This is a genomic window from Acidobacteriota bacterium (assembly GCA_016712445.1).
Taxonomy (GTDB): domain Bacteria; phylum Pseudomonadota; class Alphaproteobacteria; order Caulobacterales; family Hyphomonadaceae; genus Hyphomonas.
On the sequence record JADJRB010000002.1, the window covers coordinates 624322 to 680682 of the forward strand.

Sequence of the window (56361 nt, forward strand, 5' to 3'; positions counted from 1 at the left end):
AAGATCGCGGCGATGAACGCGCCCGGCGAGATTCCGGCGTGGACGGATGATGAGTTCATCCATATCGCCGAAGTTCAGCAAGCGCGTGAGAACGAGGCGGCGACGCGGGCCAACCGGGTGCTGATCTGCGACACCAACGCCTTCGCTACGGCGACCTGGTTCGAGCGGTACGCCAACACCCGCCACCCTGCCGTCGATGCCATCGGTGCACGCGACATTGTGGACCTCTACCTTGTTCCGGCCCCGGACATTCCCTTCGTGCAGGACGGCGTGCGCGACGGCGAGAAGATCCGCGACTGGATGCATGCGCGGTTTGTGGAGCTGATCAAGGCGAATGGCACGCCCTATGTGCTGATCACCGGACCTTACGAGGCGCGCCTGCCGAAGGCGATTGCCGCGATCGACACGCTGCTGGCGCTGAAACGGCCGCCGGTGGCCGCGCCGCGTATCCGCGTGCGGCGGGCGGTTGCGGGCGATGCCGAGCGGCTGGCGCATATCGGCACGGCGACGTTCGTCGAGACCTATAGCGAGATCATCGACGGCGCAAACATGGCGGCGCATTGCACGGCGCAGCATTCAAAGGCTGTGTATGAAGCCTACCTCGCCCATCCGGGCTGCGCGGTATGGCTGGCCGAGTACGAGGAGACGGGCGCGCCTGTCGGCTATGCCGTGAACTGCCCGCCGGACCTGCCGATTGCACTGCAACCGGGCGACGTCGAACTGAAGCGCATCTACGCGCTGTCGCGTTTCCATGGCTCAGACGCTGGCCGGATGCTGATGGATGCCGCGATTGAGCAGGCCCGCGCGTGCGGAGCGCTGCGCCTGCTGCTGGGCACGTACGAAGAAAACCGCCGGGCAATCGCTTTCTACCGCAAGCACGGGTTTGAGATGGCCGGCACGCGCCAGTTCCGCGTTGGCGAACGGCTCTATGACGACGTGGTGCTCGCAAAGCCGCTCTGACGGACCTGCGGTGAATACCTATCGGGCCCGCGTGAGCTGCAGAATAGCTTGTGCGAACGAGACGCAATACGAGACGGCTAGAATGACAGACTTCAGGGTGCGCAGCGCAGATGAGCGGCGCGAGGACATTCGCCGGCACGCGGCAGCGCTTGGGATTGACGAGGCGTATATCTCGCGGCTGGTCGACACCTTCTACACCCGCGTTCGGGCGCATCCCCTGCTGGGGCCGGTGTTTGAAAGCGCGATCACCGACTGGACGCCTCACCTGGCGACGATGAAGGATTTCTGGACCTCGGTCGCGCTGAATGCCGGGCGTTATTCCGGCAAGCCGGTACCCGCTCATGCCCGGCACAAGCATATACAGGAATGGCACTTCAACCTGTGGCTCGCGCTGTTCCGCCAAACGCTGGCCGACACCGCGCCGACCTCGGGCGCTGCAGATTACTTCATGGAGCGCGCCGAACGCATCGCCCAGAGCCTGCGGCTGGCGATGTTCGGGTATCCGGGGATACCGAAGGCGGATCGCCCCGGTTGACCCCTTTCCCGCCGGCTAGACCTTGCGGGCCGAACGCACGTAGCGGACCATTCCGTCCGTGGACGTCATGACCAGCGTATGCGTGTGGACGCGGCCATCCCGGTGCAGCACGCCGTTCAGCATGGTGCCGTTGGTGACGCCGGTTGCGCAGAACACGGTGTCGCCCGAGGCGAGTTCGTTCAGCGAATAGGTCTTGCCGAAATCGGTGATGCCGGTCTTGGCGGCGCGCTTCTTCTCGTCGTCGTTGCGGAAAACGAGACGGCCGAACATCTGCCCGCCCACGCATTTCAGGGCAGCCGCGGCGAGCACGCCTTCAGGGGCGCCGCCGGAGCCGACATACATGTCGATGCCGGTGAGCGCGTTGGTGGTGGCGATGACGCCGGCGACGTCGCCGTCAGTGATCAGCGCGATGCGGGCGCCGGCCGAGCGGAGCGACTCAATGATGTCTTCATGGCGCGGACGATCCAGCACGCAGACGGTCATGTCCTCGACCTTGCGCTTGGCGGCCTTGGCGAGCGCCTTGATGTTATCCGCGGGTTTTTCGTCCAGGCTGATGATGCCGTCGGCATAGCCCGGGCCGATGGCGATCTTGTCCATGTAGGTGTCGGGCGCATACAGCAGGCCGCCGCGCGGCGCGATGGCGAGCACCGCGAGCGCGTTGGCCATCGCCTTGGCGGTCAGCGTGGTGCCTTCCAGCGGGTCAAGCGCGATGTCGATTTCCGGGCCATTGCCGGTGCCGACTTCCTCGCCAATGTAGAGCATCGGGGCTTCGTCGCGCTCGCCTTCGCCGATGACCACTCGGCCCTTGAAATCCACCTCGTTGAAGGCCGAACGCATCGCGTCTACCGCGGCGGCATCGGCTTTCTTCTCGTCGCCCCGGCCGGCCAGTTTGGCGGCTGCGATGGCGGCAAGCTCGGTCACGCGCACCATGGAGTCAGCAAGACCGGGCGTCAAAACCTTGTTTTTCATCTATATTTCTCCAGGGGCGGAAATTCGGGACAGTTAACGTCTGAGAGAAGCAATTAGCTTGCCGCTTCAATGCGGATGAGGCGGGGATCTTCGACCGAAACGGAGAGTTTCGCGATCCGGTTAACAGCGGCCTGCATTTGGGCGCGGGCGCAGCGATGGGTGACCACGGCGACGGGGCTGGCACCGCTCTCGTCGGCGGAATCCTGCAGCAGCTTGTCGACCGAGACGCCTTCCTCGGCCAGCGCTTCGGTGAGCGCGGCGAGCGTGCCCGGCTTGTCGGCGAGGCGGACGCGCAGGAAGAAGGGCGCGACTTCGGTATTGTCGCCCTTGATGAAGGGCTGGGCGACGTGATGCTCGGCGCGGCCGAAAGCGTTGCGGATGGCGGGGCGGAAAAGCTTCGCGACATCGCCCATGACGGCGCTGGCGGTGGGGCCGGAGCCTGCGCCGGGGCCGGACAGCACGACGGCGCCAAGCGGGTCGGCTTCGATGCGCACGGAGTTCAGCGAGCCATCGATGCGGGCAAGCGCGTGGGCAACCGGCAGGGCCATCGGCTCGACGCGGCAGACGACGCCGTCTTTCTTCAGCACGCCCTCTGCGATGAGCTTGATGCGGAAACCGAGCCGGTCTGCGAGGCGCAGGTCCATCAGGCCGATTTCCTCGATGCCGCGCACTTCAACCTTCGAAAAATCGAGATCGGCGGAGAAGGCGATGGCGGAGAGGATGGCGGCCTTGTGGGCGGCGTCCATGCCAGACACGTCGAGCGTGGGGTCAGCTTCGGCATAGCCGCGCTTTTGCGCTTCGGCGAGCACGTCCTCATAGGAGCGGCCCGTTTCCAGCATGGTGCTGGTGATGAAATTGCAGGTGCCGTTGAGGATGCCGGAGACGCGCTTGACCTCGGTGCCGGCAAGGCTGTCACGCAGCACACGGACGACCGGGATGCCGCCGGCGACGGCGGCTTCGAAAAGGAGGTCGACGTGCTGCTCGGCCGCAAGAGCGGCAAGCGCGGTGCCGTGCTTGGCGATCAGGGCCTTGTTGGCGGTGACGACGTGCTTGCCGGCCTTGAGGGCGGATTCGACGGCGAACTTGGCGGGGCCGTCCGAGCCGCCGATCAGCTCGACGAAGACGTCGACATTCGGGTCGACGGCGAGCGTGGCGGCGTCGTCGAACCAGGGATAGGCGTCGGTGTTGACGGGGCGGTTGCGGCTCTGCGAGCGGGCACTGACGCCGGCGATCTCGACCTTGCCGGGCAGCCGGAGGCGGTCCTGGCGCTGCACCAGCTCGATCAGCCCGGCGCCCACATGGCCAAGGCCGGCGATTCCAATCCTTAACGGGCCCATCGGGCGCCCCTTGTACGCTGTTCAATGCTCCGGCGGGTGCCTAGCGGTTTTGGGGCGCGGGGGGAAGGCCCGGGATAGCCTGAAACGGCTCAACCTGAGCGCAAACGAGCGCACAGATGGTTCCAAAGCATGCGGCCGGCCAAACCCACCGTTCCACCGATCAGAGAAAAGATCATGTAGCTCATCGGTCGGACCAGAAAGCCGACGGTATATTGATGGCTTGCCCAAGCAACAAACGCGCCCAGACCCGCGAGCGCAAGCAAACTGCCTGCCAACATCCACCGGACGTTGCTGACCCAAGGACGTATCGGACGGAACAACCGGGTGCCCACGCCCCCTACTCCGCCGCGACCGGCTTGATTTCCTTGACGCCGTGCGTGGCGAGGAATTTGCGGATGTTGCGGCCCGCTTGCCGGATGCGCTGCTCATTTTCCACGAGTGCAATGCGGACATAATCGTCGCCATGCTCGCCGAAGCCGGCGCCAGGGGCGACGGCGACGTGGGCCTCGTTGATCATCTGCAGGCTGAATTCAAGGCTGCCCATATGGCGCAGCTTTTCCGGGATCTGCGCCCAGGCGAACATTGACGCCTTGGGGCTCGGGATCGGCCAGCCTGCGCGGGTGAAACTGTCGACGAGGACGTCGCGGCGCGCGCGGTAAATGCGGCGCACATCGTCCACGCAGTCCTGCGGGCCGTCGAGCGCGGCTGCAGCGGCGACCTGAATCGGCGTGTAGGCGCCATAGTCGAGATAGGACTTCACGCGGGCAAGCGCGGCGACAAGCTTGTCGTTGCCGGCAACGAAGCCGATGCGCCAGCCGGCCATCGAATAGGTCTTCGACATCGTGGTGAACTCCACCGCGATATCCTTCGCGCCGTCGACTTGCAGGATCGAGGGCGTCGGCTCCTCGAAATAGATTTCGTTATAGGCGAGGTCCGACAGGATCCAGAGATCGTGCTTCTTCGCGAACTTTACCGCTTCCTTGTAGAAGTCGAGATCGCACACAGCAGCGGTCGGGTTCGACGGGAAGCAGAGCACCATCGCGGTCGGTGGTGGCACGGAGTATTTCACCGCGCGACCGAGGTTCGACAGGTATTGCTCCGGCGTATGCGCCGGCACGCCGCGGATCGAGGCGCCGGCAATGATGAAGCCGAAATGGTGCAGCGGATAGGACGGGTCCGGCGCGAGGATGACATCGCCCGGCGCGCTGATCGCCTGGGCGAGGTTGGCAAAACCTTCCTTCGAGCCGAGCGTGACGATGACTTCGCGGTCCTTGTCGAGGCTCACGCCGAAGCGGCGCTTGTAATAATCCGTCAGTGCACGGCGCAGTCCGGGAATGCCGCGCGAGGCGGAATAGCCGTTGACGTCCGGCTTGCGGGCGGTCTCGACGAGCTTGTCGACGATATGCTTGGGCGTCGGCAGGTCCGGATTGCCCATGCCGAGATCGATGATGTCGGCGCCTTTGGCGCGGAGGGCGGCTTTCGTGCGGTTGACCTGTTCGAACACATAGGGCGGCAGCCGCCGGATCTTGTGAAAGTCTGTATTGATCATCTGGAGATCACGCCTTCGGTCACACGCGGCACGTTGAAGCTTTCCCGGATCGCCGCAATCTCGGTTTCTGTGAAGAATTCGCCTTCCGGCAGGCCGGGCTCGAACTCGGCCCGGATTTCCGCCGCGATATTGGCGATGCGCGCGGCGCCTTCGGGGGCGACCTGGGCGCGCTCTTGGGTGTCGAACTGTTGTTGGAGCGCACGCATCTCGTCGCCGGACACGGCGAGACCATCTGCGGGCTTCCAATTTGCGTCAATCGTGGGAATATCAGCGATCTTCGGATAGCCCTCGCCCCGGATCTCGGTGCGCCGGGCGCCGTACCATTCCGGCGCATCGTTAATGGCGCCGCGCACCTTCGAAAACGAAGATGTACACGCAGTTGCCAGCAACAGTGGCACGCCACACAGGAGAATCGCCGTGTTTTTCATGGTTAATCTCATTAAATCACAAACATTGTGATGGATAGATGAGCGCGAAAAACGGGGCAAAACTAGGACCAATGAGCAGCGCTACTCCCCCAGCCACCGGAAACGAGCCGCTGGCCGCCCTGATGGCGGCGCAGGACCCCATGCGCTGGCAAGTGTTAATGACCACGCTGGCGCTGGCGAATACCGAGTCGCAGGCGCTGATGACCGAGGTCATGACCGGTTCGGGCCCGCTCGCCACGATGACGCAAGGCGACCCGATGGGCGCTGCCGACGCCTTCCGCGAGGTCGGCATGAGCCTGGCCACCAACCCGCAGGCGCTGATGCAGGCGAATTTCGACCTGATGCAGGGCTGGATGAAGCTGTGGCAGGAAATGGCCACCGAAGCACTGGCCCCGGAAACGCCGAAAGAAAAGGACAAGCGCTTCGCCGACCCGGAATGGCAGGTGAACCCGGCCTTCAAGTTCATCCGCAAGGCGTATGATCTCAATTCGCGCTGGATGAACTCGCTGGCCGACCGCGCAACAAACATGGATCCCGCCGTGCAGCTGCGCGCGCGGTTCTTTATGCAGCTGCTGACTGAGAGCCTGTCGCCCACCAACTTCCTCGGCACCAACCCACAGGCGCTGCGCACCTTCATCGAAAGCGGCGGCGAGAGCGTGCTGGCCGGCCTGCGTCTGGCGCGCGAGGACGTGCGCAAGGGGAATGGCAAGCTCTACATCTCGCAGACCGACGAGACCCCGTTTGAAGTCGGCGTGAACATCGCGACGGCGCCCGGCGAAGTCGTGTTCCGCAACGACCTGATCGAGCTGATCCAATACAAGCCGACGCAGGAGATGGTGTATTCGAAGCCGCTGCTGATCTTCCCGCCCTGGATCAACAAGTTCTACATTCTCGACCTGCGCGAAGAAAATTCGATGATCCGGTGGCTCGTCGACCAGGGCCTGACGGTGTTCGTCGTCTCCTGGCGCTCGGCTGACAAGGTGACGAAGGATTACGACTGGGACGACTACGTCAAGAAAGGCATCTACGCCGCCGTGGAGGCTGCGCTGCAGGCCTCCGGCGCGAAGAACCTGAATGCGGTCGGCTATTGTATCGGCGGCACGTTGCTCACCTCTGCGCTCGCCCACATGGCGGCCACGGGATATGACAAGATTTCGGCCGCGACCTTCTTCGCCTCGCAATCCGACTTCGAACTCGCGGGTGATCTGAAGGTGTTCACCGATGGTCCGGGCCGGGATTATGTCTACGGCATCATCGACGACCACGGCGGCATCATGCCGGGCAAGGAGATGTACGAGACCTTCAACTGGCTGCGCCCGATCGACCTTGTGTGGCGCTACGTCGTCGACATGTACATGCTGGGCAAACCACCGCGCCCATTCGACCTGCTCTACTGGAACGCCGACCAGACCAACATTCCGGGGCCGGTGCATCGCCGCTACCTGAAGGAATGCTACGCCGAGAACCAGCTGGCCGAAGGCAACTATTCCGTGCTCGGACAGAAGGTCGACATGGGCAACATCAAGATCCCGGTGCTGCTGCAGGCCTCGAAGGACGACCACATCGTGCCCTACGAGAGTGTGTTCCGCACGGCCAAACGCTATGGCGGCGACACGACGTTCGTCCTCTCCGGCTCCGGCCACATTGCCGGCGTGGTGAACCACCCGAACGCGAAGAAATACCAGCACTGGGTCAATCCCGGCGAACTCGGCACTTCGGCGAATGAGTGGCTGAAGGGCTCGACCGAGATCGGCGGCAGCTGGTGGCCCACCTGGTGGGACTGGCTGAAGCCGAAATCGGGCCGAAAGGTGAAGGCGGTCGAGCCCAAGGATATGGGCCTTGGCGCGGCGCCCGGCACCTACGCCAAGGTGCGGATGGCGGACATCAAGCTTCCGCCGGAATGATCAGGCCGTAAGGCCTGCCGCTTCGTCGAGCCCCAGCGCGATGTTGAGGTTCTGCACCGCCGCGCCGGACGCGCCCTTCCCCAGATTGTCCAGCCGCGCGACGAGGCGGGCCTGGTCGTCGCTGCCGAACACGTAGAGCTCGAGCCGGTTGGTGTCGTTGCAGCCTTCTGCGCCGAGCGTCTTGATGGCGTCGGCCTCGGCGAGAGTCGCGACCTTGATGAAGGCTTCGCCGGCATAGGCGGACGCGAGCACTTTCTGCAGCTCGGCGCGTTTCGGCTTCTTCGGCAGCGCCCAGACCGGCAGCGGCACTTCGATGATCATGCCCTGCGCGAAGCGGCCGACAGCCGGCATGAACATCGGCGTGTGCGACAGGCCGGCGTGTTTCTTCATCTCGGGCGGGTGCTTGTGCGTCTGGCCGAGCGCGTAGATGCGGTAATTGTCTTCAGTCTGACGGTCCTCGAAATCAGCGATCATCGACTTTCCGCCGCCGGAATATCCGGACACGGCATTCACGGTGACGGGCCAGTCATGCGGCAGGAGGCCGGCGACGACCAGCGGGCGAACCAGCGCGATGAAGCCGGTGGGATAGCAGCCCGGGTTGGAGATGCGGCTTGAGGCCTTGATGGTGGCGCGCTGGCCCTTGTCCATTTCCGGAAAGCCATAGGCCCAGCCCGGCGAGACGCGGTGCGCGGTGGACGCGTCGATGATCACCGTGTTGGGGTTTTCCACGAGACTGACAGCGAGGCGCGCCGCGTCGTCCGGCAGGCAGAGGATGACCGCGTCGGCGCGTTTCATGATGGCGGCGCGCGCGTTGGCATCCTTGCGCTTCGCGTCGTCGATCGAGATCACCTCGAGATCGCTGCGCCCGGCAAGCCGGCCGGCGATCTGCAGGCCGGTTGTGCCCGCCTCGCCATCGATGAACACCTTCGGTTTCATGGGCCGGTTCCTTCCCGGTCAGACAGCAAAACAAAACGGGCGCCTCGTTTCCGAAGCGCCCGCCAGAAGAGTGGATAAACCTCTTGGGGGTTTAGCGCTTCGAGAACTGGAAGCTGCGGCGAGCTTTGGCTCGGCCGTACTTCTTGCGCTCGACCACGCGCGGGTCGCGCGTCATGAAGCCGAACGGCTTGAGCACAGGGCGAAGGCCCGGCTCGAACGCCACGAGGGCGCGCGAAATGCCGTGACGCACTGCGCCGGCCTGGCCCATGAGGCCCGAACCCTTGACGGTGCAGATGACATCGAATTCCGACTGGCGGCCGGCTTCGATCAGCGGCTGGGCGATCACCATGCGCAGCACGGGGCGCGCGAAGTAGGTTTCCTGGTCGCGGCCGTTGATCGTGATCTTGCCGGTGCCGCGCTTGATCCAGACGCGGGCAACCGCTTCCTTGCGGCGGCCGGTGCCGTAGGCGCGGCCTTGAGCATCGATCTTGGGCTCGGCTTTGGCAACCGGCTGGGCCGACGGTGCGCCGGTCATTGCGCCAAGGTCTTTCAGGGAAGCGGAGGTATCGGTCATGGTAATCAGGCCGTTTTCGAGTTCTTGCGGTTCATCGATTTGAAATCGACGAGCTCGGGTTGTTGGGCGGTGTGCGGATGCTCGGCGCCGGCATAGATGCGCAGCTTGCCGAATTGCTGGCGCGACATCGCGCTCTCACGCGGCATCATGCGCTTCACTGCGAGTTCCAGCGCGCGCTCCGGGAAGCGGCCCGACAGGATCTTGCCAGCCGTGGTGGTCTTGATACCGCCGGCGTAACCGGTGTGGCGGTGGTAGACCTTGTCGGTCAGCTTGTTGCCGGTGAACACGGCCTTCTCGGCGTTGATGATCACGATGTGATCGCCGGTGTCGACGTGCGGAGTAAAGTCAGGGCGATGCTTGCCGCGAAGACGTTTCGCGACGTAAGAAGCAAGCCGTCCGACGACGATGCCTGTCGCGTCGATCACGACCCACTTGTTCTCTCCGCCGACGGGCGCGTTATAGGTTTTCATTGCTCTGCTCAGAGCCTCTCAATTTCGGAGTTCCAGGAATGCAAATTAAGGGCTGGCGTTTAGTCGCCGCTTCTCCCTTTGTCAACGCGGCTGCCGGGGCGATCCTGCTTTTTGGCGCAGCGGCCTGTTCACGGCAGGAAAAGGGTCCTGAAGCCCCCCCACAAGCTGCCCCAGTTGCTGCAGGATTGGAGCTTCCGGCCGTCTGGTCAACCCGTCCCCTGTCGGGCCCCGTAAAGGACGTGGCGATGTCCACGGGCGGGGGCGCCGTGCTGGCGGTGGCGTATCAACGCGGCGGCCTCGAGTTTTTCGACATGGAAGGCGAGCGGATCGGCGAGCCGGCCCTGTTCCGCCTGAGAGCCGTGGCGGACGGGCGCTCGACCACCATTGGTGACGCCCCGATCACCCTGTTTCCCGGGGTGACCGACAGCGGCGAGCTGAAGGGCTACATCTACAGCCCCGGCCTGCTGGCCCCGACCCAGATCGACCTGCCGATTCCCGAAGACCGCTCGGTCGCGGGCCTCTGCACAGGGGACGCCGGCACCCAGGGCCTGATGCGGATTGCCTACTGGACCGTGGTCAACTCGATGGAACTGACCACCGGCCTGCTGACCGAGAAAGACGGCAACCTCGCCTGGACGCCGGAAGCGGCAACGCCGTCCACCATCCCAGTCGCGTCCTGCGTGTTTGCGGGCGGGCAACTGGTCTCGTCTGCAGCGGCAGATTCGGCGCCGCTGACGCGCGGCGACCTGTCGGCGCTGCTGTCACTCGAATCCGGCAAGCCACTGCGCATCTCCACCGACTTCGGGATGACCAACACCGATGTGGCCATCCGCGATGGCATCACCATCGAGGCGCCCCGTAACCCGACCGCGATCACGGCGCTGGGCACCCTTCCCGCCGGCGGCTTTCCGGGCGGCGTCGTTGTGGTTGCGGGCGAGAATGCGGCCGGCGAAAGCCAGGTCGTGTTCATCGACCCGAGCGAGATCACGCTGGAGCCGGTTGGGGATGAATAGGCGTTGAGGCCCGCCAGACGAGATGGACGGCGGCCAGCGTGACAATCACCCCGAGCGCCTGGTGCAGCAGCGCCTGGTACAGGGGCGCGGCGTTCAGGAGCGTGTGGATACCCCATAGCGCCTGCGCCGTGACGAGGATTGCCAGCGCGTTGAATTCACGCGACAGCGCGGTCGCCCGGTAGCGCCAGGCGGCCGCGAGGCTGGTTGCCAGCAACGTGTAGGCCAGGATGCGGTGATTGAACTGGGTTGTCGCGCGGCCTTCGAAGAAGCTGCGGATACCAAGGTCAGCCTGTATATAATGTGACGGGATCAGCTCCCCCGCCATCAGCGGCCAGTCATTATATGTGCGCCCGGCGTCGAGCCCCGCCACAAGTGCCCCGGCCGCCATCTGGACGAACACGAGCGCCAGCAGCGCCACGGCCACGCACCGGGCGCGGCCCGGCGCAGCCTCCCGCGGGCGGTCTCCGAGCGAAAGCCAGAGCCAGGTGGTGAAACAGAGGATCAGCAGCGCCAGGCTGAAGTGGGTCATCAACCGGTAAGGCGCGACCGAAACCCGGGTCGTGTCGCCCATGCCGCTGGACACCATCCACCAGCCGATGGCGCCCTGCAGGCCTCCGAGCGCGATCAGCCCGAGCAGCTTCCAGGCAAGGCCGTTGCCGAGCCAGCCCCGGATGGCAAAAACGGCGAAGCCGAAGGCGGCTACGAAACCTATGAAGCGGCCGAGCTGGCGGTGGCCCCATTCCCACCAGTAGATGAACTGGAACTCCGACAACGACATGCCCTGGTTCTGCAGCGCGTACTGGGTGGTCGAGCGGTATTTCTCGAACTCTTCGGCCCAGCTGGCAGCGTCCATCGGCGGCAGCGCACCGGTGACGGGGCGCCATTCGGTGATCGACAAGCCGGAATCGGTAAGCCGGGTTGCGCCGCCGACCAGGATCGTCGCGTAGACGAGCAGTCCGATGAGGACGAGCCAGGCGCGGATCCAGCGTGCGGCAACAGGCGAAATTGCGTTTGCGGTCATGCGCGGTAGATCACCCGGCTACCGGCGCAATCAAGAGGCGCCATCGTCGCATCAGCCCGTGAAGGACCGCCGCATGCGCAAGATCGTCGCCTCGCTCGGCATGCTCGCATTCGCGGCGTTCTGGATCTGGGGCATCTCGATGGTAGCCCCGGCGGCGGGCAGCTGGCCGGCCGCGCTTGAAATCGCGTTCTATGTGCTGGCGGGCACGCTCTGGATCCTGCCGCTGCGCCCGCTCCTGAAATGGATGAACGCTAACGCGGAACCCGAGGAAGACTAGGGTCCGTACTCAATTAGAATTCCCGTGATCGGGTAGATGTGATTCACTGCGCCCTGGAGGATGCTGTGATGAGTGATCTTTACTGGCTGGATGACGAGGCCTGGTGCCGTATCGAACCGTTGCTGCCTCGGGGCGGCGCGGCGCCCACCGGGTTGATGACCGGCGGGTCATTTCGGGGATCATGCACATGTTGCGGACCGGCGCACGGTGGCGCGATTGCCCCGAGGTCTATGGTCCGTACACGACGATCTACAATCGCTTCAACCGGTGGAGCCGTCAGGGCATCTGGCGGGACATCTTCTATACCCTGACCGGCTCGACCGGCATTGTCGGGACCCGAACGGTCTGCATCGACTCGACCCATGTGAAGGCCCATCGCTCTGCAGGCGGCGCTAAAGGGGGGCCTTCCATCACGCCATCGGCCGCTCGCGCGGTGGGCGCACCACCAAGATCCACGCCCTGACAGACGCCTCAGGCAGGCCTCTGACCTTCCTGCTGACGCCCGGCAATATACATGACATGACGCCGGCCCTGGATCTGCTCGGCATGATCGCGCCGCCCCGGAAACTACTCGCAGACAAGGCCTATGACGCCGGACGCCTCAGAAACTGGCTTGCGGAAAGGGACGCTGAGGCGGTCATCCCCTCTACCGCCACGCGCAAGACGCCGATCAACTACAACCGCAAGACCTACAAAAGCCGCAACAGCATCGAGCGCATGTTCTGCAGGCTAAAGGACTTCCGGAGAATCGCCACACGCTACGACAAGCGCGCAGACATCTTCCTCTCAGCAATCTGCCTCGCAGCAGCCATAGAATGGTGGACCTAATTGAGTCCCGACCCTAGTCGCTCTCGCCATGCTTTCGCGCCGCTTCGCGCAAGCGTGCAAAGATGGCGGCGGGATCTTCCGGCGCTTCGACTTCGCCTGGCTCGGGATAATCGTCGAAGACTTCCTCTTCCTCGACCGCCGCTTCCGTCGCGGCAGCCGCAGCAGCAGTTGGCGCCATCGCTTCGCGCCGCACCTCGGGCATCACGGCGTCAACCGCATCGATGATCACCGCGCTGTCGTCTTCTGCGCGCAGGCGACCGATGACCGTTTCGCCGCCGACCAGTGTCTGGCCGGGCCAGACAAGCACATTCAGGCTGGCGGGCAGGTAAAGGTCGCACCAGCCGCCCAGGCGGCGCGTGCCAAAGGCGCGTCCAAGACGCACGACGTCGCCGGTCTCGACCGACAACTCAATGCGTGGTCCGAAACCGCCGGTCGCGAGCGCAAGGCCCGCCTGCTCGCCCGCGCTTTCGAAAGCGACATAGGCGCGCGTCAGCCCGTCATCGTCGGGCCGGAAAGCGACCGGCACGGAGGGTTCGCCCTGCGCCACGCTGATCAGGTCCACACCGCCGGCGATGGGCGTATAGAGCTTGTTGGTCGAGACCGGTGAGGACGCGATGCGTACCCGCACGCACCGGCTGGCCGACAGGCGCAGGGCCGTCGGCGGCTCCTCATGGTCAATCGAGAGCACAATGCCGTCGCAGGGCGCGACCACCCCGTCGGCGATTTCCGGCGGCGCGCGGCGCGACCAGCGGCCGGCTGCGAGGGCAAGCAGCATCGCGGCGAAGCCGATCCAGAACAGCGGTCCCCAGATCCAGCCGAGCAACAAGGCGGCCAGGAATGCGCCGGCGGCAGCCGCCACGCTTTCCCAATCCAGCACGATATTCAGCCACGGCATGGAGCGGCGTTCGATCTCGTCGGACATTTCATCGCTCCTTTCGCGGCGTTGTTGTGTCAGGTCACGGCCAATGCAGCATCCGTGCTACGGGCCTGACGCTGCCACATATCAGCATATTTGCCGCCTTTTGCCAGCAGCGCGGCATGGTTACCACGCTCAATCACACGTCCCGCTTCGAGAACGAGGATCTCGTCGGCGGAAATCACGGTGGACAGGCGGTGTGCCACCATCAGTGTCGTGCGCCCCGCCGAAGCATGGTCGAGCGCGTCCTGCACGGCGGCTTCGGTGGCGCTGTCGAGCGCGCTGGTGGCCTCGTCGAGCACGAGGATCGCCGGATCGGCAAGCACCACGCGCGCGATGCCGACGCGCTGTTTTTCGCCGCCCGAAAGCTTCAGGCCGCGCTCGCCGACGCGGGTGTTCCAGCCATCCGGCTGGCTCTCGATAAAGTCGAGCAACTGGGCGCGCCGGGCCGCATCGCGGATTTCTTCCTGGGTAGCATCCGGGCGGGCATAGGCGATGTTGGCGCGGATCGTATCATTGAAGAGGACAACGTCCTGCGGCACGAGGCCGAGCGCGCCGCGCAGCGAATCCTGCTTGAGGTCCCGCACGTCCTGACCGTCGATCAGCACGCGGCCACCATCGGTGTCGTAGAAGCGGAACAGCAGCTTCAGCAGCGTCGACTTGCCGGCACCCGACGTGCCCACGAAAGCGATCTTGCGGCCCGCGGGCACATCGAAGCTGATGTTCTGTACACCGACAGACCGGCCTTCATGGTTGAAGGAGACCTGATCGAACGTGACGCGGCCCTTCGGCTTGTCGAGGGTGCGGGCACCCGGCGCGTCCTGCACCTCCGGCACCATGGCGAGCAAGCCGTGCAGCTTTTCGAGGTCGACAGCGCCCTGCTTGATCTCGCGCCAGGCCCAGCCAAGGATGTTGAGCGGCGCATAGAGCGACAGAAGCATCAGCATTACGGCGGTCAGGTCGCCGATCTGCATGGTGCCCTGGATGACATTCCACGCCGACAGCACCATCACGGCGAGGAGGCCAAGGTTCATCACCAGCGCCTGCACCGTGTTCAGCACATACATGCTGCGCACGGTGTCGACGTAATGGACGTTGTATTCGCCCATCGCCTTGTCGAACCGGCCAGTCTCGCGCGCTTCGGCGGCAAAGGATTTGACGGTTTCGAAGTTGGTCAGGATGTCGACGGCGGTCGCGCGGAAATGCGTGTCGGCCTCGTTCATCTTCCGCCGCTGGCGAACCCGCCATTCGGTGATGATCACGGTGGCCACCACATAGACCGCAATGGTGACGACCGCGATCATCGACAGGCGGATGTCGTAGGCGACGCCGAGCGCGATCGAGGCCAGAACCAGGCGGATCAGGGTCGGCCCGATATTGAAGGCGAGAAAGCGGATGAGGTAGTCGATTGCCCCTGCCCCGCGTTCGATGATGCGGTTCAGGGCGCCGGTGCGGCGGGTCTGGTGGAAGTTCAGCGACAGGCCGAGCGAATGGCCGAAGGCATCGACACTGGCCACACGCTGCGCATCCTGGCTGACCGGCGCGAACAGCCAGTCGCGCGCCTGCGGCAAGCCGGCGGCGAGGAAGCGCAGGATGAGACCGTAGGACAGCCAGAGCAGCGCCGTGCCGAAATCGGCCGCGGCGCCGCCGCTGGGCGCGACCTGGTTGATGGCGTGACCCATCACCAGCGGCGAGATCACTTCCAGCACCGAGGCGAGCAGCGTGATGATTACGGCAATCGCCATGACCGGGCGCCACTTGGCGAGTTCCCGTCGCCAGAGCAGCTGCAGGATGCGGGTGATCGATCCCCAGAGCCCGCCATCGGCGCTGTCGATACGGTCGGGGTTTTCGGGGGCCGGATCGGCGGAGGTCGGTGGGCTCATCCAAGCCATATGGCGCGGAATGTCCGAAAACGGAACCCGCTCGCCGCCCGCGCTGGCCGGATACGTGCGAAACGGTCTGGCCGAACCCGCCGGCGCCCCCTATCACGTGGCGTCATGACAACGATAAAATCTCCGAAACCCAATTCCGGCCGTGTCTCGATCTGCGTGTATTGCGGCGCATCCAACACGGTGAACGAAAAGTACATCCGGCTCGCCGAAACCCTCGGCAAGGAGCTGGCCGCCCGCGAGCTGCGCCTCGTCTATGGCGGCGGCGGCGTGGGCCTCATGGGCGCATGCGCCCGCGCCGCGCATGACGCGGGCGGCGAAGTCCTCGGCATCATGCCGAAATTCCTGCTCCAGAAAGAACGTATCTACACCGAGGTCGAGCACCGCATCGTCGACGACATGCACACCCGCAAGATGATGATGTTTGACGAGGCGGATGCGTTCATCGTGCTGCCGGGCGGCATCGGCACGCTGGAAGAAGCCGTGGAAATCCTGTCCTGGGCGCGGCTCGGCCTGCATGCGAAGCCGATGGCCTTCCTTGACGAAGATGGTTTCTGGGCTCCCTTCTTCGAGCTGATGGAGCATGTCATTGCCGGCGGCTTCATCCCGGAGGAGTTCCGCGGCAGCCTTGTTCACGCCACCTCGCCGGGCGAGGCGCTGTCGGCGCTGGACGCGCGCCGAGTGGTGCTGGACAGCTAGGGCTGGACGCTCGCAGGCTCGGCCGTCTCCTCCGCCAGCGCCGGCGGCGCAAAGGCGGCCTCCAGCGGCGCATAGCGGTCGATGATTTCCTGCATCGCAACTTTGCGCGCGGCCGCGTCACCATCGGTGAGGAAGGTTTCAAGCTCGCCGACGTCCTTGCCGAGCGCTTCCTTCACCAGCTTGCCGCAATCATAGGTCCTGCGCGCCTTGTTGTAGGCACAGGCCTTCACCCATGTGATCGGTCGATCCTCCCAGGGATCCGCCTCCAAACCGTCACGGCGCAGCAGCACATGCTTGTCACCGTTCTTCTTGCAGATCTTCTTCACTTCCTTCTCGACCGGCTTGAACTCGTCCGGCAAGCCGAAGCCGCAATAGGTGTCGATGTTCCAGGCGCTGACGCTCATCGTCCGCTCCCGGCCATCCGCATCGAATGTATGGCGTTCGAGATAGTCGGTCCCGTACCAGGTCGCCACGAGATCGCCGAGTTCCAGCTCGTGCGCGGGCTCCTTTTCGACGCGGATGACATAGCGCTTGGTGGCCAGGTCGCTGAAGGCGGTGCCCGAGAAGAAGTTCAGGTTGCCGTTCGATGACGTCCACGACAGGGCGCCGTCCTGGCCGACGACGGAGTTCGTGATTTCGGCCGGATTGATTTCGATCCCGTAAAGCATCGACGTCTCGACACTCCAGTCGCCGTCCACGCCTGCGATCGTCCCGTCTCCATGCGCCAGTCCGAACCGGCAGGGACCGATCCACCGCGCCTTTTGCCAATAGTTGGCGAATCGCTGGTAGCGGCCGTCATGCGGGGCGAAGACGATGACCGAACAGTCGCCGTCGGCGGTAGCCAGAAGGCGTTCACCCGGCCGAAGCGGCAGATTGGTCGCGTCGAACACGGGCGCCGGCCCGGTGCCGGAATCGAGCGGCGGCGCATCCGCCGAGGCGGCAAAGCCCGGCGCCAGCACGGCGAGCGTGGCACACAGGGCGGAAAGAGCGGGGCGCAACCGGGAAAACATCATGCAGAACGGCCTCATGCCCCAGCCACATGGCGAAAGTAAGGGCGGCCGGTGCACCGTGTCCAGACGTCGAATTCAGGCGGGGCGGCCTACTCCGCAGCGACGAGATTGAACTCTTCGCGCCATTCGGCCATCAGCGCCCGGTTGTCGTGGTCCCAAGGATGGAAACCCGGCTTGAACCAGGTGATCCAGATCTTCCAGCCCCGTCCGAAGAAGGCTGGCTTTTTCCAGAGGAAGGCCTTGACCGCCTTGCGGGCATCCTTCGGCGAATAGCCATCGGCTTCCAGCATCCAGGAAGCGTAGGTGGTGATGTTGCGGCTGAAGAAATAGGAAATCAGCAACATCGCGACGGACCGGCGCATGTACCGCTTGAAGCCCGACCACTCCTTCGTGGCGACGAGGAACACGTCATAGGCAACCGCCTTGTGCTCGGTCTCTTCCATGGCGTGCCAGCGCCACAGGTCCTTCAGTGACGGGTGCGTCTTGGTGAACATGTCGTCATGCGCGGCGAACATGTCGGCCAGCATGGCCGTGAAATGCTCGAGGCAGATTGTGGCGACGAGCATCCGCATCGGCCCTGCCGCGCGGGAATATTCGATCCGCTCACGGATCTGCTCCTCGACGCGCGCGACCGGATACTTTGCCCGGTCGATCACGCCGTTAAGCAGGTGGTGTTCGCGCGAATGGATCGCTTCCTGCGCAATGAAGTCGCGGGCATCCTTGGCCAGCCGCCCGGACAGCTGGTCCCGGTAGGCACGCACGGCGTCCATGAACAGGCGCTCGCCGTCCGGGAAGGTCAGGGACAGCGTGTTCATGATGGCGGTGCCCACAGGGTCCCCGTCGAGCCAATGACCGGTGCGCGCGCTGCTGACGTCGAAATGCAGGTCGCGCGGGCTGATGGTGAGATCTTCAGGCGTGGGATTGCCGGTCATCGCGGATTTCCTGCTGGATGGACAAGTTTCGGGATACGTTTTCAATTGATCTGAAGGCAATTTAGCACTTACTGACAAAAATGTCGATAGATAAACACACCCCTGCCCGGATCCGCCGCTCGCCTGAGGCGTCGCGGGAGAACATCCTTGATGCGGCTGAACGGCTGCTCGTCGGCCAGGGCCCGCAATCCCTGCGGCTGGCGGATGTGGCGCGCGAGGCCGGCGTCGCGAATGCCACGGTCCTGCATCATTTCGGCAGCATCCACGCCGTGCAGGCCGCCCTGATGGAGAAGATGATCGTCGCGCTGGTCGCCGGCCTGCTCGCGATGGACGTGCCGGCTGACCCGCGCGCAGCCCGGGCCGCTGCCTTGCAGAACCTGTTCGACGCGTTCGAGACCAAGGGCGCGGCCCGCCTCGCCGCCTGGCTGGAACTCACCGACGAGTCGCGCCGCCTGCGCACCGTTCGCGAAGCCGTGCAGACCGTCGTCCGCCAGAAGATCGGCGCGCCGGAAGCCGACGAAGCCCGGCTCGAGGATGCGATCCTCGTCAGCGTCATTCTCGCCATCGGCGTCGGCCTGTTCGGCCCCACCCTCAGCGAACTCCTCGGCAAACCGGCAGGCCGGGCACGCGCCGTGGCGCTGAAGCTGCTGGAAGACGGCATGGACCCCACCTGACGCGGGGTCTGCGCGGGCCTTCAGTCGTCCGCGCGAGTCCAGTCCGCGCCACGGAGCGGATCAAGCCGCCGCACAACGCGAAATCCTGTGCTCTCACGCTTTTCGCCAGTTGGTGCTTGAAGGCGCCCGGCAGGTGTGCCCAGCACCAGGCGCTCCGGGCACGGACCGCTGGCACCGGTTCCGGAAGCGCCGGCACAATCGAACACCCACTCCCCAATGTCATTGCTCAGCCCAAGGATGTCTGGGGGAGTATCAGCAGATGCCAAGCTTTGCCATTCAGCGGCGGTCAGAAGAGTATAGCGGTCCCACCGCTCCGGCCGGATCGCCAATTTCTCGTTGAGCCATTCCAGATAGCTGAAAGCCTGATCCCAGCTGACGTCTGTGACCGGTGCCCTGGCATCGGTTCCCGCAGGCTGGCTTGCTGCTTCACACACGCCGTCATCGACGCAGGCCTGCCAATCGGCAACCGAGATTTCAGACCGGCTGACAGCAATGCGGTGCTTTTTCAGATCGCCTTTCTCCGGTTGCAATGTGGCAATGACCATTTCAGGGCCATCGCCGCGGCCGCCATGGAACGGATCGCGAAACCGGATGCCCACTTCGGTTTCGGACGGTGTGGCAACCTCGAACGTCTGTGCCCGGATCGCTTTTCCGGCGCGTACCCGCAACGTGTAAATTCCAGGCTTCACCGCAACCGCATCGGGATGCTCAGGATCAGCAGAGCCATACCACGTCCACCCCTCCCATGGCGGCGCGGCAAGGCTGCTGCGCTCCAGCACGCTGGCGCCATTGAGATACCAGGTGCGTGTGAATTTCTGGTCATCGGGCCAGTTGCGCAAGCGAAAGCTGACGTAAATGCGCTTTGTGCCGTAGTCGAAATGTTCGAAATTGCGGGTGCAGACGCGGTCCCGAACAGAAAAATGCTGGACGTCGCAAAACCTGAGATCGGAGACGCGCGGCGCAACGAGTTCAGCCACAGCCACGCCGCCGGCTCCGAGCAAAGCGGCTGTGGCAGCGGCGACGGTGGCAATCCGGACCAGGCGATCAGCGCCGAGACCCGCCAGCGCGGACCGGCGGGTTGGGGCCGGCGCCGCATGATGAGAAACCGGCGACGTCGTCGACGTGTGCTCGGTCTTCGTGCCTCCGCTCTCTCGCCGGCTCTGACGCGCGCGACGGGCCGATGTCAGTAAGGCATCGCGCCACGCAGGCCGCGTGGCCGCGTCCGACACAATGGCGATCAACGCGCGAAGATTGTCAGGACCCGGCACATGCGCGCCGCTATGCCAGCCCTCAATTGTCCGCTCCGAGACAGTCTGCCCGTGATCTTCGAACGCAGCCGAGAGGGATTCGGCAGTCCACTTCTCGCCGCACACACTATCCCGGCGAAGCCGGTTGCCGACACCTTGATCCCACAACGTGTGGAACAAGCCGAAGAAATCTTCTCGCTCATCCGGCGGCGGCCGAAAAAATTTCTTCATCATTTTCCGGGCTTTGCGCGCAGGAACTTCGGACGGGTTTCGGGTCCGTCGTTTGAATGAACCAAAGCGGCCTGATCTGGTCAACCGAATTCAGGGGAATGGCCAGCGGGTTTGCAAGGAGGAAACGCCATGTCGAAGGAAACGGTCGAACGCTTCTACGGACGCGACGCCGTATATGAGGTGAGGCGCATCGACGGGGGCGTCATGACGTCGGACACCTACCAGGTTTACCGGGTCTCCAAGAGCGGAGAGCGCTGGGTCAGCACGCATCGCTCGCTCGCTGACGCGGTCGCGCGCGCCAAATCCGAAACCTGAGCACTGACTAAAAGACACTTCAGAGGGAACAGGCCTGATGGATATACAGGAAGCCAGACGGATTCCAGACGAGGAAGTTGAACGCCTGCTGGCTTCCGACGACGAGGACGAGAGGGATCTGGGGCACAAGATCCGGATCCGCAAACTCGCCATTGCACGAGCGGAACGTGAAATGTCAGCCGATAGCGATGCGACACTCGGTATCGTCGGTGCGATCATCTTCAACTTCGGCGGCATCTGGGGCGTCGGACTGATCGCTACCGTGTTGGGTCTGCTCATGTTCTCGGCGCTGGCTTTCGGCGTGATGAAGCGCTCGTCAGTTAAAACCTATCTCATCGGCATCCCCGCCCTTATCATCTTCGGAATCGGAGCCTTGCGCCTGGTCAGCCAGGTCGCGGCCCTGTTTTGATCGCCGCAGGAGAGAGGGGCGACGGGCGGCCAAAACACTCCGAATGTGGAAAACCCTTTGACTTTCCGGCGAATAGGGGCCATGTCGCCGCGGTCTGGGCCACTTCGGCGGCCTTGCAGGGACAGCGTGAGCTGGCACGGCGGTTGATCCGCCCAGCCGTGGCCCTCCTTACAGACACGAATTCAGCCCAAGGCGCCCTTCTTCACGCGGGTCGTTAGAACCCCGCTTCCCAGCGCGTCATCCGCGCCGGGGCGCACTGCATTTTTGAAAGTACACATGACCAATTTCCAATCCTTCGGCCTCGCGCCGCGCGTTGAAACCGCGCTGACCGCGGCCGGCTACACTGCCCCGACCCCGATCCAGACCCGCGCCATCCCGCTGATCCTGTCGGGCCGCGATGTCATGGGGCTTGCCCAGACCGGCACCGGCAAGACGCTGGCCTTCGCCGCGCCGATCCTCGACAAGCTGGTGCGCAACCAGTCGCCCGCCCCGCACAAGGGCGCGCGCGTCCTCGTGCTTGCCCCCACCCGCGAACTCGCGAGCCAGATTGCGACGTCGTTTGAAACCTACGGCGCCGGCCTCGGTCTGCGCATCGCGATGGTTTGCGGCGGCGCCAAGATCGGCCCGCAAATTCGCAAGCTCGAGCGCGGCGTACATGTCCTGATCGCCACACCTGGCCGCCTGATCGACCTGATCGACCAGCGCGCCGTGGGCCTGAAAGATGTCGAGGTCCTCGTCCTCGACGAGGCCGACCAGATGCTCGATCTCGGCTTCATCCACGCCCTGCGCGCAATCGCAAAGCATGTGCCGACGAAGCGCCAGACACTGTTCTTCTCGGCCACGATGCCGAAGCTTGTCGCCACGCTCGCCCAGCAATTCCTGAAGGATCCCGCCGAGGTCGCGGTCGCGCCCCCGGCGACGACGGCCGAGAAAGTCGAACAGCGCATCTGCTTCGTCGAACAGGGCGCCAAGCAGGCCCTGCTGGCTCAGACCATCCGCCAACCTGAAGTTCGCACCGTGCTCGTCTTTACACGGACGAAGCATGGCGCTGATGCCGTGGTGCGCCGGCTCGCGGCCGAGCACATCGACTCGGTTGCCATCCATGGCAACAAGAGCCAGTCTCAGCGCGAGCGTGCGCTTGAATCGTTCAAGAACGGCCGCGTGCCGGTGCTGGTGGCGACCGACATCGCCGCGCGCGGCATTCACATCGACGGCCTGACCCACGTCATCAACTTCGACCTGCCGGAAGTGGCCGAGCAATATGTCCACCGCATTGGCCGCACTGCGCGCGCCGGGGCGACCGGCATTGCCATCTCCTTCGTCTCGAAAGACGAGCGCGACTACCTGCGCGCCATCGAAAAGCTCGTCGGCCATCGGCTTGCCGAGCGCCCGGCTGGCGAGACGGAAGCGGATGATCGGGGTTCACGCAAACCGCAACAGCAGAGCCGCAAACCGCAAGGTCAGCATCGCGGCCAGGGCGGCGGTCATCGCCGCGCCGAGGGCAATGGCGAACGCCGGCCCCAGCAGGCCACCGGTGAACGCCGTCCGCAACAGGGCGGCGAACGCCGCGCCCAGGCCAGCGGCGAGCGTACCGCCGGCAACGGCGGCCACTTCCAAAGGATCGCAGGCGGCCAGGGTGGCGGCAAGCAGGGCGGCCAAGGCGGCCCCCGCCGCGGCGGCCCCAGCCAGGGGAACGGCCAGCGCGCCCGCCGCCCGGAACGCGCCGGCGCCTGATTCCCGTTCCGCAAATCCAATACCAGCGCCCCGGCCCCAAAGCCGGGGCGCTTTGCTTCGGCCCCAAGAAAAAAGCCGCCCGGTTTCCCGGAGCGGCCGTTTTGAGTGAATGGTGCGCTGAAGAGGACTCGAACCTCCACGCCTTGCAGCGCTAGCACCTGAAGCTAGTGCGTCTACCAATTCCGCCATCAGCGCACGGGGTAGAGGGCGGGGTAATAGGGTTGGCTTGGGCCGAGGTCAACGGGGAAAAGACGCAGGGTGTGTATTCCGTCGGGCCCCTTGCGGCCCTGCCCGACCCCGTCTGCTGCAACAAAAAACGGCCCGGCGCAGGGCCGGACCGTTTTTCATTCTGGCGCCGGTGCCCGACCTACATCTTCGAAACGCGGCCGCGGACTTCCTCGAACTGTTTCATGATGTTCTTCACCAGTTGGTCGCAGGTCGGAATGTCGTGGATCAGTGCCTGGCTCTGCCCGGTGGTCCAGATGCCGTCATCCATGTGGCCGTCGCGCAGCACGTTCTCGCGCCCGCGCACGCCCGCCATCAGCTCTTTCACGTCTGCGAAGGTCTTGGTCGGGTCCTTCTGGATCTCGGCCACCTGGGTCGAGACACTGTTCTTCGCAACCCGCGCCGTGTTGCGCAGCGAACGGCCGACGAGGACGGTATCGAGTTCGTTGTTCTCGACGATCTTCTTCTTCACGTTTTCGTGGATCTTGGCTTCAACCGTCGCGCAGAAGCGCGTGCCCATGTTCACGCCTTCGGCGCCCAGCGCGAGGGCGGCGAGCAGGCTGCGGCCGTCGGCCATGCCGCCCGAGGCGATCACGGGCACGTTCACCGCATCCACCGTCGCAGGCAGCAGAACGATCAGGCCGACATCGTCCTCACCCGGATGGCCAGCGCATTCGAAGCCGTCGATCGAGATCACGTCGACGCCCTTCTGCACGGCCGAAACCGAATGGCGAACCGACGTGCACTTGTGGATCACCTTCACGCCATGTTCCTTGAACCGCGGCAGGTGATCGGTCGGCGCGCGGCCGGCCGTCTCGACGATCTTGATGCCCGACGCGATGATCGCCTCGCGGTATTCATCATACGGGATCGGGTTGATCGACGGCAGCAGCGTGAGGTTCACACCGAAGGGTTTCTTGGTGAGTTTCCGGGTCTTTTCGATCTCGTCGAACAGCTCCTGCCCGGTCTTGAACATGTGCGCCGTGATGAAGCCGAGCGCGCCGGCATTCGCCACCGCAGCGACCAGTTCGCCATACCCGACGCCCGTCATGCCGCCCATCACGATCGGCGTCTCGACGCCAAACATTTCCGTAATCCGTGTCTTCACCATCTGGTTTGCTCCCATGACCCGTCAGGCGCGGAAGGCGCCGCTTACTCGGGCAGAGATTACCGGCAGGCTCCGGACTTGGAAGGGGTCACGCGGCGGCAGGCCGCCCCGGTTCAGTTCTCCGCGTCGCGCAGGATGAGTCCGTAACAGGTGCGTTCCGCCGCCCTCAGGCGAACAGGCCCTTCCGGCGGCACCAGAGGTGCATCGGTTTCGGCCGCCCTCAGGATCGCCGGATAGATATAGGACTGGCGCGCCACGGCAGGCGTGTTGCCGAGCCATTCCGCCGCCGCTTCGACGACCGCCTTGGCCCGCTTTTCCGGCGCGCGGCGCAGGGCGTCGCCGGCGGCCACGCTACCGCCCCAGGTGCGGAAGTCCTTGGCGGTGAAAGGCGCCTTCATGGCGGCGCGGATGAAAGCGTTGACGTCGGCCGCTGTGATGCGACCGTCTTCAAGGTCGAACAGGTCTTCGCCGGGCCGGCCGCAGAAATCATGCAGCTGCGCGCACAGGTCCGGGTCGTCGATCTGCTTGGTCTGGAACTTGCCGCTCTTGGACGGAAAGGCCAGTTCGAGAACGCCGTCCTTGAACTTCAGGTGCCGCGCCTGCAGCGTGGTCGCGCCGATCGCGCCGCTGCTCTCGCGGTAGCGGCGGTGCCCGATGCGCAGGCCGCTCACATCGAGCAGGCGAACGACCACAGCCACCGCACGTTCGAACTCGTCATCCGAGTTTGCGATCGTGGATTTAAGACGCGTTCGAAGCGCCGGCAGCTTGTCGGCAAAGCGAAGCATGTCGGCAAACTTCGCGGCACCGGCCGCTTCGCCCCACTCGGGATGATAGATGTACTGGCGCCGGCCAGCGGCGTCCGTTCCGTAGGCCTGGATATGCCCCTTGGAGTCGGGATTGATCCACACACTCTGCCAGGCCGGCGGGATGACGAGGCTTTCACACCGCTGCCGCTGGGCATTGCCAAGAGAGGCACCATCCTTCCCGACAAAACGCCATCCCTTGCCACAGCGTATTCGCCGCCAACCGGGTTTCAGCGTATCCGCTTCCCTCAGGCCGATTGCGGCTACATCCATCTTTTCCCGCTGCAGCGAAAGTGCGCCTGCGGGGTCCACCAGGGTGTCTGCGGCCATGCGTATTGCCGCCTAGGATTTTTTCTTGGGGGGAAGATTCTTGCGCTTCGTTTGCGCAAGGTCCGTCAGTTCACTTTCGGACATCGACGCGTACATTTCCCTGGATGCACCTTTGAGGTCGGACTTCTTCTGCTCGCCGCGCTTGGCTGCAAGGGCAGCACCGGCCGCTTTCTGCTGGGCTTTGGATTTGGCGGGCATCGACTTGTCTCCTCGGCAGCGTTCGCCTTCTCCAGCAATGCACGGAGCCCAAGGCCGGTTCCCGGCCAGCATGCGGCTATACCTTCTGTGTGCGGCCTATTCTCCAGTTCCCGGTGCTTGCGCGCCGCGCGCCTTCATGATCAGCCAGCGATAGATGCCCAGCAGGTTGATGACGAACAGCACGCCGTTCTGAACGATCAACGGCAGTTCGCCTTTCATCACTCCGAAAGCCACCCAGATCAGCGAAGACGCAGCAAAAACCGCAAAGCCGTAACCGGTGACCTTGCGGCCAAAATTGGCCGAAACCATCACAGCGGCGATGATGCCGGACACCATCGCAAGATACCCGGCAAAATCCTTCATTGTCGCTGCGCTCCATTCATCCGCAAACCAATGCCCGGCGCGGCGCAGCGTTCCGGCGAAGTATCCGTTCAGGAGGTAAGGCCTGCGATCACATCGAGGATATCGTCGATCACCGCCTGCGTGGCGGGTGACAGGGACGCATTGCGCAGCGTGACGATCGCGAGGTCCACCCGTTCGGGAAATTGCAGGCCGGAGGTCGGAAGCAAGGTCAGCGCTCCTGCGCGCAACCCACCTTTTGCGGCGAGCCGCGACGACATCCAGATCGCATCAGTGTCCTCTGTCACCTGCGCCAGGACATGGTAGTTGTCGCTGGTGAGGTTCAGCGCGCCCAGTCCGAAGAAGCTGGTGCCCGGGTCGAAATCCGCCTGCCGGCCCACTGCGCTCGTGTGAGCCCCGATGACCGGAAACGCATTGATCTCCTCCATCGTCAGCTTGCGGCGCTTTGCCAGCGGGTGCCCCGACCGCACGATCATGTCGAACGGGATCGCCCCTGCGGGGATCACGTCGAAATCGTGGAGAGAATTCAGCGCCAGGGGCGGGCAAAGCAAAAAGTCGTAGGTCGCCGCAATCAGGTGTCCGGCGAGCGCCGCATTCGGTTGCACGTCGGTGTAGAAGCGCACGCCGGGCCGCGTCGTCAGCACGCGTGTGCAAATCGCCGCGAGCGCAACACCGGCCGGCAGCGGCGCAATGCCGGTATACACCGTACCCGCATCACCGCCGGCTTCGGCTTTGAGCGTTTCGTCGAAATGGGCAGCGCTTTGCAGGAGATTGCGCGCGAGGCGCACCGCCTCCTCGCCTGTTCGGGTCAGGGCGGCCCCGGCGGCTCGCCTGTCGATCAGGTCCACGCCATACGCGTCTTCGGCCGCCTTGATGCTGCGGCTGAGAGCTGGCTGCGACAGGCCGAGGCGGTCGGCCGCGCGCCCGAAATGGCCCTCCTCGCTCAGCACAACGAGATGTTTCAACTGTCTGAGCGTCAGGTTCATGCGTTTTTCTTATCGCTTTATCACTTGATATGCATTGGACGCATGAACGAGCCAGCCTGTAAACCCGTTTCCAAAGCGGATGAACCGGAGACTCAGATGCCCCACCACACCTTCACCATGGCAGATGTCGGCTATGTCGTGGCGGCCACGCTCGTCATCCTCGTCGCCGAAGCGCTGGCCGGCAGCCTCAAGGGCGCGCGCTGGCGCGACTTCGGGCTTACGGCCCTGTGCTTCTTCACCAACTCTGCCGTTACCCGTCCGCTGGCGGGCCTCCTGATCGCGGGCCTGATCACGGCCGCGCTTCCTGCCTTCGCGGGCGCCCTGTCGGGCCTCTCCCTCTGGCAGTCATTCCTGCTGAATTTCCTGTTGATGGAGTTCGGCTTCTACTGGATGCACCGCTGGGCGCATGAAGGACAGCGCATCTCCTCGCGCCTCGGTTGGCTGTGGAAGATCCATCGCACTCACCATTCGGCAGACCACCTGAATGTGTCGGTCACGATGCGCCAGAACATCTTCTGGGCCTTCGTGGTGCCCAACACCTGGGTCGTCGCGCTGGCCGTGTATCTCGGCATGGGGTCGGGCGCGGCGCTGGCGCTGCTCGTCATCTATGCCTGGAACCTGCTGACCCATACGCACTACCGGTGGGACGACGCCTTGCTGAAGTCCCGCGCCTTTCGCGTGTTCCAGCATGTGATCGTCACACCGAGCATGCACCATTCGCATCATGGCTACGGCAAGGACGGCAAGATGTACCGGAACTATGCCGTCATGCTGTCGGCGTATGACTGGCTGTTCGGCACACTGTACCTGCCAGACGGCCGCCCGTCCCGCTACGGAGTGCCGGGTGAGCAGCCGGGTTGGGCCGAGGAAGCGTTCTTCCCGCTCACCCTGCTCGTCCCGCGCGCCCGCTCGCTCGAGCAGCCAAGCGACCCTGCCTGAAGTTTGCCGCGGGCCCGGAAATGCAAAACGCCCGGACTGTCACGGTCCGGGCGTTTTGATTGCAATCGTCTCAGTCTCGCCAGTGGCGCGAGTGACGTGACGCGATCCATAAAATTTATCCTATTTTATCAACGTATTACGCGTTAAATGGTCAACTCTTGGTCCTCGTTCCGGTGCGGATTTGGTCCACATTTTTGAGGACCCCGCCGAGATCAACTCAACCCGTCCTGCCAGATCGATACACTATGATATTTTTGCAGCTTCGGGAATCCCAGATTCATTGGCCCAGAGTGCCGGCTCGCGATCCTCTTTCTAGGCGGACCAAGTTACAAAGTTCGCAAGCCATTAGCGGGGACTGACAAAGTTCGAATTCACGCCACCAGCAAGAGTATGCCGTAGACGTATTTTTTGCTCGGCCTGCAGACAGCGCAATACTGCCCCCGTGCTTGATCCCCAATTGTTGCGGCGAACCTCCCGAAGCGACGCAGCTAAAGAATTAGTCGCCCCTTACCCGGGCCAGCCGGACTTTGGAGTTTCTTGCCGACTTGGTTCTTTAGCAGTTTCCGACCGTTAATCGGGAAAAGCTCCGACGCACCATTTCCTGTCCTCGTTCTCTGAGATCTAGCAAATCATCATCCCGGCCTGAGATAGCGCACTCCGTTGCAACGCCGAGCATCAGCCGCAGGTACAGCACGGCGTCTTCCTCGCAATTGATAGCCGGGTTGATCGTGGCGTCTGCCAGCCCCTTTCTGATCAACAGTCCGACCTCGTCCAACAAATCCGACTTAGCTATGGCGACTGCATTACGCATGGCCGGAAGGTCCGGAATATGGGCCGACAGTATTTCAAAAAACGCCGCCTGTTCAAAATCCGCCGAAGCGGCTCTCACATGGGCCGAAAAATGATGCATCAAGGCATCAATCCCATTGTGATTCACCAAACAGAGCTCAGATGTCAGGTGCTTGCGCCGGGCATTCAGATAGCGGACCGCCGCAACCAGCAGCCCCTCTCTGGAACCGAATCGCTGATAGGTCTGCCCCCGGCTATAGCCCGCGAGTCGGCCGACTTCTTCACATGTCAGCCCCTGAATTCCGACTCGGACCGCGACGCGGCAGGCTGCAGACAGGAGCTGGCTCTCGGACCTCAGTCGGCGCTGAGGTTGTGACATCCGAACTTCGTACACGGAATTCCTCCGTCGTTTACGACCTTGCCAGACAATACCGCCAAGGGCTTCTTGTCCATCTGGAGACGATCCGTCCGAACAAGGCAGGCTCAACTACTTTTCCTGCTGCCCGGAATTTCGAGATCCCGAAGACGTGGAAAGTATGTCACGCCCCCAAAGATGACGCATCCGTCATTTTCCGTATATCCTTTATTTTTTGTACCGATAGCGTCCCTCCACTGGCGCGAAATCGAGACGCCAAGTCACGATAAAGGGAGAAACGACGATGAAAGTTAAGCTCGTATCCGGGCCGCCAACCCAGCCCCGCACATTTGAAGATCCAGGCGAACTCGCCGACAAGCTGTCGCCGGAAGATGTCGAGATCGTACGCGAGATCTTCAACACGCCGCTGACCGGTTCTTATAACTGGGACTATGAAAGCGCGAACGCCAAGATCCGGCGGCTCTACGAACTCGGCAAACGCTTTAACTGGAACGCTGAGCTGGATGTCGACTGGGAGGTGCCTTTCGACAAGTCGCAGGGTCCGTCGCAGGCCGGTCTCAATCCCCTGCACGATCACCCGGTTTTCCTGGCGATGAGCGACGAGCAACGCAGCGAATATGCGTGGCGATCCCTTTCCCAGGTGCTCTCGCAATTCCTGCACGGCGAACAGGGTGCGATGATGGTTGCCTCGCAGCTTGTCTCCTGCGCGCCGACCTATGATGCGAAGCTTTATGCTGCCTCCCAGACTTTTGATGAGGCACGCCATGTCGAGGTGTTCAACAAATACCTGCGCACGCGCTGCCGGATCGAATATCCCGTCAACCCGAGCCTGAAGCTTCTGCTGGACAAGATCCTCACCGATCCACGCTGGGACCTGAAATTCATCGGGATGCAGATCCTGATCGAAGGTCTCGCCCTGGCCGCGTTCCAGACCATGACACAGACGACGCGCGATCCACTTCTTCGCCAGATCCTTCATCTCGTCATGCGGGATGAAGGCCGGCACGTCGCCTTTGGGGTCAACTACCTCGAAGACTGGATCAAGTCGCTGCCTGAGCAGGAAATTGAGGAGCGCGCACAGTTCGCCTATGAGGCCTGCGCGATCATGCGGGAAAGACTTTTCTCAACCATCGTCGAAGAAGAGTTCGGCTTTGACCGTGAAGAAGCCCGGCGTGCGTCGATCGACTCGACTGGTGGGCAGGCCTTCCGCAACTTCCTCTTTGAGCGGATGATACCAAATCTCAAGCGCGTCGGACTGCTGACCGAAAGTGTCAAGCCCAAGTTCGAAGCCCTTGGTGTTCTTCACTACGAGAACGCTGCGACGGACGCCGAGATCGACTGGAATGCACTGGAGCGCCCGCTCGATACGGGCCCCATTTCCATTGCTGCAGAGTGAACAGACCGATCATGACCGATACACGGCAAGCCTAGCCGGGAAAGGGGGCACGACGGATCAAATGCAGGGGCGGAAATGCTGGCAGGCAAGACCTGGTGACCTGCCGGCATCTATCCGTGCAATCGTGTCAGGCGCTGAGTTCCTTCTCATCCCGTCAACGTAACGGGCCGCAACAGAAAATTCCTCCGGCCCCGAACGAAGGGAATCCTTGTCGGGGCCGCCTTCGCTCAAACTCTCTTCATCTGGATCTGGAAATTTTGAAGATCCGTCTCGGTATTGATGTTGAAGAAGGGGTCATTGCCTTCGTCGCGCCATTCCACTGCGTGCGCGCCGCACCGCTCCAACGCCCCTTTGAGACTTCGTCCACCTGCCGTGGCAAATGCCTCGACTTCGGTCGTCGCCGACAGAGGCCAAACGGCGCAAGCTGGGTGGTCGCCGCCTCGCGACCTTGCAAAGCATGGCGCACGCGTGGCGTCTGACACAACTTTCAACCGGGCCAGCAGGTCTGGCGGCAGCGCAGGCGTGTCACAGGGCACAACCAGAAGCGAGACCGCACGTGCCGAGCCTGCCCAATGAAGGGCCGCGACGAGGCCCGCGATGGGGCCCTCAAATGGGGCATCAAGAATTTCGGGCACATCGACTTCAGGAACCTGGCCCGTGTATCGCACGGAAACTGCCACCTCGAACCCCCAGGTTCGCACACGCGCAAGAGCAATATCTATGAGGCGCAGGCCGTTCACTCGCTGCATGGGTTTGTGCCCGCCGATCCGACGCCCCTCCCCACCTGCCAGGATGACAGCGACAATATCAGGCATTCGAAGACCAGCGACGCCGCACCAGTGCATCGACGTCCCTGGTATTCTCTATCGTCAATTCGAGATCGTGAAGCAGTCCGTCACGGATCGAGTAGATCCAGCCATGCACCGCCAGCTTCTGCCCCCGGCGCCACGCGTCGGCCACGAAGGGATTGCGTCCAACATATTCGACCTGCGCGCGAACATTCAGCTCGCAGGTCACATTTACCCGTCCTTCAAAGTCCGTGATTGTATCCAGATGATCAGCATGGGCGCGCGCCAGTTCAGTAACCGGTTGTAGCCAGTGATCGATCAGTCCCCTGCGCTCCGTATCCAGGGCGGCACGCACACCGCCGCATCCATAGTGGCCGCACACGATGATATGGCGCACTTTCAGGACCTCTACCGAATATTGAAGCACGGAAAGAAAGTTGATGTCACGCGGCGGTGCGAGATTGGCGATGTTTCGATGGACGAACAGCTCGCCTGGATCGAGCCCGACAATTTCGTTCGCCGGTACCCGGCTGTCGCTGCATCCGATCCACAGGTATTCCGGAGACTGCTGTTCGGAAAGCCGCCGGAAGAACTGCGAATCTGCACGCACCCGTGCGCTGGCCCACGCCATGTTGTTGTTCAGAAGACTTTCGATCATGGAGTCTCCACAAAAGGATCAGGAAGCCCCCGGCGAGCAGCCAGGCGCTGGCCGAGACTTTGCAGGTCTAACTCCGTGATCCGGATCCGGGCGATGGGCAGGACCACCGCATTTTCCATAGCGATATGACGTTTCTGAGCGCTGCAGAAATGTTCGATCACGGATCGCGATTCCGAATAGCATCGCAAACCGCGTTCCTCGGATATTGCTTTCGCGATGACAGTTTTTACCGCCTGCGCATCATGCATGTCATTGGCGTGCTCGCCGGAGAGCATTCCAAGGACATTTTCAATGTGGTCATCCGGCTCACATCTCCTGCGCAGGAGCGGAAAGAGGTCGTCTTCCTCATCGATAATATGAATTGGAAGGTCACTTTCCAGAAAGTCATGAATTGCCTGGAGCGCGTCTGCGTCATGATCGACCGTGTCGAGCAGAACAAGCAGCCGCTTGCAGACATCGCGGTGGCGGTAATGCTCGGCAAAGAACCAGACCAGTGGCTCTCGCAGGAGTTCGATTGGCACCGGTTCCAGAACGCCGGACTTCTTCATGCTGGCCATAACCAATGTCCTTCTCTTCAGGGTGCAGTCTCAGTTCCGTTTCTGATGTGGATAAGTCGGTGCGGTTTACGAAGCGGCGGGAACTGGTGGGCAACAATCAGCGCGAGGCTGTCTGCAAGCGGCGACGCGCTATCGCGAAGTTTCGAAATGATCTGTGTCCAAGCTTCGTCGTTTGCGTCCGAAAGAAAGGTCCGGATCGCGCGCGCCAGCGTATCTGCCGCCGGCTCACCTCCACGCGCAGCGGCTGCCTCAACCGACTGGCGGGCCTGCAAAGGCAATTGTGCATACGCAGCTTCAATGTCTGCAAGCGCAGACCCAAGCAGGCCGTCAAGCCGGGAGAGATTGGTTTCCCCATCAGCGAGCCGGCCATCGTCGCCTAACTTGAGGCGCGGCGCTGCAGCCGAATTGGACAAAAGTTCATCAACATATCGCACAGCCGCTTTCGTCCAGGCTTTGGCTTCAAGCTGCAATGCAATATGCGGGCGAACATAGTCGAGCGGTAGTTGTGCACCCGGAGACATGTGGTCGAGCCGAACGACATGCCATCCATGTTCCGTGAGTACCGGTTCGGCAGCAATCTCGCCAACCGCAAGGCTCATCGCCGCGTTCCAGATATTCTCAAGGACATCGCCGGGCCGCAGCTGTCCCAAAGTCCCGCCTTCACTCGCAGAGGGGCATGCAGAATGGTCTGCAGCCAGATGCCTGAACATTTCCGGCCGGGTTCTCAGGCGGTCGATCAGGTCAAGGGCCCGCGCGCGCGCCAATGTGAAGCCTTCCACTGTTTCATCTGCAGATGCGATCAGGATATGCGACACTTCCAGCAGCGTGGGCGACATAAAGGCGTCCGGACGCGCGTCGTATACAGCCTTGATATCGGCCTCTGGCGCCGAGCTCACGTCAATTTCTGCGCTGAGCACGGCGCGTATCAGCGCCTCCTCTTCGGTTTCCTCCTGGTCATCTGCATTTCGCTCAGGAACGGGCTCGAGCCCGAGTTCGCGGGCGCGATCAAGAAGAACCGCCTTTGCGGCGAGGGCGCGGCCGGCCATGGCGCGTGCGTCCGCCAGCGTCGGTGCGTGATGGTTTTGGGTCTCCCCGGCCAGAAGGGTTTCGGGGATTTCGACACCGTGAAATACTGCAACAGCGACCGACATTACACACCTCCCGTTGAACTTGCCCGCTTTTTGCTGGCCGCCATGTTGCGGCGCGTCCGGACAAGCTGCCAGCCACGCCGGTTGAGGTACCAGACCGGCGCAGAGAGCATGTGGACGAGGCGCGTGAAGGGGAAAACAAGGAGGATCGTCAGACCAAGGACAAGGTGTGTCTTGAAGATCCAGTGTACCTCAGCGATGTGGTTGGCGGCGCCGGGCTTGAATGTGAAAATGCTTTGTGCCCAGGCCATGAACTTGACCATCTCAGATCCGTCGAGATGCTGCGCGGACAGCGGAATGGTCGACAGCCCCAGAGCAAGCTGGACGGTCAGGAGCGCGAGTATGGCCGTATCGCCGAAGCTCGAATTTGCACGGATGCGCGGATCGAATACGCGGCGGTGAAGAAGAATGAGCGCGCCCGCGATGGCGAAGACACCGGCGATGCCGCCTGCGACGATCGCGAGGACCTGCTTGGCGCCGTGACTGATGCCCACTGCATCGAAAAACTGAATGGGAGTCAGCAGACCGACAAAATGGCCGGCGAAGATCACGAGGACGCCGAGGTGGAAGAGCACCGACCCCAGTACGAGCTGTTTGCGCCTCAGGAGCTGTGACGAACCGGAACGCCAGGTATAAGGTTCGCGGTCGAACCGGATGACGGAGCCGATCGCGAGGACCGACAACGCAATGTAGGGATAGTATCCAAACATCGCCTGGTCAAACCAGCCTGCGCTGGCAAGAGAAGTTACGTGTTCCTGAGCCATGTCTGGCCTCCTTTATTCAATCCGTTAGAGGCTCGCGTCGAGCGCAAGCCAGAATTTCGTCCTGTCTGCGGGCCCGCCAGCGGCGCCGTCGAAGACGGCCCCTTTGGCTTCGAGCGTCAGCCAGGCATTGATGGGCAGGGTGAACACGGCGTCGAATTCACGGCCGTAAGACACCGCGCCATTATCGCTATCGAAGTCATGGTAGATCAGCGCCCAACCTGCAGGCTTTGCGTTCTCAATGATCTCAAGTCCCTTGCCGCGCAGGCCGAGGCTAAGGTCTCGCACCCCGGTAGCCGGCGTGTTGAGAAACACGTCCGCCCAGCCCTGGAAGGCGTGAAGCGTCGCCAGAGGGGTCGCGAACCCCTGCCCGGCCGATCCCTCGAGAACATCCAGGTTAGCGAAACCTGAGTAATTACCGCGCGCAAGCGAAGCGCCGTACGACTGGAAGCCCAGATCTTCGGCCGGACCATTTCCGTTATAATCGCTCTGGCGCGCAGCCAGAGCCGTCATCCCGAATGAACCCGCTACCGTTTCCCATGTGTCTGACCAGCGCATGGAATAGGTTTGGGACGAGGCTGCTGGCGCGTTATCGAAATCGAGGAGCAGCGCGGTTGCGGCGAACTCTCCAAGCCCCGTCTTGGCGCCGAGCCGCACCACGTGTGAATCGCTTTCAAACTCACCGGCCGGGCTGTCATCCCCAAAGATGCGATGCACCTTGTCAATGTAAACATAGTCGAGTGTCGCTGCCTCAAATCCCGCATAGCCGATCCGCAAGGCATCGAAGGTCTGCTCGTTCTGGCGGAATCCGACATTTCCCACGAAGCGTGCATCGTCAAAGATAATGCGCTGGCGTCCAAGGGTGGCATTGCCAGCGTTCCCCTTCCAGCCAACCTGCAAGCGGTTCAGCTCAAACGCTTCAGGGTCCGGGACAACCGCCTTGCCAGGCACGCTCCGAACGGTATCCGGGAAGTCCTGATTGAGGTGGCCAATCGCCTCTGCTTCAACAAGCGCGCTCCAGCCGCGGCTCGTCTTTATCTCATAGCCAACCCGCCCTCGCAGCGTCAGAGCTGTCGTCTCGTCCAGGCCTGCCTGATCGACAAATTCGCTCCTGAGGCGGAGGTCAATGACCGGCTCGCCATCGATATCAGCGTTCTGAGCCGCTGCAGCGGGTGCCATCGCGGCGAGTATCAGTCCGGCAAAAATGTAGGCATACGAACGTATCATGGCCGTTGTGCCTTCATCGCCGCTGCTGCCTGCTGAGGCGCAGAACAGCCATCGCGCGCATCGCCGGCGCCAAACGTGACCGGCTCTTCGGCCCACGCCCTGTCGAGCGCCGCCAGGTCGCTCGGATCATCATCCTTGATCGCGAGCAGGCTCTGAACAGCAGCTTTGTCGGCAGGCCTGTCAGAAATGGACAGGAGCGCGCCGAAGACGGCGCGGTAATGGCTCTGGCGCTTCTTGAGCCGCTCCGAGATCGCTTCGAGTACATGAGCAGCCTCGCCGATCAGCGAAGCAGCCTCTGCCTCCGGCAGTATGGAGAGGAATTCGAGGAACACCGGAAGATAATCCGGAAGGTCACTCACGTCCATTTCAAGGCCATGCGTCCGGTAGAGTTCGACGAGGCCGACCATTGCGGGACCCCGTTCCCGGCTTTCGCCATGAACATGTTCGTAGAGGTGAAGCGAAACACTTCGTGTCCGGTCGAAGAGATCAACATATGCCGCCTGGAGCTCGTAGATATCTCCGTCCGCAACATATTCTGCGAGCTTGGCGAGCGAACCCGAGATCCGATCAGGGACCAGTCCCTCACTGATTATGGCCTCAACGCACAGCCGGGCCTCGGCCTGCAAAGAAGCTTCGGGATAAGACAGGAGGCGCGAAAGTGCCCGGTATGTAACTGCCATGGTTCAGGTCTCCATCGGTATCTTGGACCGCGAGCGCTTGTCCTTGCCAAACAGGCCAAGTTCAGTGCGTCCGCCTGAGCAGTCATTTCCGAACGTGAAGCCGCATTCGCCCCGAAGATCGAAAGCGTCTTCGTCCGTTTCGCGGTGAGTTGTCGGAATGACGAAGCGATCTTCATAGTTTGCGATAGCCAGATACCGGTACATCTCATCGATCTGGCGCGCCGTGAGGCCGACACGTTCCGCCGTGGGATGATCGATCACGCCTTCAATGGTCTTCGCGCGCATGTACTTGCGCATGGCCATCATGCGCTCCAGTGCGGCAACGACGGGCTCTTCCTTGCCTGCGGTCAGAAGGTTCGCGAGATAGCGCACCGGTATGCGCATCGATGACACATCAGGCATCTCTGCGTCGTTCTCGAGCGCGCCCGCAGCCATCGCCGATTGAATGGGCGAGAGCGGCGGCACGTACCAGACCATCGGGAGCGTGCGATACTCCGGGTGAAGCGGAAACGCGATTTTCCACTCCATGGCCATCTTCCAAACCGGGCTCACCTGGGCCGCCTTGATCCAAGCCTCAGGCACACCGTCGAGCCGGGCCTGCGCGATGACGGCCGGATCATTGGGGTCAAGGAATACATCGAGCTGGGCCTGATAGAGATCCTGTTCATCCGCCGTGCTTGCAGCGGCTTCAATCTTGTCGGCGTCATAGAGGAGGACACCAAGATAGCGGATCCTGCCGACACAGGTCTCGGAACAGACTGTAGGCTGACCGACTTCAAGACGCGGATAGCAGAACGTACACTTTTCGGACTTTCCGCTATCCCAGTTGTAGTAGACCTTCTTGTACGGACAGGCGGAAACACACATACGCCAACCCCGGCACTTGTCCTGATCGATCAGGACGATGCCATCTTCCTCGCGCTTGTAGATCGCACCCGAAGGACAAGCCGCCACGCAGGTCGGATTGAGGCAATGCTCGCAAAGCCTAGGAAGGTACATCATGAAGGTTTGTTCGAAGGCGCCATAGATGGCCTTCTCGACACCTTCAAAGTTATAATCCTTGCTGCGCTTTTCGAACTCGCCGCCGAGGATTTCCTCCCAGTTCGGCCCCCATTCGATCTTCTCCATGCGCTCACCCGTGATCTTTGATCTCGGACGTGCGGTCGGAAACGCCTTCATCTCCGGCGCGGTCTGGAGGTGGGAATAGTCGAAATCGAACGGCTCATAATAGTCATCGATTTCGGGAAGGTCCGGATTGGCGAATATCTTCGCGAGGATACGCCATTTGGCGCCCATGCGCGGCTCGATGCGGCCATTCTTCTTGCGCCGCCAGCCACCGTTCCAGCGCTTCTGGTTCTCCCAATCCTTGGGAAATCCAATCCCCGGTTTGGTTTCGACATTGTTGAACCAGGCGTATTCAACGCCTTCGCGGCTGGTCCAGACATTCTTGCAGGTTACAGAACACGTGTGGCAACCAATGCATTTGTCCAGGTTCAGTACCATGCCGATCTGTGCACGGATCTTCATTGTGCGCCCTCCGTTTGAGCAGCAGGTGTTTCGAGCCAGTCAACCTTCGCCATCTTGCGAAGGACAATGAACTCATCGCGGTTTGAACCGACCGTGCCGTAATAGTTGAAGCCGTAGGCCAATTGGGCATATCCGCCGATCATGTGCGTCGGCTTCAGGATCGTCCGTGTCACAGAGTTGTGGATCCCGCCGCGCTTACCGGTAATCTCGGATCCCGGCGTATTCACGATCTTCTCCTGGGCGTGATACATGAACATCGTCCCTTCACGGATCCGCTGAGAGACGACGGCCCGCGCCGTGAGCGCACCGTTAGCATTGAAGACTTCCACCCAGTCATTGTCGACGATGCCGGCCTTTCGGGCGTCGGTTTCTGACACCCAGACGACGGGCCCGCCGCGGTTGAGCGTCAGCATCATCAGGTTATCGGTATATGTGGAGTGGATGCCCCATTTCTGGTGCGGCGTGATGAAGTTGAGCGTGATCTCTGAATTGCCATTGGGCTTGTCGCCTTTGACATGCAGCGTCTTCAGGTCGATCGGCGGCTTGTAGACAACCAAGGTTTCACCGAAGGCCCGCATCCAGTCATGGTCCTGGTAGAGCTGCTGGCGTCCCGTCAGGGTTCGCCAGGGGATCAACTCATGAACGTTCGTGTACCCGGCATTATAGCTGACATGCTCGCTCTCGATCCCGGACCAGATCGGAGAGGTGATGATCTTGCGCGGCTGGGCAACAATGTCCCGGAACCGGATCTTCTCGTCTTCCTTTGGCCGCGCGAGATGGGTGTGCTCCCTGCCCGTCTGCTTTTCGAGCGCTTCCCAAGCGCGGACCGCCACCTCACCGTTGGTTTCCGGGGCGAGCATGAGGATTGTCTCGCAAGCATCGATGTCGGTCTCTATTATCGGTCGCCCTTTGGCGACGGTCTCGTCGAGCACCCTGCCGTTCAATGAACCGAGTTTTTTAACTTCAAGCTCCGTGTTCCAGCCAATGCCCTTTCCGCCGTTGCCGAGCTTGTCCAGCAAAGGTCCGAGGGAGGTGAACTTTGCATAGATCTGGCTGTAGTCGCGCTCGACGGTGACGACCGTCGGCATGGTCTTGCCGGGCACCGGCTCACACTCTCCGGCATACCAGTCCTTCACGCCGTGTGCCTGCGCCATTTCGCCGGCGGTGTCATGCTGGATGGGATAAAGAACCACATCCGTTTCCACACCCAGTACTTCCGATGCGATTTCCGAAAAGGTCTTGGCAAGGCCCTTGAAGATCTCCCAGTCCGACCGGCTCTCCCAGGCCGGATCGACGGCCGCGCCCAGCGGGTGAATGAAGGGATGCATGTCGGACGTGTTGAGGTCGTTTTTCTCATACCAGGTCGCGGTCGGCAGAACGATGTCAGAGTAGACTGCGGTCGTAGACATCCGGAAATCGATACATACGAGAAGGTCGAGCTTCCCGCGCGGCGCTTCGTCGTGCCACTTGACCTGGCGGGGCTTGTCCTGACCCATTTCACCAAGGTCTTTGCCCTGCACGCCGTGGTCGGTCCCGAGCAGGTGTTTCAGGAAATACTCATGTCCCTTGCCGGACGAACCAAGCAGGTTCGAGCGCCAGACAAACATGTTACGCGGCCAATTGTGTGGATCGTCCGGATCCATGCAGGACATCTCGAGCTCGCCGGACTTCAGCGCCTGCGCGACATAGTCTTTCGCATCCTTGCCGGCAGCTTTCGCCCGGCCTGCGATCTCCAGAGAATTGGTCTTGAGTGCTGGCGCCGACGGCAGCCAGCCCATGCGTTCAGCTTTCGCGTTGTAATCGATGAAACTGCCGGCCCAATCTCCCGGCTCGGCCGTTGGCGAGAGGATTTCGCCGACCGGCACCGTTTCATACCGCCACTGGTCGGTATGCGCATAGAAGAAGGAGGTCGAGTTCTGCTGCCGCGGGGGACGGACCCAATCGGTTGCGAAGGCCAGCGGCGCCCAACCGGTCTGCGGACGAAGCTTCTCCTGGCCCACATAATGTGACCAGCCGCCACCCGACTGTCCGATACAGCCGCACATGACCAGCATGTTGATCACGGCGCGGTAGTTCATGTCCATGTGATACCAATGGTTCATGCCGGCACCGATGATGACCATGGACTTGCCATTGGTCTTCTCGGCGTTGGTCGCGAAACCTCGGGCCGTCGCGATGATGTTCTCCCGCGAGACGGAGGTGATCGCCTCTGCCCAGGCGGGGGTGTAGGGCTCCATGTCATCATAGCCGGCAGCCAGATGCTCGCCGCCATACCCCTGATCGACACCGTAATTGGCCATGAGCAGGTCGTAGACACAGGCTACGAGTGCGTCCGAACCGTCGGCAAGCCTGACCTTTTTTACCGGGATGTTCCGCGTCAGGACACTCGGATGGTCGGTCGATGCAAAGCCGTTGGACGCCGTGTTCGCAAAATAGGGGAACCGGACCTTGGCAATCTCGTCTTCGACGCCCTTGAGACCGAGGCGAAGTTCAGTTTCTGCGCCAGAGGCGTCCCGCTCCTCAAGGTTCCATTTGCCGTCTTCGCCCCAGCGAAATCCGATCGAGCCGTTCGGCACGACGATTTTTCCGGACCTCTCATCCAGCGCGACGGTCTTCCAATCCGGATTGTTGCTCTCCCCGAGCGCGCCGTCGAAGTCTGCGGCTCGCAGGAGCTGCTGCGGCACGAAGCCATCTTCCTGCGGCACAAGCCGCACGAGCAGCGGCAAATCTGTATACTGACGGACATAGTCCCGGAAATACGGCACTTGCCGGTCGCGGTGATATTCCGTCAGGATAACATGGCCAAAAGCCATGCCGAGCGCCGCATCAGTCCCTTGCTTGGCCGCAAGCCAGAGATCAGAGAATTTCGACGCTTCGGAATAGTCCGGGCAGATAACGACCGACTTCACGCCCTTGTATCGAGCCTCGGTGTAAAAGTGCGCGTCCGGGGTGCGTGTCTGGGGAACGTTAGATCCCCAAAGGATAAGGAAGCCCGAATTGTACCAATCGGCGCTTTCGGCGACATCTGTCTGTTCGCCCCATGTCTGGGGACTTGCTGGCGGCAGGTCGCAATACCAGTCATAGAAAGATCCGGTGACACCGCCGATGAGCTGCAGGTAGCGCGCGCCGGCAGCATAGGAGACCATCGACATGGCCGGGATCGGCGAGAAGCCGAATACGCGGTCAGGTCCCCATTTCCGGATGGTATGAGCGTTCGCAGCCGCGATGATTTCGTTGGCTTCCTCCCAACCGGCGCGAACAAAACCGCCGAGGCCGCGGCGGGTAACATAGTCAGCCCGCTTGTCCGGATCTTCCTGGATCGACTTCCAGGCAGCAACGGGCGCCATCGTCTTTCTTGCCGCCCGCCAGGCCTTGAGCAGCCGGGCACGGATCAGGGGGTATTTCACCCGGTTTGCGGAATAGAGATACCAGCTATAGCTTGCACCACGCGAACAGCCGCGCGGCTCATGATTGGGCAAGTCGTCCCGGGTGCGGGGATAGTCTGTCTGCTGGGTTTCCCAGGTGACGATGCCTCCCTTCACATAGATCTTCCAGGAACAGGATCCGGTGCAGTTCACACCGTGCGTGGAGCGCACGATCTTATCGTGGCGCCAGCGGTTCCGGTAGGCCTCCTCCCAGGTTCTGTCCTCGTCATTGATGACGCCGTGTCCGGCAGAGAAGGTTTCTGTCTTGCGGCGAAAGAAGGTCAGGCGATCAAGTGTGTGGCTCATCGGGGGCTTCCGTTCATTCAGCTTGTGCAGGGGTGAGAGCGGGCGCGCGGCGGCGCTCGACATCGTGGAGGAGCCCGCCCGGCCGCACATAGACGAACCATGTGATCAGCAGGCAGGAGACGTAGAAAGCGAGGAAGGCGTAGAGGGCTGTCTCGGCGCTGCCGGTTGCCGCAATCGACATCCCGAAACTCTTCGGAATGAAGAAGGCACCATAGGCAGCGATCGCGCTCGTAAAGCCGGTAATGGCGGCGCTTTCCTTTTCCGACTGTCGAAGCAGGGCATCGCCCTTCAGGTGAGGCTCAAGACGCGCGATCTCCTTGCGCATGATCGCCGGGATCATCTGGAAGGTAGAGGCGTTGCCGACGCCGGTGGCGAAGAAAAGGAGGATGAAGCAGGCAAAGAAGCCCGTGAAAGCACCTGGCTGGTCTTTGGCCCCAAGGAAATAGAGAACACCGATAGTGCCAGCCATCATCAGGAGGAACACGGCAATCGTGACACGTCCGCCGCCAAAGCGGTCTGAAATCCAGCCCGTAAACGACCTCGCTAGGGCGCCGACGAGCGGCCCGAGAAACGCGATCTGCAGAACGTTGACTTCAGGAAACTGGGTTTTGGTCAGCAACGGGAACGCCGCCGAGAATCCGATGAAGGATCCGAAGGTGCCGGTGTAGAGCCAGCACATGATCCAGTTGTGTGTGCGCCGGAAGATCACGGCCTGATCAGAGAAGGACGCTTTGGCCGTGGACAGATCATTCATTCCGAACCAGGCCGCAAAGGCACTGAGCGCAATGAACGGGACCCAGATGAATCCGGCGTTCTGCAGGAAAAGTTCTTCACCTGTCGCACTGACCTGCGGATTGCCGCCGAGAACGCCGAAAACACCGGCGGTCACAGCAATCGGCACAAGGAATTGCATCGCGCTGACACCGAGATTGCCGAGCCCGGCATTCATGGCGAGCGCGTTGCCCTTCTCCTTTTTGGGATAGAAGAAGCCGATATTCGACATCGAGGAGGCAAAATTTCCGCCACCGAGGCCGCAGAGCAGAGCCAGGGCAAGCATGATCCAGTAAGGCGTACCCGGGCTTTGAACCGCCAGACCGATGCCAATCGCCGGGATCATCAGCGACCAGGTTGTGAGCGTCGTCCAGAGCCGCCCGCCGAATACCGGCACCATGAAGCTGTAGAAGATCCGGAGCGTGGCACCGGAGAGGCCGGGGAGCGCAGCAAGCCAGAAAAGCTGGTCGGTTGTGTAGGCAAAGCCGATCTGCGGCAGCTTGGCGACGACAACCGACCAGACCATCCACACGGCAAATGACAGGAAGAGTGAAGGAATTGAAATCCAGAGATTGCGCGACGCAACTGACTTTCCGGTTTTTTCCCAGAACGCCGTATCCTCAGGCCGCCAGTCGTCGATCAGCTTGGGGGCAAGCGCGCGGGCTTCCTTTTCTCCATGAATGGGCTGCATCTCAGGCAGTTGAGGCAACGCATCGAGCGTCGCACCGGCGGCCTGGCGTTCCATGTGCCGGATGGCGAAATGCATCCAGATCAGCGATGCCGAGACAACCACGAACAACAGCATGAAGCAGCTTGTCCAGATACCGGTCAGGTCATTCAACAGCCCGAAGACGATCGGGAGGATGAAACCGCCGAGCCCGCCCATGAGGCCGACCAGTCCGCCCACCGCGCCGACATCCTTGGGGTAATAGACCGGTATGTGCTTGTAGACCGCCGCCTTGCCGAGGCTCATGAAAAAGCCAAGCACAAAGATCGCGATGACGAACACGGCAGGGCCTGTCGCCAGCCGGAAGCTGATCGGTCCGCGGACACCGTCCACCACATACGAGGTAGGAGGATAGGAGAGGAAGAACGTGACAACAACGGACACAAGAAATGTCCAGTACATCACCGTCCGTGCACCGACTTTATCCGACAGGTGGCCGCCGTAGATGCGGAACAGGGATGCAGGAACCGAATAGGCCGCCGCCAGCATGCCGGCCGTCTTTATGTCGAAGCCGTATACGCCGATCAGGTAGCGCGGGAGCCAGAGGGCCAGTGCCACGAACGCACCGAACACGAAGAAATAGTAGAGTGAAAACCGCCAGACCTGGACGTTGCGCAAAGGTTCGAACTGGGAGGCAAAACTGCGTGGGCGCGCACCTGAGAGCCGGCGCGCCGCCAGGTCGGGATCATCCTTGGTGAAGAAGAAGAAAACGATCGCAACGGCAACGAGCGCGAGCGCCCAGACGTTGGCGACCCCTTTCCATCCGATGGCCGCCATCACCAGAGGCGCGGCGAACTTGGTCACAGCGGCGCCGACATTTCCCGCCCCGACGATGCCAAGTGCAGAGCCCTGCCTTTCCGGCGGGAAGAACTTTGACACATAGGTGATCGACACGGAGAAGGACCCGCCCGCGATACCGATCCCGAGCGCCGCCAGAAGGAACTGCGGATAGGTTTCGGCGAAGGTCAGGAGCCACGTGGCGAGCGCTGCGAGGAGCATGACCAGGAGGTTGACGATCCGGCCGCCATACTGGTCGGCCCATATTCCGAGCACGAGACGCGACAGGGAACCTGTCAGGATCGGCGTTCCGACAAGCAGGCCAAACTGTGTCTCGGTGAGCCCAAGATCCTTCTGTATCTGAAGGCCGAGGATTGCAAAAATCGTCCAGACCGCAAAACAGGCGGTGAAGGCGAATGTTGTCAGACCGAGGGCAGCGTTTGCCCCTTTGGCAGCTGGATTGACAGCCGGTGTCATGATTGCGCCCTCCCCGTAAGCGCCAGAGGTTCCTGAAGCGCCCCAGAGGTGTCATTCACGCGGCCGGCGAGCCTTGATTTTTGTGAAGCGACGGCTTGGCGAATGTGCGCTGGCCTGCACCAATTGAGATCAATCTGCGCAGGCCTGACAGTCAGCGCTGCGAAGCATGATGTCTGCGATCAGACCCGCTGACGGATCCGAATGCGCGGCTTGACTTTTATCAAGCGTCGGCTAGGTCTGTGGGCGGCCAAGGTTTGCCCCCGCGCGCCATTGTCCGCGCGACGTTCGTTCCGCAACAGCCCCTTAGGAGGCACGCATGCCATTAAGACCAACTGATGCGGAACATATCCGTCATCTGTCGTTTTTCCGCGCCTCGACGGACGCGACGTTCGACAAGGCGATCGCTGGCGGATTTCTGCAGAAGTTCCCGGCGGGCACGACCCTTCTGATGGAGGGCGACACGGTCGATTTCCTCTACATCCTTCTGGAAGGCTCGGTCGAACTGGGCGCGGGGTGGAAATCGAAAGATACCACGCTCGCCATCCTGCGGCCCGTGTCGACCTTCATTCTGGCTGCTGTCGTACTCGATGCAGACGCGCTGATGACTGCCGTAACGCTTGAGCGGTCCGAGATACTCATGGTGCCAGGCGAGTCGCTGCGCCGCGCGATGAAAGAAGATGCGGAATTCTGCTTTGCCGTCTCGGAAGAACTCTCCGGTTGCTATCGCGGCCTCGTGCGTTCGATCAAGAATCACAAACTGCGCGACTCGACCGAGCGGCTGGCCAACTACCTGCTGACCCAACGCGCCCGCCAGGGCGGGAAAATCGAAATCGTCCTGCCGCATGAAAAGCGGGTCCTGGCTTCGCTTCTGGGTATGACGCCCGAAAACCTGTCGCGCGCTTTCCTGAAGCTCCAAGCGCAGGGTGTGACCGTCGACGGCGCCCGGGTAAGGCTCGAGAAAGTTACAGCGCTTGAGCGGCTGGCGCGTCCCAGCCCGCTCATCGACAACCACTTTGCGCAGCCGCGCAATGAGCTTGGAAAGGCGCATACCGAGCGCCAGAAAGGCCTGCTCGACGGGAAAGGCAGCGCTTAACCGCCCGCCTGGGCCAGGTTCAGCATGTCGCCCGTATCACCCGCATGCAGTCCGTGGGCAGCCGGTTTGAAAGTTAGCGCATCCACGACGCAGTCCTGCAACTCGCCAATCTGCGTGTCATCGACCAACAGTTTTCTCAGATCTCTGCCGCCTTGCCCGAACAGGCAAAGACGAAGCTGCCCGCGCGCCGTGACCCTCAGCCGGTTGCAGCCGTCACAAAAGCCTGCCGCGTAAGGCGCGATGAGGCCGATACGCCCGGCATAGTCTGGATGCGTGAATTCGATGGCTGGTCCATCCTCAGCGCCGCGTTCCGAAGGGGTCCAGCCCCGGTCCTGAAGCCAGGTCCGAAGTACCTGCCCGCTGACATGCTGCTGTTCGAAAAAGGCCTTATTGTCCCCGGTCCGCATAAGCTCGATGAAGCGCACGGCGATTGGCCGATCCTTCACGAACCGTGTCCAGGCTGAAAACCCGTCCTCCAGCCCGTCGCGCAGAAGCACGGCGTTGACCTTGAGAGCTTTCAGCGGGAGCGCCTGGGCCCGTTCCAATCCGGCGAGAACATCTTCCAGCCGATCATGCCCGGTTATTTTTCTGAAGGTGTCGCGGTCAAGAGCGTCCATGCTGACATTGAGATGTGTCAGCCCGGCCGCGACCCAGTCGTCGACATGACGCGCAAGGTTCCAGCCATTGGTAGTGAGAGCAACCTTGCCGATGCCTGGCTGGCGCGCGGCGCAGGCGATCAACTCACCGATGTCTTTGCGAACGGTTGGCTCCCCGCCTGTGAGGCGGATCTTGGTGATTCCGAGCCCTGCAAAGGCGCGGACCAGGCGCGCGACCTCGTCAGCGGCGAGGAAATCCATGGCGCCCGATTTTGTGTAACCGTTCGGCAGGCAGTAGGTGCAGCGGAAGTTGCACACTTCCGTCACCGAAAGTCTCAGGTAACGAAACCTGCGTCCGAATGCGTCCGTCGCAGCTGCGCCGGGAGATACCATCGCGAGGCTCCTTTCCAAGAACGGGAGGCGGCAGGGTTTCCCCTTACCACCCGCGGCCGGAGCGCCTTGACGGTTCGTGATATCGAAACGTTTTAGGCGAGCAGGCTCGGAGCGATTTGATCCACGCTAGAGCGGCCCTCGGACCCTGTCTTTGACCTTCCGGGGTAAGCGGATTGATGTGGGTCAAGGCGCCTGGGGCGCCGCATCAAGCAGCTTTGCCGAGCCTCGGCGAAACAAGCCTCGGGCCATAGACAAAGACAAACCCGAGAAAGGCGCCGGACCAGAGAGCGGACGCCAGGAAGTTTGCGTGCATCTGGTAAGGCTGGTCCAGAAACGGCGCGGCAACGCGCGCCAGGGCCGCTACGTTGACCAGCCCGTATATGACAAGGGTCCCCGCACCGGCCGTCAAGGCACGCCCGGTATGCCCGAGACTTGAGCGCGTCATCACAGCCAGGGTCATGACACCAACCGCGCCCGCACCCGCTGCGTGAAGGCCCGCTATGCGAGGCACATGTTCAGGCCAGAGGCCGCTGAGCCCAATCAGGACAATTGCAAGCGCCGCCCATGCGTACCCCACATGCAGGACTGTCACCAGCGGCTCGGCCAGCGTGCGCTCCCCGCCCCAGCGCGACAGGCGAAGGCCGTTCAGGATGCCAGCGACCAGCAGCAGGATTGACGCGGCCAACGTCCCTCCGAACACGGCCCAGACCGCGAGCGCTGCGAAAGAGACCGCCAGTGCAACTGCATCGATCCGCCCTGCTGCTTCCGGAAGCGGTCCGCCCTGACGGGCAAGCCAGTTGCGCGTAAAACTCGGTGTGATCCGTCCACCGATCAAAAGGATCAGAAACAACAAGGTGCCAAGGCCTGCCCGAATAGCGGCCTGGGGCAGTCCGCCATCGTCAAGCGAGATCCAGTGGAATGCGATGTTCGCCAACGCCAGCAGGCTGACCGCACCGGCGACTTTGAGATTGCGTGTATTCTGTCCCGCGATCACCTCGCGCCAGATGATTCCCGCGAACAGCACCATGAAAGCGCTGTCGACCATCGCGGGCACCCAGCCCGGCCCTGGCTGGAAGAGCATTGCCGCACGGCCGGCCACCCAGACGGTCACCAATACCATCAGCGGGAGACCGCAGACAGGCAACCTGCCAGTCCAGTTGGGTACGGCGGTCAGCAGAAATCCCGCAACAATGGCCGACCCGTACCCGAACACCATTTCGTGCACGTGAAACGCAAGGCCTGCATTCACCGGGAGCGCATCCGGCCCGGCGGCATAGGTGACGATCCACAGCGGAACCGACACCGCGGCCCACAGCGCCCCCAGAAGGAAAAAGGGACGAAATCCGAAGCTGAACAGTGCCGGTCCGCGATAGTCACGTACCTGCTGGGATGTAGTGGCCATGAACCGTTTATTCCTTTGCTGATCTCAGCCGCACTTCGAGTGGCCACATTCAAGGCAGGTGTCGCAGCCTTCCTTTCGGACGAGAGCCTTCTGGCCGCATTTCGGGCAGAAGGCTGCATCCGGCGACGTGGCGGGCGCGACATGATCGTGCATGCCCAGATGTTCTGAGACGATACGTCCGATGGCCGCCGGCAACGATGGGACATAGCGTCCGTCCATGAATGCGCCGCCCTGCGGATCGAACACCGCCTGAAGCTCTTCAGCGACAAAGCCCACATCGCCGCCCCGCCGGAACACGGCGGAGATCATGCGGGTCAATGCAAGTGTCCATGCGTAATGGTCCATGTTCTTCGAGTTCACGAAAACTTCGAACGGCCTGCGTCCCCGCCCGTCGTCCGCGTCATTTATGGTCACATAGACGGCATGCGCACTCAGCGGCCATTTCAGCTTGTAGGTCGCGCCCTCGAGCCGTCTCTCGCGCGGCGACAAGGCGTTCTCTGTTGAAACCTTCGCCGCACTTGCCGGCGCTGGCGCGCTGACAGACATGACAGACCCGGTAATCGCGTTGGGGCGATAGGTCGTCAGCCCCTTGCAGCCAATCTGGTAGCCCTGGAGATATATGTCCTTGAACGCATCAAAGGAGATTTCGGCGGGACAATTCACGGTCTTCGAAATTGAGCTGTCGATAAATCTCTGGGCGGCGGCCTGCATCCTGAGGTGATCATCCGGCGTGAGCGTCTGCGCGCTCACGAAGATTTCGTCCGGCAACGGATAGTCCGCACGGGTCCTGCGCCATTCTGACAAGGCATAATCAGTGACGGGCTCTTCCCGCCGGGTACCGTCGCCCTGCAAGACCTTGCGGGTGTAGGAAAAGGCAAAGACCGGCTCGATCCCGGACGATACATTGTCCGCGAGCAGCGATGTCGTTCCGGTGGGCGCGATCGACGTCAGGCACCCATTGCGTAGCCCGTATTCTGCGATCAGCGCCCGCGTCTCCTGATCGAGAGAGAGAAGGTTTGGCCGGTCGAGGACGGCGCTGTCATAGAGCGGATAGCGTCCCTTTTCTGCTGCGAGGTGGGCCGAGGCGCGATAGGCGGCACGTTTTATGGTTCCCAGCCAGAGCTCGGTCAGGGCGACAGCCTCATCTGATCCGTAGGCAGCGCCGCAGAAGATGAGCGCGTCGGCAAGGCCGGTTACGCCGAGCCCGATACGTCTCTTGCTCCGGGCCTCCTTCGCCTGCGCGTCCAGAGGATACCGGGAAATGTCGATCACATTGTCGAGGAAACGCACCGCCGTCGCGGTGATCTCTTCCAGGGTCTCCGCAGATATACCCGCATCCGGCTCGAAGGGTGAACCCACAAGCCTTGCCAGGTTGATCGATCCCAGCAGGCAGGCGCCATAGGGCGGCAACATCTGCTCGCCGCAGGGATTGGAGGCGGCAATCACCTCGCTGCCGGCGAGATTATTAAGGGCGTTCACACGGTCGACAAAGATGACGCCGGGTTCGGCGGCATCGAAGGTCGCCTTCATCAACCGGTCCCAGAGTTCGGAAGCGGGCAATGTCCGGTAAGGCGTTCCTTCAAATACGAGGTCCCAGGTCTCGCCCCGCTCCAGTGCCTCCATGAACGCGTCGGTCACGAGAACGGACAGGTTGAAGTTCCGGAACCGCGTCCCATCCCGTTTGGCATCGATGAAGGATTCGATATCCGGATGGTCGATCCTCAGACATCCCATCATCGCGCCGCGGCGCTGCCCGGCGGACATGATGGTCCGGCACATCGCATCCCACGTATCCATGAACGACAGGGGACCGCTTGCCTGTGCACCGACGCCCTTCACCGGAGCGCCTGACGGGCGGATCGTCGAGAAGTCCATCCCCACACCGCCGCCCTGCTGCAGCGTGACCGCCGCTTCGCGCAGGTGTTCGAAGATGCCGGGTAGGTTGTCTGGAAGCGTTCCCATGACAAAACAATTGAAAAGGGTCACGTTCCGCGCCGTGCCGGCGCCAGCAAGTATGCGTCCGGCAGGGATGAACCGAAAGTCGTCGAGCGCCGCGCGAAACCGCGCGCGCCAGCGTTTACGGACTGCCGGCTTTTCAGCGCCGGCGACAGCATTCGCGACCCGGTCGAGTGTGGCCGAAAGGTCGGCATCTTCACCCGCCTCGGAGCGGAAGCGGTATTTCTTGTCCCAGATCTCCTGAGCGAGCGGTGTATCGAAGGGCATGGCAGTCGTCCTTGTCTTCTGAAGTCAACGGACGGTCAGGCTTTCTGATTCTGTGCGGCTGGCGGAACGCTGCGCGCTTCAAAGACGCTCGCAAAATAATCAGAAAGCCGGATTGATGATGATCAAGGTGAGCCTTGAAAGGCACGCCTCATCCGCCGCCTGCAGCGCCTTTCGTATAGGTGGCGAGATCAAAATAGTCGCGCCAGATCCTGATCTTCCCATCCTGCATCTGGAACACGCCGCAGCAGGGCAGATCGACAGAGCGCTCACCGAGTTTCGTTCGGTCCAGCCGTTCTGCGATGACTGTATCGCCTGAGGCGACCAAGGTCAGAATCTCCCAGTCGGTCGCGGTCCAGCCTTTGAGAAAGTTCGCAATGAAGACTTTCAGCGCGGCGCGTCCCTGCACGGGCTTGAAGGGCATATTGTAGTAAATGCCGTCCTCAGTGAAATACCCGACAAGCTCATCCACATCGAGACGCGACCAGGCGGCAATAAAATCTCGGATAACTTCTTCGTTATTACTCATTCCGATCTCCTTTGCTTGATCCGGATCAATAAATCCCGCCTGGACGCGCCTTAGAACAGCAGTCCCTGAATCGTCTCGCCTGGCTGAAAGTCCCGGTTGCCGGGCGGCTGGCGCAGCAGGAGGTCCGCCTCGAGCAGGCTGGCCTGGCCGGAGGAATCCTGATGGATCAGCGGCATGGCGCGATTGTCCCTGATCCGTGCCCGGACGAAGGTTTCCCGGTCGCCCGCCGCCGGAAGGGCCGCTGCGAGCGCCCAGCTTTCAAAAACCACGGTTGCCGCTGCATCCCGGCCTCCAAGGCCGGCAAGGAGCGGCGCGAGAAACAGCCGCGCGGTCACCAGGGCCGATGTCGGATTGCCCGGTAGTCCGAGCACCGGCTTGCCGTCCACCCGGGCCAGCCAGACAGGCTTGCCGGGTTTGATGGCCACCTTCGGGAAAATATAATCAGGCGGCCCGGCGAACAGGCTGCGGGAGTGATCCCTGTCACCGACCGACGCACCGCCGATGAGGATCAGGAGGTCCGCGCCGGCAAGCGCGGCGGCTGCAGCAAGCCGCAGCTGGGCCGGATCGTCGGGGTACATTTCCCGGCTGATCACCTGCCCGCCCGCGCTCCTTACAAAAGCGGCAATCGCCGGGGAGATGCTTTCCGGTATGGCGCCAGGGATGCCGCTCGCCTCTCCGGGGACTGCGAGTTCGTCGCCGGTCGCGAGAATCGCGACCCGCGGCCGGAGATAGACTTTCAGGGGTGACTGGTCGGCGGCGGCGGCGACCGTCAGTGTTCGCCAGTCAAGCTGGCGGCCGGCCGGAACGAGGATATCCCCTTCCCGGAAGTCGGAGCCCGCTTCGCGGATGTGGCGTGCTGCTCCGGGGGGGCGAACAATTCTTGCAAGCTCACCCTCGCGCTCGACATTTTCCTGGACGATCACCCGGTCGGCGCCAACCGGCACCGGCGCGCCCGTGAATATCCGGACCGCCGTTCCCGGGGCGAGCTCGGCGCCTGGCGCGCTTCCTGCCGCCGTCTCGCCGCGTACCGGAAGGGAGAACGGGACGGCGCCGAGGTCTGCGCTTCGCACGGCATACCCGTCCATCGCCGAGACGTCATACCTCGGCATCGAGAGACCCGCGATGACAGGCTCTGCCAGTATCCGCCCTGCCCCTTCGCCGAGCGGCACGCACTGCGTGCCCAAAGGTACCGCGATCTCCACGACCCTTTGAAACGCATCGTCGAAGCTGATCACCGGCTTTCCTCTTCCGCCGCCCAGTCACCTGACTTGCCGCCGCTCTTGATTTCAAGCCGGACAGCCTCGATCACCATACCGCGATCGACGGCCTTGAGCATGTCATAGAGGGTCAGGGCGGCAACAGTCACAGCCGTGAGCGCCTCCATTTCAACACCGGTCTGGCCCTGCGTGCGCACCTCTGCCTGGAGCCTGAAGCCCGGCAAAGCCTCGTCGAGTTTTACGGTGACGGAGACCTTGGACAAGGCGAGCGGATGACAGAGCGGGATGAGTTCATGCGTGCGTTTGGAGGCCATGATGCCTGCGAGTTCTGCGGTCGTGATCACGGCGCCTTTCGGCGCCTTGTCGTCGCGCACGAGCTGCAGGGTTTCCCTTCGGCAGAGGACGCGGGCGCTTGCGACCGCGCGTCGCTCGGTGACGGTCTTGGCCCCGACATCCACCATGTGGACACGGCCGTCTTGATCAAGGTGTGTGAGTTCACTCATGGGCAGATTCCCCGGTAGCGGGCGATCTGGCCCACGAGTGAACAGGGTCGATACCGGCTGTCGAACTCGAACGCAAAAACATGATCCCACGCATCGCGGCAAGCGCCCGTCGAACCCGGAACACAAAAGATGAAAGTCTCACCGGCCTGCCCTGCAAAAGCGCGCGACTGGAGCGTGGAAACTCCCACCGTGCCGAGACTGACTGTATGGAACACCACAGAAAACCCATCCATCTCACGGCTGAAGAGGGGTTTCAGGGCTTCGGGCGTCACATCGCGCGGCGAGAAACCGGTGCCGCCAGTCGTCAGGATAACATCAATCCCCGGGTAGGCGATCCAACGGCCGACAACCTGCCGGATTTCGTCAACTTCGTCCCTGACGATGGCACGCTCAACCAGTGCATGGCCGGCAGCCCTGGCCCGGTCGCAAAGGAGGCCTCCGGACGTGTCTGTCTCCTCAGAGCGCGTGTCCGAGACGGTGAGAACCGCAATATTCAGCGGGTAGAAGGGAAGGTTTTCATCAATTCCCGGCATCTTTTTCATTCCATCTCTCAAGGTCGATAACGTCGCGTTCTGTAGGTTCGATCCATCGCTCGCCGAACGGCCCAAGTTCGCGTTTCCAGAAAACAGCCTCCGACTTGAGCCTGTCCATCAGATACTCGGCGGCCAGAAAGGCTTCCTTTCGATGATCGCTGGTCACGCCCACAAAGACGATGACCTCCCCCGGGGTCATTGCGCCGCAGCGGTGGACGACAGACACCGCGCTCACATCAAACCTTTCCAGACCGGCCCTGGCGATCCTTTGCAAGGAAATCAGCGTCATTCGCGGGTGGTAGTCGAGAACCAGATGGTCAAGCGGCTCACCTTGCTTTGTCACAGACCGCACAGTCCCCTGAAAGGAGACGACGGCGCCATGGCCCGGCGCGCGCAGGCGCAGGTCGTCCAGCCTGGCCGTGACATCGATCGGCGAAGCGGCAAGCTCCGCGTGCAAATTGTGTTCTGATCTTTCCTGGATCATGTCCAACCCTCGATGTTCAATAGAGTGCTCCGTGAGATCCGAGCACGGCGGCCAGGACAGTTACCAATGACAGGGTCATCAGAACGAGGTGCCCGCGTTGTACGATTGCCATCGTGCCGCCGGGTTGGCTCAGCATCTGCCGTTGAAACCACTGGTCGAGGAATAGCGGCTCGATCACAAAGAGGACTATGCTGAACACCGCCCAGATCGCCACCATGGCGTGCATCCACCAGAAGGCCGGATCGAGGAACCGTCCCCAGGCCGCGAGCCGGTGGGTCATGTAGAAACCGGTCAGCCCCGCCAGCGTGACTGAAATCTTTGCCTGCCAGGAAAAGGCGCTCTCAATGGCCTCGAACAGGCGGGCCCGCTCAGACGGTTCGGCGAGGCGGTGCACGCCGGGGAGCAGGACGAGCGTTACGAACGTGACCCCGCCAATCCAGTGGACGATGGCGGCAACATGCAGGGCGCGGGCAAGCGTGATATCGAACACGGGGCTCAGCTCATCCTCCAGAGACGGGACTCATGAACGCGACCGCATCGCCTGCCTGGACGATATGATCTTCCGTGACAATCTCATCATTGACGGCCGCACGCACGGACCGGTGGAGGATGGCGTCGACGCCGTACTGGCTGGCGAGCAGGGCTCTCAGGCCGGAGACAGCGAGCCCGTCCATCGCAATATCAACATGCGCTGCTCCGCCAAAAGGCGTCCCGATGCGCCCATGAAACTCTATCTGCATACGTACAATTCCTTTTACTGGCATGGGCTGAAACGCCTCAAAACGGGGGCAGCGGAGAGACGCCGATCGTGGGACGGTGCAGCAGAACAATCCCGCCCCAGACGAAGGGAACAAGCGCCATCCTTGGCTGCAGGAGCGAGGCCCAGCTCGCCCGGCCCGTCAGGAGGGCGGCAAACGGCACGAAGCTCGTGGCACGGCTGAGGCCGGCCCACTGCGCCCCGGCCAGCCTGCGGCTGCGTTTTTCCATGGCGAAGATCCCGGCGAGCGAAAAACCCCCGAGGCTGCCAAAGAGCAGAACGTGCGCAAGATCCCCGTTTGCAATGAGGTGCGCCGCAGACCAGAGCACCAGAGCCCAGAGCAAGGGATGCCGAGTGAGGGCGAGTATACCGGGATGGTCCGGATCGTATAGCCTGTCCGCGCGGCCGCCAAGACTGAAGGGATTGGCGATGGCTGTTCCCCCGACGGCCAGAATGAGCGCGAGGGCCATCAGGGCATTGGCAATCCAGAGCCCCTTCGGGACCCACAGCCAGAGACCGACAAAGGGCGCCCTGCCGGCGGCAAGGATGAGCCAGGCGAGGAACGCCAGCGACACGGCGCTGTAGATCGCCAGATAGGTCCGCCGGCCCAGCGCGGCCGTCAGCCGGACGCGTATGCCGGGCCGGGCGGGCAAAGCGTGACTGGCGAGAAAGACAATCGCTGCCCCCACAAACTCCGCCCATCCGTTCACCTTGCGTCCGTCCTGATCCGAAACCTGCCCGGAATTGTTAAACCAGCTCAAGGCGATGGGGCATGACATTGATCATCCGGCAGTCTGCTATTTTCCCGGTCGCCGCCAGACGATTGTAATGGGGAAGCGCCCGCCCTGCCGTTAGGAGTAGACGGGCAGATGCGCGAGGACAGATCGACCAATGCCAATCGTGCTGACCGCAGCGTTCTTCATCACGGCCATCCTTTATGCGAGCGTCGGCTTCGGCGGGGGCTCGACATATAACGCCCTGCTTGTGCTCAGCGGCGCGGACTACCGACTGGTTCCTGCGATTGCGCTCGTCTGCAACGTGATCGTGGTGACCGGCGGCGTCTGGCGGTTTTCGAGGACCGGAGACCTGTCCGCCCGGCGGCTCGCACCGTTCCTGATGACTTCGGTCCCGGCGGCCTGGATCGGCGGCCGGCTGGCAATCAGCGAGACAACGTTCGTAGGCCTGCTCGGCGCTGCGCTGCTGATTTCGGGGGTTCATCTTGCCCTGCAGCGGGGAACCCCAGAATCCGATCCGGCGTCTCAACCGCGCCGCGTTCCGGCTGTTCTCGCGGCCGGCATCGGCGGGGCGATCGGCATCCTGTCAGGCCTGGTCGGCATAGGCGGGGGGATATTCCTTGCCCCGGTTCTTTACTTCCTGCGCTGGGGAAACGCCAAGCAGATCGCGGCCGCCTGCAGCCTGTTCATCCTGGTCAATTCTCTGTCGGGCCTCGTCGGGCAGGTACTCAAACTCCAGGACCTCGCCCTGCTTTCACTCGCCCTGCCCTATTGGCCCCTGCCGCTTGCTGTTCTGATCGGTGGCCAGATGGGATCCTGGCTGGCCGGATATCATATCAAGCCCGATATCATCCGTATCCTGACCGCCATCCTCATCCTCTATGTCTCGGCGCAGCTCCTGTTGCGATGGGGCGCGATGATATGAATGGTTACGTTACGGTACGACCGGCACGGCTCAGCAAGCGGTCATTCAATATTTGAGAGCCTGCTGACAGGCGTCTTCAACTTTCTCATTGATTCAGCAGCTTTTGCGTCTGCTATGACAAGTATCTGCATGTCCTCAATGCATTCTGTGTCCGTTTCGCACCTCAACAAGGTCAAGAGTGAGGCCTCGCCGTGGAACCTGAATTGCTCCAGAGACTGACTGCGGCGCTCGCAATCGGCGCGCTGATCGGTATTGAGCGCGGCTGGAAACAGCGCAGTGATGAACCGGGTTCCCGAGCGGCAGGCCTTCGGACGTTTACGCTCGCCGGACTGCTTGGAGGTATCGCAGCGGTCGTTGGCACAAACCTTGGCGCTGCTGCATTTGCGGCCATTGCAATTGCTTTTTCCGTGCTGTTTGGCGCGTTTCAGTGGCGCGAAACGCGTGCTGACGAGGACTTTTCGGCGACGAGCACCGTTGCTGGCCTTCTGACGTTCGCTTTGGGAAGTCTCGCCGGCCTCGGATACCTGCATGAGGCGGCTGCAGCGGCAGTCGCGGCCGTGTGCATCCTGGCGTTCAAGCAAAGCCTTCATGCCTGGCTGGGAGGCCTGACATGGCCGGAGATCCGATCTGCCCTCTTGATCCTTGCGATGACATTCATCGCGCTACCGCTGCTGCCATCGGGACCCATTGATCCACGGGGACTAATTGACCTGCGAGAGCTTTGGTTCCTGACGATCCTCATCGCAACAATCTCGTTCGCCGGTTACGTTGCGGTCCGC

At 62.3% G+C, this 56361-nt stretch carries 55 protein-coding genes, 1 tRNA gene, 1 pseudogene and 1 riboswitch (1 of these 58 only partly in view); of the genes and pseudogenes, 16 read left to right on the top strand and 41 right to left on the bottom strand.

Features of this window, described 5'->3' with window-relative positions; genetic code table 11:
- Positions 1-300 precede the first annotated feature (300 nt).
- Both IPK75_15895 and IPK75_15900 read left to right on the top strand, forming a co-directional pair.
- Entirely contained in the window at positions 301-960 is a 660-nt protein-coding gene (locus tag IPK75_15895; protein ID MBK8199833.1) for a GNAT family N-acetyltransferase, read from the top strand.
- Positions 961-1042: 82 nt separating this feature from the next.
- Entirely contained in the window at positions 1043-1495 is a 453-nt protein-coding gene (locus IPK75_15900; protein MBK8199834.1) for a group III truncated hemoglobin, read from the top strand.
- Positions 1496-1510: 15 nt separating this feature from the next.
- Here the strand turns inward: IPK75_15900 and glpX are convergent, their stop codons facing one another.
- The 4 genes from glpX to IPK75_15920 form a co-directional block, all read right to left on the bottom strand.
- Complete coding sequence (glpX, locus tag IPK75_15905; GenBank protein MBK8199835.1) at positions 1511-2464, bottom strand: class II fructose-bisphosphatase; 954 nt, start codon at positions 2462-2464, stop codon at positions 1511-1513.
- 53 nt (positions 2465-2517) lie between these two features.
- Positions 2518-3801, bottom strand: coding sequence for a homoserine dehydrogenase (locus IPK75_15910; GenBank protein MBK8199836.1), 1284 nt, complete (start codon positions 3799-3801; stop codon positions 2518-2520).
- 337 nt (positions 3802-4138) lie between these two features.
- A complete protein-coding gene (locus tag IPK75_15915; GenBank protein ID MBK8199837.1) occupies positions 4139-5347 on the bottom strand; it encodes an LL-diaminopimelate aminotransferase in 1209 nt (402 codons plus the stop codon).
- Positions 5347-5778: a hypothetical protein gene (locus tag IPK75_15920; protein MBK8199838.1), complete on the bottom strand. Its 432-nt coding sequence runs from the start codon at positions 5776-5778 to the stop codon at positions 5347-5349. The genes IPK75_15915 and IPK75_15920 overlap by 1 nt, the downstream gene beginning before the upstream one ends.
- A gap of 71 nt (positions 5779-5849) precedes the next feature.
- On the opposite strand from IPK75_15920, the gene phaC reads away from it, so the two are divergent.
- A complete protein-coding gene (phaC, locus tag IPK75_15925; protein MBK8199839.1) occupies positions 5850-7682 on the top strand; it encodes a class I poly(R)-hydroxyalkanoic acid synthase in 1833 nt (610 codons plus the stop codon).
- On the opposite strand, the gene argC is transcribed toward phaC, so the two are convergent.
- The 3 genes from argC to rplM form a co-directional block, all read right to left on the bottom strand.
- Positions 7683-8618, bottom strand: a complete 936-nt coding sequence (argC, locus tag IPK75_15930) for an N-acetyl-gamma-glutamyl-phosphate reductase (protein ID MBK8199840.1) — start codon at positions 8616-8618, stop codon at positions 7683-7685. It lies immediately after the preceding gene.
- A 91-nt stretch (positions 8619-8709) separates the two neighbouring features.
- The gene (gene rpsI, locus IPK75_15935) at positions 8710-9153 is read right to left on the bottom strand and encodes a 30S ribosomal protein S9 (protein MBK8199841.1); all 444 of its coding nucleotides are present in this window, start codon (positions 9151-9153) and stop codon (positions 8710-8712) included.
- A 44-nt stretch (positions 9154-9197) separates the two neighbouring features.
- The gene (gene rplM / locus IPK75_15940; protein MBK8199842.1) at positions 9198-9662 is read right to left on the bottom strand and encodes a 50S ribosomal protein L13; all 465 of its coding nucleotides are present in this window, start codon (positions 9660-9662) and stop codon (positions 9198-9200) included.
- A 245-nt stretch (positions 9663-9907) separates the two neighbouring features.
- On the opposite strand from rplM, the gene IPK75_15945 reads away from it, so the two are divergent.
- A complete protein-coding gene (locus IPK75_15945; protein ID MBK8199843.1) occupies positions 9908-10675 on the top strand; it encodes a hypothetical protein in 768 nt (255 codons plus the stop codon).
- On the opposite strand, the gene IPK75_15950 is transcribed toward IPK75_15945, so the two are convergent.
- Positions 10647-11696, bottom strand: coding sequence for a COX15/CtaA family protein (locus tag IPK75_15950; GenBank protein MBK8199844.1), 1050 nt, complete (start codon positions 11694-11696; stop codon positions 10647-10649). The two genes, IPK75_15945 and IPK75_15950, sit on opposite strands and share 29 nt — an antisense overlap.
- 73 nt (positions 11697-11769) lie before the next feature.
- On the opposite strand from IPK75_15950, the gene IPK75_15955 reads away from it, so the two are divergent.
- A complete protein-coding gene (locus tag IPK75_15955) occupies positions 11770-11973 on the top strand; it encodes a DUF2842 domain-containing protein (GenBank protein ID MBK8199845.1) in 204 nt (67 codons plus the stop codon).
- Positions 11974-12041: 68 nt separating this feature from the next.
- A pseudogene (locus IPK75_15960) lies at positions 12042-12801 on the top strand (IS5 family transposase).
- 13 nt (positions 12802-12814) lie between these two features.
- Here IPK75_15960 and IPK75_15965 read toward each other — a convergent pair.
- A complete protein-coding gene (locus IPK75_15965; protein MBK8199846.1) occupies positions 12815-13723 on the bottom strand; it encodes a hypothetical protein in 909 nt (302 codons plus the stop codon).
- Between the two features lie 29 nt (positions 13724-13752).
- Positions 13753-15609 carry an ABC transporter ATP-binding protein/permease gene (locus tag IPK75_15970; GenBank protein MBK8199847.1) on the bottom strand — a complete coding sequence of 619 codons (1857 nt, stop codon included), beginning with the start codon at positions 15607-15609 and terminating at the stop codon, positions 13753-13755.
- Between the two features lie 105 nt (positions 15610-15714).
- On the opposite strand from IPK75_15970, the gene IPK75_15975 reads away from it, so the two are divergent.
- Positions 15715-16305 (top strand): TIGR00730 family Rossman fold protein, encoded by a 591-nt coding sequence (locus IPK75_15975; protein ID MBK8199848.1) that lies wholly within the window; start codon positions 15715-15717, stop codon positions 16303-16305.
- Here the strand turns inward: IPK75_15975 and IPK75_15980 are convergent.
- Together IPK75_15980 and IPK75_15985 are read right to left on the bottom strand one after the other, a co-directional pair.
- The gene (locus IPK75_15980) at positions 16302-17318 is read right to left on the bottom strand and encodes a hypothetical protein (protein MBK8199849.1); all 1017 of its coding nucleotides are present in this window, start codon (positions 17316-17318) and stop codon (positions 16302-16304) included. The two genes, IPK75_15975 and IPK75_15980, sit on opposite strands and share 4 nt — an antisense overlap.
- Positions 17319-17404: 86 nt before the next feature.
- Positions 17405-18247, bottom strand: a complete 843-nt coding sequence (locus IPK75_15985; GenBank protein MBK8199850.1) for a metal-dependent hydrolase — start codon at positions 18245-18247, stop codon at positions 17405-17407.
- Between the two features lie 80 nt (positions 18248-18327).
- On the opposite strand from IPK75_15985, the gene IPK75_15990 reads away from it, so the two are divergent.
- Positions 18328-18921 (top strand): TetR/AcrR family transcriptional regulator, encoded by a 594-nt coding sequence (locus IPK75_15990; GenBank protein MBK8199851.1) that lies wholly within the window; start codon positions 18328-18330, stop codon positions 18919-18921.
- 20 nt (positions 18922-18941) lie between these two features.
- Here IPK75_15990 and IPK75_15995 read toward each other — a convergent pair whose 3' ends face one another.
- On the bottom strand, positions 18942-20402 hold the full coding sequence (locus IPK75_15995) for an SUMF1/EgtB/PvdO family nonheme iron enzyme (protein ID MBK8199852.1): 1461 nt from the start codon (positions 20400-20402) through the stop codon (positions 18942-18944).
- A 126-nt stretch (positions 20403-20528) separates the two neighbouring features.
- Between IPK75_15995 and IPK75_16000 the strand changes: the two genes are divergently transcribed.
- The 3 genes from IPK75_16000 (at position 20529) to IPK75_16010 (ending at position 22857) form a co-directional block, all read left to right on the top strand.
- Complete coding sequence (locus tag IPK75_16000) at positions 20529-20714, top strand: hypothetical protein (GenBank protein MBK8199853.1); 186 nt, start codon at positions 20529-20531, stop codon at positions 20712-20714.
- A gap of 37 nt (positions 20715-20751) precedes the next feature.
- Positions 20752-21123 (top strand): hypothetical protein, encoded by a 372-nt coding sequence (locus IPK75_16005; protein ID MBK8199854.1) that lies wholly within the window; start codon positions 20752-20754, stop codon positions 21121-21123.
- Between the two features lie 276 nt (positions 21124-21399).
- Positions 21400-22857, top strand: coding sequence for a DEAD/DEAH box helicase (locus tag IPK75_16010; protein MBK8199855.1), 1458 nt, complete (start codon positions 21400-21402; stop codon positions 22855-22857).
- A gap of 110 nt (positions 22858-22967) precedes the next feature.
- On the opposite strand, the gene IPK75_16015 is transcribed toward IPK75_16010, so the two are convergent.
- The 6 genes from IPK75_16015 to IPK75_16040 form a co-directional block, all read right to left on the bottom strand.
- A tRNA-Leu gene (locus tag IPK75_16015) sits at positions 22968-23052 on the bottom strand.
- Between the two features lie 172 nt (positions 23053-23224).
- Entirely contained in the window at positions 23225-24193 is a 969-nt protein-coding gene (locus IPK75_16020) for a nitronate monooxygenase (protein ID MBK8199856.1), read from the bottom strand.
- 110 nt (positions 24194-24303) lie between these two features.
- The gene (locus IPK75_16025) at positions 24304-25323 is read right to left on the bottom strand and encodes a DNA topoisomerase IB (GenBank protein MBK8199857.1); all 1020 of its coding nucleotides are present in this window, start codon (positions 25321-25323) and stop codon (positions 24304-24306) included.
- 12 nt (positions 25324-25335) lie between these two features.
- The gene (locus IPK75_16030; GenBank protein MBK8199858.1) at positions 25336-25521 is read right to left on the bottom strand and encodes a DUF3008 family protein; all 186 of its coding nucleotides are present in this window, start codon (positions 25519-25521) and stop codon (positions 25336-25338) included.
- Positions 25522-25617: 96 nt separating this feature from the next.
- A complete protein-coding gene (locus tag IPK75_16035) occupies positions 25618-25884 on the bottom strand; it encodes a hypothetical protein (GenBank protein MBK8199859.1) in 267 nt (88 codons plus the stop codon).
- A 68-nt stretch (positions 25885-25952) separates the two neighbouring features.
- Positions 25953-26867: a LysR family transcriptional regulator gene (locus tag IPK75_16040; GenBank protein ID MBK8199860.1), complete on the bottom strand. Its 915-nt coding sequence runs from the start codon at positions 26865-26867 to the stop codon at positions 25953-25955.
- Between the two features lie 96 nt (positions 26868-26963).
- Here IPK75_16040 and IPK75_16045 point away from each other — a divergent pair, with 96 nt between their 5' ends.
- Complete coding sequence (locus IPK75_16045) at positions 26964-27806, top strand: sterol desaturase family protein (protein MBK8199861.1); 843 nt, start codon at positions 26964-26966, stop codon at positions 27804-27806.
- 553 nt (positions 27807-28359) lie between these two features.
- Here the strand turns inward: IPK75_16045 and IPK75_16050 are convergent.
- Positions 28360-28989: a TetR/AcrR family transcriptional regulator gene (locus IPK75_16050; protein ID MBK8199862.1), complete on the bottom strand. Its 630-nt coding sequence runs from the start codon at positions 28987-28989 to the stop codon at positions 28360-28362.
- A 265-nt stretch (positions 28990-29254) separates the two neighbouring features.
- On the opposite strand from IPK75_16050, the gene IPK75_16055 reads away from it, so the two are divergent.
- Positions 29255-30367 carry a ferritin-like domain-containing protein gene (locus IPK75_16055; GenBank protein MBK8199863.1) on the top strand — a complete coding sequence of 371 codons (1113 nt, stop codon included), beginning with the start codon at positions 29255-29257 and terminating at the stop codon, positions 30365-30367.
- A 227-nt stretch (positions 30368-30594) separates the two neighbouring features.
- On the opposite strand, the gene IPK75_16060 is transcribed toward IPK75_16055, so the two are convergent.
- Genes IPK75_16060 through IPK75_16105 form a run of 10 tightly spaced genes read right to left on the bottom strand, consistent with a single transcriptional unit; the run spans position 30595 to position 44196 of the window.
- Positions 30595-31182, bottom strand: coding sequence for a molybdenum cofactor guanylyltransferase (locus tag IPK75_16060; protein ID MBK8199864.1), 588 nt, complete (start codon positions 31180-31182; stop codon positions 30595-30597).
- On the bottom strand, positions 31175-31813 hold the full coding sequence (locus IPK75_16065) for a carbonic anhydrase (protein MBK8199865.1): 639 nt from the start codon (positions 31811-31813) through the stop codon (positions 31175-31177). The genes IPK75_16060 and IPK75_16065 overlap by 8 nt, the downstream gene beginning before the upstream one ends.
- Positions 31810-32370 carry a hemerythrin domain-containing protein gene (locus IPK75_16070; GenBank protein MBK8199866.1) on the bottom strand — a complete coding sequence of 187 codons (561 nt, stop codon included), beginning with the start codon at positions 32368-32370 and terminating at the stop codon, positions 31810-31812. Before IPK75_16070 ends, IPK75_16065 begins: the two co-directional genes overlap by 4 nt.
- A gap of 17 nt (positions 32371-32387) precedes the next feature.
- On the bottom strand, positions 32388-33521 hold the full coding sequence (locus tag IPK75_16075; protein ID MBK8199867.1) for a peptidylprolyl isomerase: 1134 nt from the start codon (positions 33519-33521) through the stop codon (positions 32388-32390).
- The gene (gene narI, locus IPK75_16080; GenBank protein ID MBK8199868.1) at positions 33521-34282 is read right to left on the bottom strand and encodes a respiratory nitrate reductase subunit gamma; all 762 of its coding nucleotides are present in this window, start codon (positions 34280-34282) and stop codon (positions 33521-33523) included. Before narI ends, IPK75_16075 begins: the two co-directional genes overlap by 1 nt.
- A gap of 24 nt (positions 34283-34306) precedes the next feature.
- Positions 34307-35602, bottom strand: a complete 1296-nt coding sequence (locus tag IPK75_16085; protein ID MBK8199869.1) for a hypothetical protein — start codon at positions 35600-35602, stop codon at positions 34307-34309.
- Positions 35503-36186 carry a nitrate reductase molybdenum cofactor assembly chaperone gene (narJ, locus tag IPK75_16090; GenBank protein MBK8199870.1) on the bottom strand — a complete coding sequence of 228 codons (684 nt, stop codon included), beginning with the start codon at positions 36184-36186 and terminating at the stop codon, positions 35503-35505. The genes IPK75_16085 and narJ overlap by 100 nt, the downstream gene beginning before the upstream one ends.
- A 3-nt stretch (positions 36187-36189) precedes the next feature.
- On the bottom strand, positions 36190-37713 hold the full coding sequence (narH, locus tag IPK75_16095) for a nitrate reductase subunit beta (GenBank protein ID MBK8199871.1): 1524 nt from the start codon (positions 37711-37713) through the stop codon (positions 36190-36192).
- Positions 37710-41444, bottom strand: a complete 3735-nt coding sequence (locus tag IPK75_16100) for a nitrate reductase subunit alpha (GenBank protein ID MBK8199872.1) — start codon at positions 41442-41444, stop codon at positions 37710-37712. Before IPK75_16100 ends, narH begins: the two co-directional genes overlap by 4 nt.
- 13 nt (positions 41445-41457) lie before the next feature.
- Positions 41458-44196, bottom strand: a complete 2739-nt coding sequence (locus IPK75_16105) for an MFS transporter (protein MBK8199873.1) — start codon at positions 44194-44196, stop codon at positions 41458-41460.
- A 316-nt stretch (positions 44197-44512) separates the two neighbouring features.
- Here IPK75_16105 and IPK75_16110 point away from each other — a divergent pair, with 316 nt between their 5' ends.
- Positions 44513-45289, top strand: a complete 777-nt coding sequence (locus IPK75_16110; GenBank protein MBK8199874.1) for a cyclic nucleotide-binding domain-containing protein — start codon at positions 44513-44515, stop codon at positions 45287-45289.
- Here the strand turns inward: IPK75_16110 and moaA are convergent.
- The 11 genes from moaA to IPK75_16165 all read right to left on the bottom strand — a co-directional run bounded on the left by moaA (position 45286) and on the right by IPK75_16165 (position 54702).
- The gene (moaA, locus tag IPK75_16115) at positions 45286-46278 is read right to left on the bottom strand and encodes a GTP 3',8-cyclase MoaA (GenBank protein MBK8199875.1); all 993 of its coding nucleotides are present in this window, start codon (positions 46276-46278) and stop codon (positions 45286-45288) included. The two genes, IPK75_16110 and moaA, sit on opposite strands and share 4 nt — an antisense overlap.
- A riboswitch (molybdenum cofactor riboswitch) is annotated at positions 46270-46402 on the bottom strand. It overlaps the preceding gene by 9 nt.
- 81 nt (positions 46403-46483) lie before the next feature.
- Positions 46484-47680: an NnrS family protein gene (locus IPK75_16120; protein MBK8199876.1), complete on the bottom strand. Its 1197-nt coding sequence runs from the start codon at positions 47678-47680 to the stop codon at positions 46484-46486.
- A 24-nt stretch (positions 47681-47704) separates the two neighbouring features.
- A complete protein-coding gene (locus IPK75_16125; GenBank protein ID MBK8199877.1) occupies positions 47705-49903 on the bottom strand; it encodes an adenosylcobalamin-dependent ribonucleoside-diphosphate reductase in 2199 nt (732 codons plus the stop codon).
- A 148-nt stretch (positions 49904-50051) separates the two neighbouring features.
- On the bottom strand, positions 50052-50429 hold the full coding sequence (locus tag IPK75_16130; protein ID MBK8199878.1) for a nuclear transport factor 2 family protein: 378 nt from the start codon (positions 50427-50429) through the stop codon (positions 50052-50054).
- A gap of 50 nt (positions 50430-50479) precedes the next feature.
- On the bottom strand, positions 50480-51664 hold the full coding sequence (locus tag IPK75_16135) for a molybdopterin molybdotransferase MoeA (GenBank protein ID MBK8199879.1): 1185 nt from the start codon (positions 51662-51664) through the stop codon (positions 50480-50482).
- The gene (gene moaC / locus IPK75_16140) at positions 51661-52149 is read right to left on the bottom strand and encodes a cyclic pyranopterin monophosphate synthase MoaC (GenBank protein ID MBK8199880.1); all 489 of its coding nucleotides are present in this window, start codon (positions 52147-52149) and stop codon (positions 51661-51663) included. Before moaC ends, IPK75_16135 begins: the two co-directional genes overlap by 4 nt.
- A complete protein-coding gene (gene moaB / locus IPK75_16145) occupies positions 52146-52682 on the bottom strand; it encodes a molybdenum cofactor biosynthesis protein B (protein ID MBK8199881.1) in 537 nt (178 codons plus the stop codon). Before moaB ends, moaC begins: the two co-directional genes overlap by 4 nt.
- Positions 52669-53166, bottom strand: coding sequence for a molybdenum cofactor biosynthesis protein MoaE (locus IPK75_16150; protein MBK8199882.1), 498 nt, complete (start codon positions 53164-53166; stop codon positions 52669-52671). Before IPK75_16150 ends, moaB begins: the two co-directional genes overlap by 14 nt.
- A gap of 16 nt (positions 53167-53182) precedes the next feature.
- Positions 53183-53656, bottom strand: coding sequence for a hypothetical protein (locus IPK75_16155; protein ID MBK8199883.1), 474 nt, complete (start codon positions 53654-53656; stop codon positions 53183-53185).
- Between the two features lie 10 nt (positions 53657-53666).
- The gene (locus tag IPK75_16160) at positions 53667-53906 is read right to left on the bottom strand and encodes a MoaD/ThiS family protein (GenBank protein ID MBK8199884.1); all 240 of its coding nucleotides are present in this window, start codon (positions 53904-53906) and stop codon (positions 53667-53669) included.
- Positions 53907-53943: 37 nt separating this feature from the next.
- Positions 53944-54702, bottom strand: a complete 759-nt coding sequence (locus IPK75_16165) for an NnrU family protein (GenBank protein ID MBK8199885.1) — start codon at positions 54700-54702, stop codon at positions 53944-53946.
- A 112-nt stretch (positions 54703-54814) separates the two neighbouring features.
- Here IPK75_16165 and IPK75_16170 point away from each other — a divergent pair, with 112 nt between their 5' ends.
- Both IPK75_16170 and IPK75_16175 read left to right on the top strand, forming a co-directional pair.
- Complete coding sequence (locus IPK75_16170) at positions 54815-55582, top strand: sulfite exporter TauE/SafE family protein (protein MBK8199886.1); 768 nt, start codon at positions 54815-54817, stop codon at positions 55580-55582.
- A gap of 191 nt (positions 55583-55773) precedes the next feature.
- Positions 55774-56361 carry the 5' end (the start) of a DUF4010 domain-containing protein gene (locus IPK75_16175; GenBank protein ID MBK8199887.1) on the top strand. It continues 666 nt past the right edge of the window, so 588 of the gene's 1254 nt are visible here — the first part of the coding sequence; the start codon lies at positions 55774-55776; its stop codon lies beyond the right edge, outside the window.

Coding starts and splice junctions, on each gene's coding strand:
- IPK75_16170 (MBK8199886.1), top strand. CDS start 54,815: ATGCCAATCGTGCTGACCGCAGCGTTCTTCATCACGGCCATCCTTTAT.
- IPK75_16120 (MBK8199876.1), bottom strand. CDS start 47,680: ATGGCCACTACATCCCAGCAGGTACGTGACTATCGCGGACCGGCACTG.
- IPK75_16065 (MBK8199865.1), bottom strand. CDS start 31,813: ATGATCGAAAGTCTTCTGAACAACAACATGGCGTGGGCCAGCGCACGG.
- IPK75_15990 (MBK8199851.1), top strand. CDS start 18,328: ATGTCGATAGATAAACACACCCCTGCCCGGATCCGCCGCTCGCCTGAG.
- IPK75_15910 (MBK8199836.1), bottom strand. CDS start 3,801: ATGGGCCCGTTAAGGATTGGAATCGCCGGCCTTGGCCATGTGGGCGCC.
- IPK75_16060 (MBK8199864.1), bottom strand. CDS start 31,182: ATGCCTGATATTGTCGCTGTCATCCTGGCAGGTGGGGAGGGGCGTCGG.
- IPK75_16160 (MBK8199884.1), bottom strand. CDS start 53,906: ATGCAGATAGAGTTTCATGGGCGCATCGGGACGCCTTTTGGCGGAGCA.
- IPK75_16055 (MBK8199863.1), top strand. CDS start 29,255: ATGAAAGTTAAGCTCGTATCCGGGCCGCCAACCCAGCCCCGCACATTT.
- IPK75_15965 (MBK8199846.1), bottom strand. CDS start 13,723: ATGTCCGACGAGATCGAACGCCGCTCCATGCCGTGGCTGAATATCGTG.
- rpsI (MBK8199841.1), bottom strand. CDS start 9,153: ATGACCGGCGCACCGTCGGCCCAGCCGGTTGCCAAAGCCGAGCCCAAG.
- narJ (MBK8199870.1), bottom strand. CDS start 36,186: ATGGCAGTTACATACCGGGCACTTTCGCGCCTCCTGTCTTATCCCGAA.
- IPK75_16075 (MBK8199867.1), bottom strand. CDS start 33,521: ATGTCGGTCGCTGTTGCAGTATTTCACGGTGTCGAAATCCCCGAAACC.
- IPK75_16150 (MBK8199882.1), bottom strand. CDS start 53,166: ATGATCCAGGAAAGATCAGAACACAATTTGCACGCGGAGCTTGCCGCT.
- IPK75_16000 (MBK8199853.1), top strand. CDS start 20,529: ATGTCGAAGGAAACGGTCGAACGCTTCTACGGACGCGACGCCGTATAT.
- IPK75_16100 (MBK8199872.1), bottom strand. CDS start 41,444: ATGAGCCACACACTTGATCGCCTGACCTTCTTTCGCCGCAAGACAGAA.
- rplM (MBK8199842.1), bottom strand. CDS start 9,662: ATGAAAACCTATAACGCGCCCGTCGGCGGAGAGAACAAGTGGGTCGTG.
- IPK75_15985 (MBK8199850.1), bottom strand. CDS start 18,247: ATGACCGGCAATCCCACGCCTGAAGATCTCACCATCAGCCCGCGCGAC.
- IPK75_15995 (MBK8199852.1), bottom strand. CDS start 20,402: ATGATGAAGAAATTTTTTCGGCCGCCGCCGGATGAGCGAGAAGATTTC.
- moaC (MBK8199880.1), bottom strand. CDS start 52,149: ATGAGTGAACTCACACACCTTGATCAAGACGGCCGTGTCCACATGGTG.
- IPK75_16035 (MBK8199859.1), bottom strand. CDS start 25,884: ATGAAGGATTTTGCCGGGTATCTTGCGATGGTGTCCGGCATCATCGCC.
- IPK75_16020 (MBK8199856.1), bottom strand. CDS start 24,193: ATGGTGAAGACACGGATTACGGAAATGTTTGGCGTCGAGACGCCGATC.
- moaA (MBK8199875.1), bottom strand. CDS start 46,278: ATGGTATCTCCCGGCGCAGCTGCGACGGACGCATTCGGACGCAGGTTT.
- IPK75_16105 (MBK8199873.1), bottom strand. CDS start 44,196: ATGACACCGGCTGTCAATCCAGCTGCCAAAGGGGCAAACGCTGCCCTC.
- IPK75_16045 (MBK8199861.1), top strand. CDS start 26,964: ATGCCCCACCACACCTTCACCATGGCAGATGTCGGCTATGTCGTGGCG.
- IPK75_16010 (MBK8199855.1), top strand. CDS start 21,400: ATGACCAATTTCCAATCCTTCGGCCTCGCGCCGCGCGTTGAAACCGCG.
- IPK75_16165 (MBK8199885.1), bottom strand. CDS start 54,702: ATGTCATGCCCCATCGCCTTGAGCTGGTTTAACAATTCCGGGCAGGTT.
- glpX (MBK8199835.1), bottom strand. CDS start 2,464: ATGAAAAACAAGGTTTTGACGCCCGGTCTTGCTGACTCCATGGTGCGC.
- moaB (MBK8199881.1), bottom strand. CDS start 52,682: ATGCCGGGAATTGATGAAAACCTTCCCTTCTACCCGCTGAATATTGCG.
- IPK75_16040 (MBK8199860.1), bottom strand. CDS start 26,867: ATGAACCTGACGCTCAGACAGTTGAAACATCTCGTTGTGCTGAGCGAG.
- IPK75_15975 (MBK8199848.1), top strand. CDS start 15,715: ATGACAACGATAAAATCTCCGAAACCCAATTCCGGCCGTGTCTCGATC.
- IPK75_15950 (MBK8199844.1), bottom strand. CDS start 11,696: ATGACCGCAAACGCAATTTCGCCTGTTGCCGCACGCTGGATCCGCGCC.
- narI (MBK8199868.1), bottom strand. CDS start 34,282: ATGGCTCAGGAACACGTAACTTCTCTTGCCAGCGCAGGCTGGTTTGAC.
- IPK75_15955 (MBK8199845.1), top strand. CDS start 11,770: ATGCGCAAGATCGTCGCCTCGCTCGGCATGCTCGCATTCGCGGCGTTC.
- narH (MBK8199871.1), bottom strand. CDS start 37,713: ATGAAGATCCGTGCACAGATCGGCATGGTACTGAACCTGGACAAATGC.
- IPK75_15970 (MBK8199847.1), bottom strand. CDS start 15,609: ATGGCTTGGATGAGCCCACCGACCTCCGCCGATCCGGCCCCCGAAAAC.
- IPK75_16005 (MBK8199854.1), top strand. CDS start 20,752: ATGGATATACAGGAAGCCAGACGGATTCCAGACGAGGAAGTTGAACGC.
- IPK75_16030 (MBK8199858.1), bottom strand. CDS start 25,521: ATGCCCGCCAAATCCAAAGCCCAGCAGAAAGCGGCCGGTGCTGCCCTT.
- IPK75_15920 (MBK8199838.1), bottom strand. CDS start 5,778: ATGAAAAACACGGCGATTCTCCTGTGTGGCGTGCCACTGTTGCTGGCA.
- IPK75_15945 (MBK8199843.1), top strand. CDS start 9,908: ATGTCCACGGGCGGGGGCGCCGTGCTGGCGGTGGCGTATCAACGCGGC.
- IPK75_16110 (MBK8199874.1), top strand. CDS start 44,513: ATGCCATTAAGACCAACTGATGCGGAACATATCCGTCATCTGTCGTTT.
- IPK75_16025 (MBK8199857.1), bottom strand. CDS start 25,323: ATGGCCGCAGACACCCTGGTGGACCCCGCAGGCGCACTTTCGCTGCAG.
- IPK75_15900 (MBK8199834.1), top strand. CDS start 1,043: ATGACAGACTTCAGGGTGCGCAGCGCAGATGAGCGGCGCGAGGACATT.
- IPK75_15980 (MBK8199849.1), bottom strand. CDS start 17,318: ATGATGTTTTCCCGGTTGCGCCCCGCTCTTTCCGCCCTGTGTGCCACG.
- IPK75_16125 (MBK8199877.1), bottom strand. CDS start 49,903: ATGCCCTTCGATACACCGCTCGCTCAGGAGATCTGGGACAAGAAATAC.
- IPK75_16130 (MBK8199878.1), bottom strand. CDS start 50,429: ATGAGTAATAACGAAGAAGTTATCCGAGATTTTATTGCCGCCTGGTCG.
- phaC (MBK8199839.1), top strand. CDS start 5,850: ATGAGCAGCGCTACTCCCCCAGCCACCGGAAACGAGCCGCTGGCCGCC.
- IPK75_16070 (MBK8199866.1), bottom strand. CDS start 32,370: ATGGCCAGCATGAAGAAGTCCGGCGTTCTGGAACCGGTGCCAATCGAA.
- argC (MBK8199840.1), bottom strand. CDS start 8,618: ATGAAACCGAAGGTGTTCATCGATGGCGAGGCGGGCACAACCGGCCTG.
- IPK75_15895 (MBK8199833.1), top strand. CDS start 301: ATGCATGCGCGGTTTGTGGAGCTGATCAAGGCGAATGGCACGCCCTAT.